We start from the raw sequence: 57,671 nt of genomic DNA on the forward strand, positions 1-57,671 counted from the left end.
CAAACTATTATTCATGCAATTCATAAAGCGTACCCAGATCATGGAATCCTCGCCGAAGAAAGTGGTCTTCAAGAAGGTGATAATGAGTCGATTTGGATTATTGATCCCTTGGACGGGACCTCAAACTATTTACATGGCTTTCCTTTCTTTTCCGTTTCAATCGCAGTGAAAGTTAAAGGAAGAATAGAACATGGTGTTATCTATGATCCATTACGCCATGAGTGTTTTGCTGCAAGCCGAGGACGCGGAGCGCGTTTGAATGATCGAAGAATACGTGTTTCCAAACAAACCCAACTCGTGTCATCGCTGCTAGGAACTGGTTTTCCATCTCGCGACATCAGTATCGCACAAAAATATTTACCTACCTTCGAAGCATTATTTGGTAAATGTGCAGGAGTCAGAAGAACTGGATCTGCTGCGCTGGATTTAGCTTATGTTGCCAGCGGACGCCTTGATGGATTTTGGGAGTTTGGTTTACGGCCCTGGGATATTGCGGCAGGATCACTATTAATTAGGGAAGCGGGTGGTTTGATTAGTGATTTACACGGTGGCGATGATTTCCTCAAACATGGAGACATCGTTGCTGGAACACCTAAAGTGTTTAAATCATTATTACAAACCATCTCCCCTGTCCTAAAGTAAATTGAAGCGTCTCTATTGAAAAGCCTGGTTGAAGCGCTTCACCCAGGCTACGAGACCGAGGTCTTACTTATTTAAATCCAGGCTTCACTCCAAAACTTAAGGGAAGTTCGTCAGCCAGAGCAGTCCCTAGATTTTTAGTCACGCGATCAAAAAGATTTTGCTTATGGGTATAATCAATCAAATCAGGAATCTTAACTATTTCACGAGCTAACTGCCCACTACTTGCAAATCCATCAATTAAACCCATTGCTAAAGCTTGCTCCCCAGTCCAAAAAAGACCGGAAAATGTATCATTATCAATATGTAAACGCTTTCCTCGACCTTCTTTTACGCGATTAATAAATTGTTCATGAACCTGATCCAGCATAATTTGTAGTTTTTGCTTTGCAAAATCTGTTTCAGGCGTAAAAGGATCCAACAATGACTTATTCACCCCGGAGGTTTGTAATCTTCGGGTGATTCCCACTTTGTTAATTAGATCTACAAAACCAAAACCATTATACAAAACACCTATTGAGCCAACCATACTTGCCGGACTGGCATAAATATTTTCTGCAGCAACAGCAACATAATAAGCGGCAGAAGCACATGCATCCACACAAACAGCATAAATTTTTATATCAGGGTATTTTTTTTGATAAAACTTGATCAGGTTATACATGTATTCAGCCTGCACAGGGCTACCCCCAGGACTATTAATACGTACAATTACAGCTTTTAATCCAGAGTTTTTGTAAGCTGAATCTAAGCCCTTGGCGAAATCATCAGAATTGGCTTTGGATTCTGCCATTTCACCTGTGATATCGACGATACCAACATGAGGTTTGATGTTAGTGCCTAGGTCTTCATTGGTATTTATAAACACTTGATATACTATATAGACAAGGATAAGTAAATAAATAATCCGCATGAACCACTTCCATCTGCGTTTCCTTTTTTCTTCCTTCATATAATCAATAATGATTTGATTCAGCAAAGCTTGAGAATCCGAAGTAGAATTAGGAGAATGGTTGTTTGTCATAATCATCACTTGAAATTATTAAAATAGGCCTCATTTTACGGTAGATACAATAAAATTAACACCCATTAACCCATTAGAAGGTTATATATCATGAGAATGGATAAGCTAACATCAAAGTTTCAAATAGCCTTGGCAGATGCTCAGTCTCTCGCTTTAGGGAGAGATAATGGTTTTATCGAACCAGAGCACTTAATGAAAGCGCTTTTGGATCAACAAGGAGGCAGTTGTAGACCTCTACTGAGTAAAGCGGGTGTCAATATCCCTTTATTAAGGACTCTTTTAGACCAAGCATTAGACAAACTTCCCAAAGTATCTGGAATGGGTGGTGATATTCATATTTCCAATGGATTAAATCGTCTCTTAAACCTTACTGATAAACTGGCTCAACAGAAAAAGGATAATTTCATTTCGAGCGAGCTTTTTGTTCTAGCAGCAATAAACGAGGAAGGTAGCCTTTCTCGAATGCTTAAACAAGCTGGCGGTGAAGCCAAAGCAATAGAAAACGCAATTAGTGAGTTGCGTGGCGGTGAAAGCATTAATGACGCTAATGCCGAAGAACAACGCCAAGCTTTAGAAAAGTATACTCTTGATTTAACCGCCCGAGCAGAACAAGGGAAACTGGATCCGGTAATTGGTCGCGATGATGAAATTCGAAGAACCATTCAGGTATTACAAAGACGTACAAAAAACAACCCTGTTTTGATTGGTGAGCCGGGAGTAGGTAAAACTGCAATTGTTGAGGGATTAGCCCAACGCATTATTAATGGCGAAGTTCCTGAAGGCCTAAAAAATAAACGCTTGCTCTCTTTGGATATGGGTGCATTGATTGCGGGAGCAAAATATCGCGGGGAATTTGAAGAGCGGCTCAAAGCAGTTCTTAATGATTTAGCAAAACAGGAAGGTCAAATCATTCTCTTTATTGACGAACTTCATACCATGGTGGGTGCTGGAAAAGCTGAGGGTGCTATGGATGCAGGAAACATGTTAAAACCTGCTTTAGCCCGGGGTGAACTCCATTGCATCGGTGCCACTACTCTAGATGAATACCGACAATATATCGAGAAAGATGCCGCTCTAGAACGACGTTTTCAAAAAGTTTTGGTTGATGAACCGACTGTGGAAGACACCATTGCTATTCTTCGTGGTTTAAAAGAGCGCTATGAAGTACATCATGGAGTTGAAATTACGGATCCTGCAATCGTTGCAGCAGCTACTTTATCACACCGGTATATTACGGACCGACAATTACCTGATAAAGCAATTGACTTAATTGATGAAGCAGGAAGTTTGATTCGTATGGAAATAGATTCAAAACCCGAAAGCATGGATAAATTAGAGCGACGTTTGATTCAATTGAAAATTGAACGTGAGGCACTAAAAAAAGAACATGATGAAGCCTCTAAAAAACGCCTTGAAGATCTGCAGCATTCAATTGATGAATTAGAAAAGAACTATTCTGACTTAGAAGAAGTATGGAAAGCTGAAAAAGCAACCATGCATGGGGCTACACAAATCAAAGAAGCCCTGGAACAAGCAAAACTTGAAATGGAAACTGCACGTCGAGCTGGAGATTTGAGTCGAATGTCGGAATTACAATACGGCCGCATTCCAGAGCTTGAAAAACGTTTATCCCAAGTAGCTGAAGTTGAATCGCATGAGAACAAATTAGTCCGTAATAAAGTGACCGAAGATGAGGTTGCAGAAGTCGTATCGAAATGGACAGGTATCCCTGTAGCCAAAATGATGGAAGGTGAAAAAGAAAAATTACTTCGTATGGAAGAAGTCCTTCATCATCGCCTCATAGGTCAAAATGAAGCAATCAATGCTGTATCTAATGCCATTCGTCGTTCCCGTGCCGGTTTATCCGACCCTAACCGCCCTATTGGTTCATTTTTGTTCCTTGGTCCTACAGGCGTGGGTAAGACGGAATTATGTAAAGCCTTGGCTTCATTCCTCTTTGATACAGAAGAAGCGATGGTACGTATCGACATGTCTGAATTTATGGAAAAACATTCTGTGGCTCGTCTGATTGGTGCTCCTCCTGGATACGTAGGCTATGAGGAAGGCGGATATCTAACAGAGGCAGTCCGGCGCAGACCCTATTCCGTAGTTTTACTTGATGAAGTAGAAAAAGCCCATACCGATGTGTTCAATATACTTCTGCAAGTTATGGATGATGGGCGCTTGACTGATGGCCAGGGGCGTACCGTTGATTTTCGTAATGCCATTATTGTCATGACTTCGAATCTTGGCTCCAATTTGATTCAAGAAATGGGCAATAAATTTAAATACGAGCAAATTAAAGATGCGGTTATGGAAATGGTACGCCAACACTTCCGTCCTGAATTTATTAACCGTATCGATGATACAGTGGTCTTCCACGCTCTTGCTCAAGATCAAATTGCAAAAATTGCAGGAATTCAAATTAGTTACTTGCAAAAACGCTTGAATCAACAAGATATCCATCTCAATGTAACGCAGGATGCCTTATCTCACTTAGCAGAAGCAGGTTTTGATCCAGTATATGGAGCAAGACCGTTAAAACGCACCATTCAGCAGCAACTGGAAAATCCTTTGGCACAAGATATATTGACTGGGAAATTCAAAGCAGGTGATACAATTAAAGTCACTTATAAAAACGGGGAAATCAAGTTCTCTTAGCATTAATTGTAAAAATACCTATTCATGTTTTGCGATATAAAACATCCAGCCTGGCGACTAAAAACCGCCAGGCACTTATCAATCATTCAACTAAAATCATTCAAACAAACTTGCTAACTCGTAAATCGGGACGTTAGAACCCTCCCCCAAACAAAGCCTCAGTACATTCGATTTTTAACTATACTTATTTGTACTATTTATCAATTAAGAGATCCCATGGGAAAGTATTTCTTTGTGTTGGGCCAAAAATCTTTAGAAGATGAAGAGGAAGAAGAATATCCTTTAGAACGAGGGGATGAATACTACATAAGTTCAAATAATCAACACGAATCTTTGGACCCTCTCCTCGCAGCTGAATATGCAGTCTTTTCAGGTAATTTACTACGCCATATTTTAGGCCCTGAACATCCGGAGTACCATCTTTTAAGAAATAAAACCAATACGAATTATTATCGAGCTGCAAAACTATTAAAAAACTACCGTGATTGGGATGAGGTAATTAAAATATCACCAGATGGCTCTATATATTTCCAATATGCAGAAGAACCGCCTACAAATATTCTAGAACTTAATATAGTCGGATTAATCGACTTATTTGTAGTATGTCATTTTTTAGGAGAAATCGATTGGGAAGGTGGAAATTTTGGGTTTATCAAGAATAATGATACTTTTTTGGGAATCCGATTAGACCCTGGATGTAGTTTTAATTCATTTATTATTGAAAATAATAATATTAATTTAGAAAAATATATTAATAATTTTGTACTTAATTATCTTACCAATGAAATCACAAGTAACTCGGAGGATGATAAGTATTTAACTGAAATTTTAGATCACGAGCATAAGAAATTTAAAAGTCCTGTTGCTGAAATCTTATTCTCAGATAGAGAAAGAATAATATCAACAATGATAAAAATAGCAAAACTTTCAGAAAAAGATTTACATTCAGTAAAAAGGAAATCTTTTACTGCATTTCATTTCTCTATAGCGGAAAAATTGATAGAAAAATTACTTGCTCGTAGAGAACTATATAAAACATTTATTAATCATCTCGAAACAAATGTTTTTGATGAAACTGAAGCAGACGAGCATGATGAATCAAATCCTATAGGCCCCCCAAAAAAACGTAAACAATCAATAAAATTTTTTAATCCAAGTAGTGCTGATAATCCACATCAAAGCGAACTAGATTGTGATAGCAATATTCCAGATGACGATACAAAAAGTGCTAAAAACAAGCGTATACGTATAACCCCAAGTACTAAGGGCCCATAACAACACTATAAAACCTAAAGCAGCTCCTTCATTAACATTCTACACGTTTTAATCGTTCTACTAACTTCTTTTTCACTTCAGGCCACTCTTCAGCAAGGATACTATATAAAACCGTATCTGTGACCTGTCCATTGTGATGAATCATATGTTGACGCAGAATACCCTCTTTTGTAGCGCCTAATTTGTTTAATGTATTGTAGTTTTTCACATTACGAGGATCTGTTGCGATTTGAACCCGATTAAGGCTCCACGCTTCAAATGCATTTTGAAATAACAAAAATAACGACTCATGATTGTACTGCTTACCCCATACTGATGGCGTCAGCCAGCCATAGCCCACTTCCAATTTTTTATGTTGCAAGTCGATCTCATAATAAGCTCGGCTTCCAATTAACTCGTTATCTTTAAATCTTCTTATCACATACGTGAATTGTAAACCCTGCACTTGCTTTAACAAACAATCTTGAAACCAGGAATCATAAAACTCACCATTCGCTTTATTTGGCATGTAAGTCCAAATACGGGCATCATTAGCCGGATAACGCAAATTGGCATAATGATTTATAGTAAGTGGCTCCATTTGAATGGATTGTCCAATAAGCGTCTCAAGCGTAATCGTACTGACTTTAGCTTTATTTTTAGGCATAATAAGGGCGTCAGTCATTATCGTTTCTCAATATATAAAACCATGATCAATAAATTATTTCAGCGAATAAAACAACTGTTTCAGACCTCTACAGGTAAAATTATTTCAAATGCATATCGGATTATTTCAGTTGACGAGAACTATCTTAATACAGCTAAAGTTTACGTTAAAGTCCAAGTTACTGGTGGGGCAGTCACTTTTGATAAGCCTATAAGTGAACTGTACCATAAAAAATGGTTGGATAATTTTTCGCATGAAGATGTAGCACATATCGCAGCTTTATATTCGGCCGAACAAACAAATAACCTGGATCTAATTAAAAGGTTCCCTAAACATACATCCGCCAACAAATCCAGTGTCATTAGTGTAGGAATTTTGTTTACAACTTTTTTAATTTTATCGAATTTAGCAGCCTTTAAAATTGCTGCTTTTGGTTCAATTAGTTTTGCTGCGGGTTTGATTTTTTTTCCTTTAACCTATGTTTTTGATGACATTTTGACTGAAGTATATGGATTTAAAGTGAGTCGACGGATTATTTGGATGGCATTACTGGCGAATACTATCGTTTTTTTGGGCACCTGGCTTACCATTTATCTGACTCCTTCACCCTTTTGGTCTCATCAAGAAGCTTATGCAACTGTATATCAAGGAACATTAAGGGTGTTCACAGCCTCTGTCATTAGTTATTTTTTTGGTGAATTTGCCAATTCAATTATTCTGGCCAAACTGAAAGTGTTAACATCTGGTGAGCGGCTTTGGTTGCGAGCAATTACAAGCACAATGATCGGTGTAGGTATCGATACCTTACTTTTTACTCATATTGCTTTTTTATTCATGATTCCCTATGCGGCGATTTGGCAAATTATTGGAACGATGTATTTATTCAAAGTATTGTATGAAATATGTGCATTACCCATTACTTATCATGTTTCCAATTATTTAAAGCGAAAGGATAATGTAGATCATTATGATGTGAAAACCGATTTTAATCCGTTTTCATTAGCGCTTTGATTATTCATAAAACAACAAATATCTCTGGGAATAGAAAATTGTTTCCGTTCCTTGTTTATTTCTTGGATGTATTTAAGTGCACCTCATCCTTTATTTTCTTCTTTAATCCGATCATTATTAACTCCAGCTTACAAATGGAGCCAAATTTGGACTAATACGAACCACATATGTTAGGAATGGTATTCATTTCAAAGTACTGGAAGAAAGTAGAAAGAGTGCACTTACCTCTGTAGATAATATAGAGGAGCACAGCAAATTCTTAATAAGAATTTATCTAAGAAAAGGTCTGTGAACCTATATTGAAGGTGCTTTACGTAAGAAATTCTGATAATTCAGATCTCTCTTGGAGAAATTCTGACCCAACTCAATCTTCTTGGGCTAGATCAAGTTCTCCAAGTTAATCGACAGGACTCTTCTGCCCAAGACTTCACCCAATTTACCACCAATAACTGCTATAAGATAATTTATACTGTCGACTTGTATATAAATAATCCAAATAAGATACTTTTTCAATAAAATTTAAACAGTAAGTATCACCACTTCGTCTTTTTTCTGCTCTTCCTGATAGGTGAGCTCTTTCTCAGCTCTTGCGATGGCCGTAAGCATTTTAACTTTTCCATTGAAAAATGTGCAATCCAAGACAGCGCCAGGCTCTGTTTCAAGGAATTGTTTGAGAAACTTCACCCCATTGAGCATATCGTCTTGAGTTAATTCATCCAGATTTTTTTCCAAACCTAAAGCTTGCTGAAGCGTAAAGAGTAGATCCGTATCTAGCGTTTTTGACTGTTGTAATAGCAATACATAGCCACCAAAAAGCATATAGCTGCATGTTGAATCATAACAACCTTTCATTTTGGTTAAAAAGGAGCTGTGCTCTGTGGACTCAAGGTTGTCTTGTATTAATGGAGTATAAAATAAACTAAAAATTATATTTCTGGATGTTTCTGATTCCACATATTTACTTAGGCTTGCATTTATTGCCTCATCATCTAAATTTTTAAAGACCTTAAAATCTTTATAATCTTTGGCTACCCCTTTACACCATTTTTCTATATCTTTCTCCAGCTGTTGCCGTTCATTTTCAATTTGTTCTGCTAAAGTTTTAATGAATTCAATTGCTGCAAACTGATTTAGAATAGCTGCTCCTCTTCGCGCATGTTCATCGATAATGTCCTGTAAGTAAGGTTTGAAATTTTTATCTTCAGCAAAGTGCGGGTATTTCATAAATCGAGCAACATGTTCTTTATCTTCAAGCAGCATGTTATTACGAAAAACCTCTAGTGCTTTGACAATAGTTACAACATCAAGAATTTTTAAATCATCTACTCTAAAAGTCTTTTTTACTTCGTCTAATTCTTTAAATTGCAATGCTCTTCTTATCGCTTGAAATAACCTGCAATCAGTTACATTACATTTACCCCATATCGTCCAAGAGGCATAATAATTATGATTGTCATACTCCTTAATCAATCGAAAATAACGATGAATTAAGGCCCCTAATAAAAACATTGTTCCTTGCTCTGTATCCTTTTTGTTTTCTTTCGGAATTTGGCGTAATTCATTAACCAATTGATTAAACACTTCAATTTGAGGAGTTCGATCTGATTTACATTTAATTACTTCATTTGTTCTAGCTATTAATACATCCAGTGCAGAGGATCCCTCACTGACCTGACTATCCACTACTGTATACCTTCCCAATATAGTGGAATATTTAGTTTCTAAGTTCAGCGTATTGACTCTAAGTTTTGCAAACGTTGGCGGAATAAAAGTCATACATCCTCCTTAATACATACTCATTCCCAAAGAATTCATAATTCCTCTATAAAGCCCAAATAAAGCTGAAGAATTCTTGCTAGACGAAAAATATTTTGCTTCATGAATGTCCTTTTGAATTGTTGCTCCTAATCGCTTATTTAGTTCCCGGTATGTTTCTTCTTCGCGCCGTTCATATACAAAAGTGCAATAATAACTGAACTCGCTCAAACATGAATTAAAAAAATCCTTATCCATTTCATCAAGAGATTGGATTTCTAAATGACTACGAAATAATTCAATCAAAGATTGGTAAAGATAATTACTGACTGAAGAATTATATTGGGTCCACTTGACCAAATATATTCCAATAATAACCTTACTTTTAAATTCATTGAAATCATCTAGAGTTAGCGTAAGATCTCTCTTAACAACTTTAACATATTGGATTAGTTCATAGGTCTCATCTAAACTGTGAGCCAGCATGCTTATTGTAGCCGCATCATCGATAGCAACATGATTAGGAACGAATAAAGAAAAAAAATTCAAACATCCCACATGGTGTCCATAAGATCGCGCCAAACACGTTGCTAGTTTTTTCGCTTTTTGCTGAAATTCGGCAAACTCTGTCATTGCGTCCCTCCTGCAAATCTGACCCGCAATAACTGCAACGCGTCATTGTCCAAAAATGTAAACGCCTTCATTTTTTATAGCAACCTATAAAAAATATTGCAACTATTAATTTAACTAATTGAACATAAAAAGAATTAAACGTCTTTTTTCTAGTTTTTTTATGCCCAATAAGTTCGAGGATAACTCAGCAAGTCAGATATGAAGAAATGTTTAAACTTAGATTTAGCATGGGTGCAGAGGAACCCGGGGATCTCTTGCAATCATCCTGAGTGCAACAAGGGATCTCTCATCGTAATCCTCTGTCCTGAGTCCCAAATCTATCTTGAAAACCGCTCGTCTATAGAATTGATTAACTTTTGATGAATTCCATTAAAACCTCGGTTACTCATAACCAAAACAGCATCTCCTGCTTGTACTGTATGGGTTATTTCTTTAATTATTTCGTCATGATTTTTACAAATCTTATAGGGACACGTCCAGTTGCTTATTGTTTCATGCAAATTGAAATCCTGTGGTTCTAAAACATACGCTCCATGAACGGGTTGCAAGGCATGCGCCATTTCATCCGCATGAACCCCTGTTCGCATGGTGTAGGATGCAAACTCTAACACTGCAAAAATACGTTGATGTCTATTGCTTCGTTTTAAAGCATCAACCGTTCGCATAATGGCTGTAGGATGATGTGCAAAATCATCATAAACCGTTATGTCATGTTTATTTGAGCGAACCTCTAATCGACGTTTTACAGGCGTAAACCGTTCTAAAGCCTCAGCTGCAACTTTAGGCTCGATCCCAGCGTTTACACTCGCAGCAAGAGCTGCTAGGCCATTTTCAACATTAAAACGCCCTATTAATGGCCATTTCACCTCAGCGACTTCTTTTCCATGATGTAATACTTTAAAGGCAGAGCCATTTTCCTCAATTAATTGGGCTGACCATTGAGCGTTCCCTTCCAAAGCCAACTCTTCAATGCGTGAATATTGTCCACGCTCAATAACTTCATTAAGTGCTTTATCATCTCGAGGTTTTATGGCAACACCGCTGGCAGGGATAGTTCGCAACAGATAATGAAATTGCAATTGAATCGCTGCTAAATCAGGATAAATATCAGCATGATCAAATTCCAGATTGTTCAAAATAGCAATTCTTGGGCGATAATGCATGAATTTAGGACGTTTATCAAAAAAAGCACTATCATATTCATCTGCTTCGATCACAAACCATTTACCTGTTCCGAGACAAGCACTCGTCTTAAAATCAGAAGATACGCCACCAATTAAAAAGCCAGGATTCAATCCTGCTTGATGTAAAATCCATGCAATCATTGATGTAGTAGTCGTTTTACCATGTGTCCCAGCAACAGCGATTACTCGATATTTGGATAAAATATTTTCCGCAAGCCACTGTGGTCCAGAAGTGTACTGCTTACCTGATTCAATGACCGCTTCGAGTACAGGCATCCCTCTTTTCATCGCATTCCCCACAATAACGAGATCTGCTTGCAAGGCTAAAGTAGGATCATCATACCCTTCAGTCCAGATTATCCCTTTTGCAGTAAGCAAATCGCTCACGGGTGGATAACAATTCGCATCACTACCAGTAACTTTATGACCGGCATCCCGTGCTAATAAAGCTAGAGCGCTCATAAAAGTTCCGCTTATACCTAAAATATGTAAATGCATGATAATCCTATCTCATTGTAAAAAAGAAACAGTTAATATATTAACCGCTATTAAACCAAATGCGGCTAAGACCGATTGAATTGCTGTTGTGTTTAACGCGAACTTAAATATATGGGCTATGATAACAAACTGCCAAACTGATAATCCTAAACTGAAAAACAAATAAAGAATGCCTACAAATATTAATAAGGGATTTTTTAGATTAGGAAGAGACAAGTAAGGTGCTAAAATCAATAACGGTACCACTAATATATGGATGATAATGTTGATACAGTATAACGATGTAACTGTTTGCACCAAGCGTGAAGTTAATCCTTTTAAATACAAAGCCAGATAGGTATAAATGATATAAGAAATCACCAAGTATATTGAAGTAGCGACATTATTAACGAGATCTTCGGAAGAATTAAAATAAGAATAATCCCATTCAATCGTGATCAGTAAAATCAGTAAAATACTACTTAATACCATTAGAGAAATGGAATATGGTGTATTTTCTGGACTTTCTTTTAATAAACAAATATCCCAATAACGATCAAATATAAGATGTAACATTAAGCTAAATCCATAAGATTAGGACTCTTCCTTTCTCATTATTTTCTTTACAATATCGAGCTGTTGTACAACAGGTTCATCCCAAGGTCCTGAAATTTTATAACTATACGCAGAAATTTTCTGCATACTTTGATTAATAATTTTATTGGCCACCCAGGCTGCAACACCAGCTACAGGCCCACCAGCAATAGTTGCAACAACAGGCAAACTGGCTGTTATATGAGGGGATATTTTCAAGTTTAGATCATAAGTATGTTTAACCAAATCAAGATCGCCTTTCATGCTTGCATAAGCGACAGGACCATCAAGATAGCTGTCTTGTGTGCCCATAATTCCCTTATTTACAATAAAATTTCCCTGAAAAATATCGAAGCTATACCCTTGATGTGCCAAATCACTAAAATCTAATTGTAAACGGCGCGGAATGGTTTGCAAGCTTAGGATACTTAATAATTTACCGAGACCTAACTTTTCTTCTGTCTCCTTACTTAAATGCGTAATCCTTCCGTTTTTAAGTTGCAAATACATAGTCCCTTTTAACGATGCAAGAGAGAATTGATATAAACTCTTATTCCAACCGCCATGAAACTCCATATATCCTTTTTTTGCATGGACCGTGGGAGTGACATTCCAACGTTCCAGAGTTTTAGCTAGATTGGCGATACTCAGTTTGAGGTCAAAATTTGTCTGATCTCTATTCTCCTTTTGAATCCATTCGCCCTGAATATTAAATTGATATACGGGTGAAGTAATTTGGCAATAATCCATTTTCCACTTTTCAGCTGTGGATTGACTTTTTAAAGTTACATCCCCCACTTGCACTTTGCCTACGGATAAATTATCAATCCGCAAGTTAAGATTGGGTATTTGTTTTGGATGTACTTGGGTGCTCTCGGCAAGATCGCCACCTACTGTATCAATCTTCTCTAAATTTAAATGATAGACATGACCACTTAATTCATTTCCAGGTGCTCGATAGATTAAATCCGCTGCAATATTTTTCTGTTGCAAATTAAAAGACCAATCCTTATTCGGCAAAATTTTTGCTTTCACTTTCATTTTATTAAATTGCTGTTTCAAAAAACCCAATTTATCTATAGTTACATTGATAATTCGCAAATTGTTAAATAAGGATGCGCCTGTTTTTGGTGATGAAAATTGATTGTATACATCCTTCCATGCGTGTAAATCAAATCCTTTTAATACACCTACAATTGAAAGCCCAGGCAATTTTTGATTTACAGCATTAGCACTACCTAAACGTACTTGTCCTGAATCAAAAACATAAGCTTCTTTCGCATTTTTAAAAAGAAGATCCGCACTTAAACGATTGTCGTAATTTCCATTCAAACGCATCATTTTCTTTGCATTAAGGTCAAGATTTAACTGAAGAGGCGCCTTTGTATCTGATTTTTTACCTAAAGGCTCAGGTAAATTAACTTCCAATCCTTCCAAAGTACTATTAAAACTGATGCTATCAGCCTCAGAAGGTTTATCACTCAACTTCAAAACTGCATTCATATCAAATGAGCCATCAACTACAGAAAGAAGTGGCAATTTAAATTGGTTTTTCAAAGAATCAACGGTACATTTTCCAGTAATTGCAATTGTTGTAGCGGGTTTGGGGTCTTTAACGGATTGAATTTTGATGTTCATTGGATGACCCAAGATATTGGCGAACAGGTAACTGTCGATTATTCCAGTTTCATTAAACATCAAACCCCCTGAAACATTTCGTACAGCAAATTGGCCTAATTCATGATTGACAGTTATCGTATTATTTTTAAAGGCCACATTTCCTTTAGCAAGGACCTCATCATTCTCTGGATATAAAGGAACCTGTACACTTAAATCAAGTAAAGCGGAGCCTTTGACGGACAACATTTTTAAAAGCGACAGTTTTTTCTTTAAAGGTGACGCCATCACATAATTCATCATTTTTTGTACTGATGCATCAATTTTCCCAGTCACCAGTAAATTCTCTTTATTTTTTCCAATGTCATAAATTCGCAAAAACATTTGCTTAGCCGGTACACCCTGAAAATTAGCATGGACTATATCAATATTGAGATTACGATTTTTTAGATGAATGTATCCATCAATCTCTTTGACAACCGGCCATTTTGAGTTAATGGCAAGCTCTCCTCCGCTTGCATAACTTTCTAAAGTGAATTCACCAGTATTGTTATCGAAAGGAAATTCTTTTGCCAAACCATTAACAATTATCCTTCCACTCGCGACTGCAATACGTTTTACATCATTTTTCAGCCAGAGATATAATTTGGGTTTCATGTACTTTTTAGGTAAAAACGCCACCCATTTTTGCCAATTCTTTCCAGAAAACTCAATGCCGAGACGAATAGTACCTACAGACTCTCGAGTCACCTGATCGATTGCGCCTCGCATACTTAATGTGAGTTCGGGCTGATTTATTACCAGTCGTTCCATACTTACTCGCAAACCATCACTTAACTCTTTCCATTCAAAAGCTCCATTGAGTAATGTTAAGATTTGTTCTGGATATCCTTTAACTTTTACCGAGGTATTTTCAGAATCTAGTTCTAAACGTCCTTGTTCCGGCTGCCAATTTATAACACCTGAGAGATTTCTTACTTGAGGAATTGTTCCTTTGCCATTCCATTCTAACTCCTCAAAACGTGTTAAAACATAATTTATTGAATAGTCACTAATGGAAAAATCATTTTTTCTTATTAGTAATGGATCAGTAATATTCTGAGAGGTACTAAGAGAGGACGATGATTTTGACGTTGACTGTTCATTTACAGTAAAGGTGTTAAAAACGGGAACGGGTGGAATAACTGACACATTAGTATTTAAAGCGACAAGAAGTTGAGTATCTTTTAGGACTCCTTTAGGCTTCATGCTCAATATATCTTGGATACTTTTAGGCCAGTTAATCGCATTAGAAAACAATGATTCAATAATGATTGACTTTACAAATAATTGGTAACTTTGTTGCTCTTTATTGTATTTAAGCAATAATTTATTCTCGGGCCATGTCACACCACCTATTCGCAATCTAATTGGATCGGCTTGAAACTGCCAACCCAAACTATTGGGTTTCCAAGAAAGATTGGCAAAAAATGATTGGATGAGTTGGCTCTGTTGATTGTTCAATAATCTCCAAGCGAGTCGCTTAAAAGTTATCTGCGCTTGTATGGAAGAGATGGCACCATGATGCACATCAAGCCATAAATTTATATAACCTTTACCGCCTTCCAAATGTTCTGTGGCTTTAGGAAATAAACTTTGCCATTGAGCAGGCACAACATTTTTGGCTGAGAAATAAAATTTTCCTTCAATGTCCTCGAAATGTTCCGGATCAAAATATCCATCACCTAACAGCTGAAAATTAGTGCTACTGGTTTGTGCAAGTCGTGCTTCGCCCTTAAATTTATAATGTCCCCCTCGATTTACTACCGATACATTTAAACCATTAACAGGAATCAATCCCCCGTCGCTAAAATGAAAATACGCTGAAACCTGTTTGATAATTAAATGTTCTTGTTGCGATAGCCAGATTAATATTTGCTTAGTTTTCTCGGGAGTCATATCGCTGCTATTGAGCGAGTCAGTTGCAACACCATCAATAGTCCAGTGATGATCTTTTTCTCTCAAATTGAGATGCATGTCATCAATATAGAGGACTCCGGGTTGAATCTGCCAACTCCATAATGATTTAAATAAGTTAATACCAACTAACAATTTGTTGATACGAAAGGTATGGTCTGAATCATTGCCCAATGTAACCTGATGTAATTTAAGTACTGGTTGAAACCAATACCATCCTGTCTCCATCGTTTGTATCGTTACCGGTTGCCCTATGAGAACTGAAAGATGCTGTTCGACTTCCCCCTTATATTCTTTTGCCCAAGGAGTCAACGATCGAAATATACTGGATAAAACAGCCATAAAGATAATAAAGATAGCTAAAAGCATCCATATTCTTTTTACTACTTTCCTAACGCTTAGTGTTCGATTACTCATTGATTTTTTTACTATACCATTGCTTTTGCGCATACTCATCATTTTCTTTTTGTTCTATGCGCTGGATTTTGAGTTGTTCGCTCTTGTTAACCCGGTCAATCAAATGATTGACTCCTTCTTCAGAAATTTTAGCTTGCTTGTAATTAAGTTCGGCTTTAGACCTTACCTTTCCTAAATATGCTAAATGCGTATTCAATTGTATTAAAGCTGTATCCAAATGGCTAATAAAATCGATACGATTACGTAGTCGAGCCACTACAGTTCCTTGTTCACCAATTTTTTCAACTTGCTTTAAATAATCCTGTCGATAAGATACTAATTGCTCATGCTTTAACTTATTATGTTTGAATTGCTCCTGGGCTTTTAAAAGATCCTGGTATGCGGCATAGGTCGCTTCTTTTTTCATCTGCAACAGTTGTTTTAAACGCTCTAATCGCTGACTCATCAATTAGCTCCAAAAGATGATACTAATTGGGATAACATCCCTACACTTTGTTTATAAACAACTCGTTCGTTGATTCCTTGTTCCATATATTCCCTAATTTTATCTCGAGCTTGAATCGCTTTATCAAGATTAGGATCGCTTCCTTTAACATAAGCGCCAAGAAGTATGAAATCTTTGTTTTTCTCATACAGGGATAAATATTTTTTGAATAATAGCATATCATTCATTTGTTGTTCAGGTACTATAGTTTGCATTACTCGACTTATCGAAGCTTCCAAATCAATAGCAGGATATTGTCCTTCTTCCGCAATCGATCGACTTAGAACAATATGCCCATCCAAAATAGCCCGTGCTGCATCAGCAATCGGATCTTGCAAATCATCCCCCTCAGTTAAAACGGTATAAAATGCAGTAATCGAACCGCTACCTGGTTCTCCATTACCAGCCCGCTCAACAAGCTTTGGTAATTTGGCAAAAACTGAAGGAGGATAACCTTTCGTTGCTGGGGCTTCTCCAATAGATAGAGCAATCTCTCGTTGAGCCTGAGCAAAACGAGTTAATGAATCCATTAAGAGAAGCACATGTTTACCCTGATCACGAAAATACTCAGCGATACTAGTCGCTACTTTAGCACCGTGCAAACGCATTAGTGGACTTTCATCTGCGGGTGCAGCTACAACAATCGCGCGTTTTAAACCTTCTTCACCTAAATTCGATTCAATAAATTCTTTAACCTCTCTACCGCGCTCACCAATCAATCCAACTACCACCACATCCGCTTGGGTAAAACGAGTCATCATTCCTAATAACACAGATTTTCCTACACCGGATCCCGCAAATAAACCGATCCTCTGTCCGCGCCCCACAGTGAGTAAACCATTAATTGCACGAATGCCTACATCCAAGGGTGTATCGATGATTGCTCTTTTTAAAGGATTAACTGCTGGGCTAATTAAAGGATAGGAATCCTTCATCTCAAGAGGTGGGCCATCATCAATAAGAACCCCCGCTCCATTAACAATTCGTCCAAGTAATTGAGCTCCCACTCCCACCTGAGCGACCCGTCCAGTTGGGGTAATGATCATACCAGGGGCGAGTCCTTGGATCGCTCCTATAGACATCAAATAAACGCAATTTTGGCTAAAACCAACTACTTCGGCTTCAATCGTACGTGATCCATCAATATTAATAAAACAACGTGCACCAATAGGTTGGTGAAATCCTTTGGCTTCTAAAGTAAGACCTACTGCACGACTTACTCGGCCGCAATGCAATAGTCCTGAATGTTCTTTTTCGCGAATTTCAGACAATACCTCAACCAGATGAGACTCATAAATTTTCATTGGTTACCCTGATCTTTTAAGGGTGGAATCAAGTTATCCTGGTTAATATATTTTGTAAACAAAGTTGCGAAACGAGTAAATATTCGGCCATCTAACTCGCTGTATTCACCTTTTAAATAGAAATCTCCACGGCTCAATAAAGGATCTGCTACCAAAATCTCTTGTAAACCAGGTATTTCTTTTTCACCAAATTCATTTTTAACCCAATTTACATCTTCTGGATGCATAGCAAGTATTTTATTAGTTTGTAAAGAAGGTAACTCTAATTTGATGATATTGAATAAGTTTTTTAATTGCTCTGGATTAACGGATAACTCGACCCCAATACAATGCTTGCTGAGCCAAATTATGGTTTGAATGATTTCTTGGGTAACGTGTTCATCTAGAAGTTTTACTGGATTTTGTAATAAATCAAACCAACGTATGAACTGCTCTCTTTTGTCATTAATTTCGGCCATGGCTTGCTGCATTCCCTCCGTATAGCCCTTCTTTATAGCTTCTTGCTTCAAGCGTTCACATTCCGCAAGAAATAGTTCCTCCTCATTAATTTCTGCTTTTGCTTCATTATTTATAATTGATTCATAATCCCAAGCACTAAACCCACTATTACTTTCTTTTTTGTTAAGGTAAGGCTTAAATTCATTCGACATATGCTTATCCTGCAAATCATATCCAATCAGAAATCGAGTTGGTTGCCTCCCAACCCACTAAATCATATCATCGCCACCCTTAGAGCCCAGAGCAATCTTACCGTCTTCAGCAAGGTTTTTTGCTATACCTAAAATATCACGTTGAGCACGCTCTACATCAACAACTTTTACAGGTCCTTGTAGTTCAATATCCTCACGCAATAAATCCGCAGCTCGTTTAGACATATTGGAGAATATTTTTTCTTTAGTAGGCTCGGTAGTCCCCTTTAAAGCCAGTTTTAATTGTTCAGGCGTCACATCACGCAATAACGTTTGCATACTTCGATCATCCATATCTACCAAGTTCTCAAAGACAAACATTTTGTCTCTGATTTTTTCGCTTAACTCTTCATCCCAATCTTTTATTTTATTCAATACCTCTTCTTCCATAGCACCATCGAAATAGTTGATTACATCAGCAACACTCTTAATTCCTCCTACAGAGGCGGTTTTACTCACTTTCTGACCACTTAGTTGTTTCTCTATAACCTGTCCTAGCTCGGAGATGGCTTCTGGTTTTACGGTATCAATATTGCACATACGCAATAAGACTTCCGATCGTTTATCAACACTAAAATAGCGTACTACTTCAGCTGCTTGCTCACTATCCAAATGAATTAATATGGTGGCAATAATTTGTGGGTGCTCGTTGCGAATTACATCAGCAATTAATCGACCATCCAACCATTTTAAACGGTTAAGTCCACTGTCTTTATCAGAGACCAAAATTCGGTCAATAAATGGAGTTGCCTTCTCCAAGCCTAAAGCTTCAATGAGCACTGTGCGTAAATAATGCTCAGTGTCGACGGTTAGGCTCGTTTGATCTCCTATAGCATGGGTAAATTCCACCAGGACATTTTCCATTTTTGCCTTAGTAACATTACTCAATGTCGACATCGCAACACCAACCTTTTGAACTTGTCTCGGTTCCAAATGTCTTAATACTTCAGCAGCATTTTTCTCACCCATGCTTAATAGCAAGATGGCCGCACGCTCTATTCCATCCATAGTTACCCCCGATCAACCCAATTTTTAACTACCTGTGCCACACGTTTGGGTTCCTTATCCACAACCTGCCGTAATAAATTTAACTGTGACTCATAATCATTAGCGTCTTTAATGGAGATGGTTCCATCGTAAGTTAAATCTCCTATAGGGGGCTCATCACTTACAATACTACTAACAGTTCGATTAGTGGCAAGGGTTTTGAGCATAGGCCTTAGTACGCCAAAGATTAGTGCCAGAACAAATATCGCAGCTCCTGCCTGCTTCACTATCGACCAGAAGATATCTTTCTGCCAAAAACGTTCCTCAGGAATAGCTGCAACAGGGTCAGGTTTAACAAATCCCGTATTAATTACATTCAGACTATCACCACGCTGTACATTTAACCCAATTGCATCTGCAACCAGTAATTTGATTTGATCAATTTCCTTTGGAGTCAAAGGAGCTTTAGTCATTTTTTTAGTTTTCTCATCCATTACGGCTCGATTATCTACTAATACAGCAACTGAAAGTCGTTTAATCGTCCCAGGCTGATTTTTGGTATGACTAACCGTTTTATCCAACTCAAAATTTTTGGTACTTTGCGTACGTATATCGGTGGACTGATTTGTATCCGATGCTGTTTGCTGCTGTGGGGGGGGCGGCCCATTTTTAGGCGGTACATTCTTGGCAGCAAGAGCAGGATTCGTTTGCGGTGTATTGGATAAAGTGCCTGGAACTCCAACAGCATCACTTGACGCACTGCGTTTTTCTTCCATGGTTTGCTCGCTACGCAAAGAAGGGAGTTCAGGATTAAACAGTTCTTGTGTTTGTTCATAACTTGTAAAATCAATATCCGCAGAAACTTTCGCCCTTACTCGCCCATAACCCAATATTGGCGTCAAAATATCTTGAATTTTTTGAGCATATTGATGCTCTAAATTTTGTCTATAATCTAAAAATCGTTCCGTCTCAGTAAAAAAGGTTTGTCCCCCACCTTCATTTAGCAATTGCCCATCCTGATCGACAACGGTCACCCGAGATGCAGATAAATTTGGGATACTTGATGCAACTAAGTTCACAATGGCTGCAATTGTATGTTTTTTAAGTTCTAAACCAGAATAGACATCCAGGAACACTGAAGCACTGGGTTCGTGAGCATCACGAACAAAAGCTGATTCGCGTGGAATTGCTAAATGGACTCGAGCTGATTTAATATCATTGAACTTACTTATAGTACGGGCCAATTCAGCTTCCAAAGCTTGCTTATAACGTGCATTTTCCATAAATTGGCTACTATTAAATGCATTAGCATTGGAAAAAAGTTCTTCTGAACCCACTGGATCACGAGGCAATCCTTCCATAGCCAATTTAAGCCGCGCACTTTGCAGATTATCCGCCGCAACCAAAATCATACTGTTGTTATTATCAATCTTAAAATCAACACCGTTACGTTCTAGAGCAGATACTATCTCAGCAGCATCACGCGCATTCATTTGCGTATATAATGGAACATAATTCGGATCACGAGACCATAAAACAACAGCCAAGCCAATCGCAATACTTGCAGCCACACCTATTAATAAACCAATTTGTCGAGCAATAGAGAGATTTGCAAATTTTGCAGCAACTGTTGATGCACTATCAGCCAATGCCATACTAAGCTCCTAATTATACTGGCATATTCATAATGTCTTGGTACACTTGTACCACTTTGTTACGAACTCGAACAGTAGCTTCAAGCCCCAAATTGGATTTTTGGGCTGCTATCATCACTTCCCCAAGACTTACATTAGGATCCCCCATTTCAAAACGGGTTTTTAATGCATCCGCAGATTGATGTAAGTCATTGACTTGATTCATAGCGTGTTGAAATACAGAGCCAAAAGGAGATTGATTTGCTTCTGCCTCAAGAATTTTTCCTTCAGCTTTAGCAGACATTGTTTTGATCTGATTTAGTATATTAGCTGTATTAATTTCACTCATATCCCTATTAACCTCATTGTATTTGATGTTACATCCTTTTTTATCTGCTTCAAGTAAACCGGTTAATCCACAGTGATGGCTTTATCTTCATTCAGGTCCTCAAAGCACCGGCCACTAAAATTTTTATACTGTATAACCTTCTTCGCGCATTTTTGCTAATTTATAGCGTAACGTACGCTCACTTACACCCAATAAAGCAGCTACTTTTTGTCTATTTCCCTCATTCTCCAATAATGTTTTTTCAATCAATTCAAATTCATGGATTTGTAAGTTTTTACTATTAGCACCTGGAGCAGTATCGGGAACTAAGGTAGCAGTTAATGACAATTGTAAATGCTCTGCTTCTATAATGCCTTGAGTTTGTAGAACTAAAGCGCGTTGAATCACATTATCCAACTCACGCGCATTTCCTGGCCAAGGATATGCCAACATCAATTTTTGAGCCGCTGGACATATCACAGGAACCACTGGTTGTTTATGTTGACAATGTTTACGAATCAGATAATTAGCCAAGGGAATGATATCATTCTTCCTTTCACGTAAAGGATGCCACTGCAAAGGGAACACGTTTAACCGATAAAACAAATCTTCCCTAAATCGGCCCGCCTTGACTTCATCTTTGAGTTGTCGGTTCGTAGTAGCTAAAATCCGAACGTCTAAACTAATTGTTTTATTAGCACCAATTCGCTCTACTTCTTTCTCCTGTAAAACGCGGAGTAATTTAGCTTGTAGGCTTAAAGGCATTTCGCTCACTTCATCAAGAAGTAAAGTTCCTCCCTGCGCTTGTTCGAATTTTCCAGGGGTTGATTTATACGCCCCAGTAAATGAACCCTTTTCATAACCGAATAATGTCGCTTCAAGCATTTGCTCAGGAATTGCCGCACAATTAATTGCAATAAAGGGTTGCTTTTTTCGAGAGGAATGATCATGAATAAAATGGGCTAAGACTTCTTTTCCTGTTCCACTTTCACCACTAATCATAACGCCAACATCTGATTGAGCGACTTTTAAAGCCATCGTTAATAAAGCCTGGCTTTTTGGATCTTTAGCGATGGGCTCTCCAGTATCTTCATCAAACTCAACTTTAATGTATTGATTGATTTTTTCAGTCAGTACTTGAGCGCTGAATGGTTTTTGTAAATAATCTACCGCACCATGATGAAGCGCATTCACGGCATCTTGCACTGACCCATAAGCGGTCATCAAAATCACCGGTAATCCAAGTCTTCTCTTTTGGATTTCCGCGAGTAATTGATTTCCATCTAGTTCATCCATACGAATGTCCGTTAATACCACTGATGGATTATGGATTTCTAAAAGAGCCAAAGCCTCCTTGCCATCTTTAGCGGTAATATATGTATGGCCAGCAATAGTCATTGTTTCAGCCAGCGCTTCCCTTAATACTGGATCATCTTCAACGATTAAAACATGACTCATAGAAAGTCCTTTTTCTAAGTGTTATAAAAAGGATATCATCCTAAGCTTGGTTAAGCACTTCAAGAATTTAACCTAAGTTAAATCAGAGCACTTTGCCATGTTCAGGATGACCACTCAACATATTTACGGCAAAAACAAATTAACCTGTGTACCAACTCCTTCCGTAGATTCTAGACTCAATCGACCACCATGTGCTTTAACTACTGCGTAAACGACTGCTAATCCCAAACCATTGCCTTGGGCTTTTGTAGTATAAAAAGGGGAAAAAGCCTGGTTCTTCACCTCTTCTGTCATTCCTTTACCATTGTCCTCTACTGATATTTGTATACCTGAATTATCTATAGATGCAAGTGTTAAATTAATTTCTGTCGCATCTGATTGCAAGGAATTGATCACCAAGTTTAAAACAGCACCAATTAATGACTCTGCATGAATTAATGATTCACGAGTATACAGCTTATTATTTACATTGAAGCTGACATTATTAGCTAAGACATATGGCTGTGCACGTTGCACGAGTAAGGAACACCAATAATTCATATCCATGCGGGTGGGTTCGATTGTAGTACCTCGTGCAAACAGTAACAAGTCCTGGATTTGTTGTTCAATACTGGTATGGCATTCTTGTAATCGATGAATCCAATTTTGAGTACGAAATTCTAAATCAGGAAGGTTGTTTAAATGTTCTGTATACAACATTGCCGAAGCTAATGGTGTCCTGATTTGATGCGCGAGTTGTGCAGTCATTGTACCGATTGAGACCAAACGTTTTTCATTTTCTTTGGCTTTTTCATAATCCCGTGTAGCAGTTATATCCGTTAAACTAACTAATATACCTGGCAAGCTATCCAAGGTGGCGATTGCTACGTGAACCCGACGCCCATCTGCCAGAGAAACTTCATGCCCATCGTCAGCACGAGGTACAAAAGCACGTAGAATCACATCCAACCATAGGGAATCAAGTAATCCATAGCCTAGCATAGCTTCGGCCGGTGGATTTAACCACACAATTCGTCCTTGAGAATTGATAATTACCAAAGCAGTTGGCAAACTAGATAAGATATCCCACTCAGAAAGAGGTATTTGTGGTCTTACAGCACATGTTTGGTAATTAGAATAATGCATACTTGATGAAATTATTATAATTAATTAGATGACTGTAGCAAATTTATAATAAAATGAAAATACATTTAAAATCATGTAATTAATTGCTTACCCACGACATGACTTTTTTATTGACATTCAAGAGTAAACATGATAAATATATTGTTATTAAATTATTCAAACATAGTAATTTTATGACAATAATGCGTCCAAATATGAATATGTGCATGAGTAACCTGAACATTGTTTTTCAGGTTGAGTATGTACAGTTGGATTTGGCGCTATAACTTCTCCACAAACTCAATACCAATGTTCAGGATACAATCTCTAAAAAGCGCCCCTACTAAAATTAGAGGGCTTACCCATGAGCATATGCATTCTAAAAGGAATCAATAGCGAATCAATTGAAGAGATTAATTACCCGATCATTAAACAATGTTATCAGCAATTAATTGATGCTTTAGTTAAAAAAGGTTTTCCACGGGAACATATTAAAATTTATTTTGATGATGAACAACGACAAATTTACTTTGACTATTATCCCGATGAATTAGAGGTTCTAATCACCTATACTGATTTTGATGAAAAACTACAACTTCATCTAACTGAAAAACCTTTTGCTTCCACTTGGGAGAGTAACCGCTATCGTCTTTGGCATAATAAACCCGTGGATGAATATATATCTGAAATTAAATCATTATGCCAACTATCCATAAATTTGGCCCAAAAAACAAATTACTCTCATTCTGGCTGGAGTTTTTCACAAGCATCACATTCTTACTTCTCAGTACCACAAAGAAAAGAGGCATTAAAAAAATCATTTGAGGAACTAAAAAATAATAAAACACTTCCTAATGGAATCTTCTTAGGCGAAATTCATCATCACAAATTTCCCAAAAAATTTCTTATTGGAAATTTAGAATACTTTAAGCAATTAGGCATAAAAACTTTATTTTTTGAATTTCTTTTTTATGATCGCCATCAACAATTGCTCGATGCCTATTTTCATAGCACGAGTGACGAGCTTCCACCCGAACTAGCTGCCTATTTATACTTCAAAGATCTGGCAAGTGGATGCGGATTTTCGGGGTATACGGATATAGTAAAAGCAGCCAAAAAAGCCGGGATTCGTATCGTGGCGCTCGATTCTTATCCTGCAATCTTATCCTGTATTAAAAGTTTCCAAATGAAATACTTAGATGGAGATGAACAGTTCAGAATTCATAGTTTCAATGGTAACGCAGCAAAAATTATTGAAAAGGAAAATAATAAGGAACCTTACCTGGCTTTCTTGGGTTTTGATCACAGTTACATTGGTGAAAATTCTCGATATAAAAACATTAAAAGTGTAGCGGAACTCTTACCCAATACATGTTCTGTATTTCTTACCGATGGACAAGTATCTTATAAAAATTTTTATGCACCCTTTTTTAGTTACGATAAGCCCTTGATATTTAATTATAGCAAACAGCACGAAGCTGGCGCCAATATCATTGAGTCCAGTTGGAATCTTCCAGATTGTAAATTATGAGAGTAGTTGGAACCTAAAGTACTTTTATAGGTATTGTAGCTTAGATCCCAGCGCAGCATTTAGACATGCAGCCAAACCTGGGATCTATTGGGCCTGTCAATCGGGGGGTGACGAGGGGCTCTCCCATCGCAACACGATGTTACAGCGTGAAGATCCCTTGTTGCACTCAGGATAAGGAGTGGTTTGCTGTGTTCAAAACTAAGATTTTGGTTCGTTTTCATCCAGTGATTTTAGAAACGCAAGTTTCTCTGCAATTTTTATTTCCAGACCACGAGGAACAGGGTTATACCAACCAGGCTCCTGCATGCCTTCAGGTAAATAATGTTCTCCAGCAGCGTAAGCATGTGGTTCATCATGAGCGTAACGATACTCTTTTCCATGTCCTAGTTTTTTCATTAAATGCGTTGGTGCATTGCGCAAATGAATAGGGACTTCTCGCGATTTATCTTTTTTTACAAAATCCCTCGCTTGGTTAAAAGCCACATAGGCCGCATTACTTTTTGCTGCAATTGATAAATATATGACCGCTTCTCCCAGAGCGAGTTCGCCTTCAGGAGAACCTAGTCTTTCGTAAGTTAGTGCGGCATCATTCGCAATTTGAATGGCACGCGGGTCAGCTAAACCGATATCCTCCCAAGCCATCCTCACTATACGCCGTGCCAAATAACGTGGATCGGCTCCTCCATCGAGCATACGGCATAACCAATATAAAGCCGCATCAGGATTAGAGCCACGAACGGATTTATGTAAGGCAGAAATTTGATCGTAAAAGTTATCTCCACTTTTATCAAAACGCCTGACCTGCTCTGCCAATGAATTCACCACAAATTCTTTTGTTACATGTGTATTATTCATTGCAGCACAGGCCGTTTGTAATTGTTCAAGACTATTTAATAACCGTCTTGCATCCCCATCGGCAAATGCAATAAGCATATCTATCGCATCGTCATCAAATTGAATAGAGGATAAAACAGCCTGGTACGCTTTTTGAAATAACTGTTTCAACTCCTCATCAGTCAAGGACTTTAAAACATAAACTTGAGCTCGTGATAACAAAGCAGAGTTCACTTCAAAAGAAGGATTTTCTGTAGTAGCACCTATGAAAGTGACCAAACCTGATTCTGTGAAGGGCAATAATGCATCTTGTTGGGCTTTGTTAAAACGATGAATTTCATCAATAAACAAGATGGTATGTGTACCCAAAGTTAGATTTTCTTGTGCTTTTTCAACTGCGGCCCGAATATCTTTAACTCCAGAAAATACTGCTGAAAGTGCTATCCATTCGCAATCAAAAGCTTCAGCAGTAATTCGAGCAATTGTGGTCTTCCCGACCCCGGGTGGCCCCCATAGGATCATTGAATGAAGTTTTTTAGCAGCAAAACTGAGCCGTAAGGATTTCCCCTCACCTAATAAATGACTCTGACCAATCACTTCATCGAGGCTTCGAGGTCTTAAAAGCTCAGCGAGTGGCGGCGTAGGCGTGGTTTCAAATAAACTCATTGCTGAACCACATCAACCCCTTTTGGCGTTTTGAATTGAAACAAATTAGTAGCCAATTTAGGATTTAATTTAATTTGGGATAATTGGACCGTAGTTACTTGGCCTAATTGATCGTATAACTCTAATCCTGTTAAATTGTTTTGCCGAAAGACGAGTTTTATGCGTTGGAAATTGGCTTTAGGTGATTTTGATTTCAAATCAAAAACGATTTCATTTCCCATGTTGCTCTGAGTCACATTAAAGTCTCGTGTCACAGTATTGTCATAACCACTTAAGAACAAAGCCGCAGTTCCTCCTAAGCCTTTTCTTTGTGTTTTAACAGTGACTTGTTCTAAGTCTTTATCATAAACCCAAATTTTCTGGCCATCAGCTACCATTAATTGCGCCATAGGCTGCAAAGTTTGCCATCGGAATCGACCAGGTCTTTGTAATGCCATAGTTCCTGATGAACGAGATACTACACGATGTTTTGCTTTTACAGATTGCTTAAAAACTGCGGTCATTGAGCGAATACTATTTAATTTATTCTGTAACAATACATCTGGGGTTTCACTAAAAACTGCAGTAGAAACGCTTAAAAGTAATGCTATTAATATTTTTTTCATAACTAATCCTCCGTTACAGATGATACTAAGACATCTCGATAACCACCATCTAATGGCCCCACAATCCCAGTTCGCTCCATTTCCTCAACCATTCGCGCTGCCCGGTTGTACCCTATCTTTAACCGTCGTTGAACTGCAGAAATACTTGCCTTACGTGTTTGAATAACAAACTCTACTGCTTGATCATAAAGAGGATCATCATCTTCTGCAGATTGACCATCTTCATCCGAACCACCTTCATTGCCATCGTTCGTTAATTTTAAAATATCCTCAATATAATTAGGCTCTCCACGTGCGCGCCAGTCATCAGCAATACGATGTACCTCTTTATCATCAACAAAAGCGCCATGAACTCGTAAGGGTGCGCCACTTCCGGGAGCCAAAAACAGCATATCCCCGTGCCCTAATAACTGTTCCGCACCTTGTTGATCTAATATAGTACGAGAATCAATTTTTGACGAAACTTGAAACGATATTCGTGTAGGAATATTTGATTTAATTAATCCAGTTAATACATCTACTGAAGGCCTTTGAGTAGCAAGAATCATGTGAATTCCTGCTGCCCGTGCTTTTTGGGCAATACGTGCAATTAATTGTTCTACTTTTTTACCCACGACCATCATCATATCCGCAAGCTCATCAATCATGACAACAATATAAGGCAAGGGTTCTAACTCTGGAGCGGATTCATCCATTGAGTCAACAGGTTTCCATAAAGGGTTAACTAACGGTTGGCCATTAGCGATTCCTTCAGCGATCTTACTATTGAATCCAGCTAAATTTCGTACTCCCATTGCCGCCATTAATCGATAACGTCGCTCCATCTCCTCAACACACCAACGCAGAGCACTAGCAGCTTCTTTCATATCTGTAACAACAGGAGTTAACAGATGAGGGATACCATCATAAACAGACAACTCCAACATCTTAGGATCCACCATAATCAAACGTACCTGCTCCGGAGTTGCCTTAAATAAGATACTTAGAATCATGGCATTGATGCCCACTGATTTTCCAGAGCCCGTCGTTCCAGCGACCAAGAGATGAGGCATTTTTGCTAAATCAACAACGACAGGATGCCCTGCTATATCCACACCTAAAGATAAAGAAATGGGTGAGTGAGCCTGTTGGTATACATCCGCTAATAAAACATCTGATAAACGAACCATTTCTCGTGAATGATTGGGTAATTCCAATCCAACCACAGTTTTACCTGGAATTACTTCGACTACACGGACTGAAGTTACCGATAAAGAGCGAGCTAAATCTTTAGCCAAGGCCGTAAGCTTACTTACTTTAACACCTGCAGCCAATTGCAACTCAAAACGAGTCACGACAGGTCCTGGGTGAACCGCAACCACACCCGCCTGAATACCAAAATCTAACAAATGTTGCTCTACTTCTCGCGATAAATTCTCTAACTCGTGATGAGTATACCCACCCATAGGCTTACCTGGCTCACCTTTATCCAATAAACTTAAAGAAGGCAATTCGCCTGAAGTACTAACCTTGGGAAGACGAATTTCTTTTACTTCTTTAATAGGCTTAACAATTTCGGGTCTATTAATTTCAGGTTTATTACTTTCGTTTCTAACCATTTCAGGTTTTATTTCATTACTCAGTAGAACAGGAGGAATAACCACCTCTTTTTCTTTCTCTACCTTAGGCTTAAATAATTTTGGAGCAGGTTTTTCACGAGGTATTTTGGTGGATTCTTTTGACGGGGTTCGTGCAAACTGATTCTTAAAAAAAAGTACTGCTTTTTGTACCGTTTTAGAAATATAATTTGCAGTGAATAAAGTATATAAACCAATAAGCTCGATGGCTTTTATCCAGGATAAACCGGTTAACCAAGTAGTTCCTACTAAAAGCATGGCCAATAAAACCAAGCTCGCTCCGTGTAAGTTCAGCATTTGATACCAACCACCACCCACAGTTTGCCCTATTAATCCTCCGGGGCCATGGATGAAGCTTAATCGACTCATTTCCGCTTCAAGACTTAATAAGCCACACCCTCCAGCAAACATAAGCATCAGACCAATAGAGCGAAGCAATAAAACTCGTTTATCAAGAATTTTTAAGGTATGAACATCATGCAATAAAGCCCATGAAATATAAGCAAAAGCGATAGGTACCAAATAAGCAAAATACCCAAATGTAAAATAAAGAGCATCAGCAATGTATGCACCTACTTGTCCGCCTGAGTTTGCAACAGCAGCTCCAGCACGCGAAGCATGGAAAAACCCTGGATCACTGTTTTTATAAGAGAGCAAAGACAAGAGCACAAAAAAAGCACTCGTTAAAATTAATATAAAACTACCTTCGCTAAGTCGTTTCACAACATAGCTAGGCATGTGTTTTTTAGAAAGACCAGATTTTTTTCCCGAATGTTGTTTTTCCATAGGTATTTTCATATCTTTGTTTTTGTCATAATATTCGCCATCTTAACACAAAATATCAAAATATTAAGGAAGGCAGAGAGAATGAGCTCAAGCAATCATCACCGCTTAATTATATTAGGTTCAGGACCAGCAGGTTACACCGCTGCAGTCTACGCTGCAAGAGCCAATCTTCATCCCGTTTTAATCACTGGCATGCAGCCAGGAGGTCAATTAACGACCACAACAGATGTAGATAACTGGCCCGGCGATGTTGAGGGATTACAAGGCCCTGCCCTGATGGACCGCATGCAAAAACATGCTGAACGCTTTGAAACTCAAATTATTTTTGATCATATTGTTAAAGCAAATTTAGCACAAGCACCTTTTATACTTCATGGTGATAGTGATACGTACACGTGTGATGCTCTTATCATCGCTACAGGAGCTTCCGCTCGTTATTTAGGACTCGAATCAGAATCAGCCTATCAAGGTCGAGGGGTTTCTGCCTGCGCGACTTGCGATGGGTTTTTTTATCGCAATAAAACCGTGTGTGTTATTGGTGGAGGAAATACGGCAGTTGAAGAAGCACTGTATTTATCTAACCTAGCTTCTTCAGTAACTTTGATCCATCGACGTGACAGTCTACGTGCTGAAAAAATACTTCAGGATAAACTTTTCGAAAAAACGCGTACAGGCAATATTAAAATAATATGGAACTCCACCCTTGATGAAGTCATCGGAGATGGTAAAAAAGTCACTGGCGCCTTAATTCGCAATTTACAAACCGATTCACAGGAATTATTAAACGTGGACGGGGTATTTATTGCTATAGGGCATACACCTAATACGGACTTATTTAAAGATCAACTTCTTATGAATAATGGTTATATTGTTATTAAATCGGGATTGGAAGGTATGGCTACCAGCACATCCATTCCTGGAGTATTTGCTTGTGGTGATGTGGCTGACCATGTGTACCGACAAGCCATTACCTCTGCGGGAGTGGGATGTATGGCAGCTCTGGATGCAGAACAATATTTGGATTTAAATTTAAAAAATTAGTGTTGGAAATGGGTGCAGTGAAGTTGTTCTTAATATTACCTGCTTCGCTGCAACTAAAGAATATCACCCTAATTTCTTTGTTGTTCTGTTTGATTGAGCATTTTCAATATAATATCTTTCCCCATTGCCTCTACCATTCTCATAAATAATGAAGGTTTGTTTTCTTGTAAACGATGTAAGTCAGAATAATTCCAGTATAAATAATCTACAGGATCCTTTGCATATATGGTAGTGCTAGCTTTTCCATCTCTAAAATAACTCATCTCTCCAATAAAATGATACGGTCCTACTTCTATAATCTCTTCCTCTAACTCAATGTATACCGATCCTTTAGTAATCAACATTAAATATTCTACTGGCTCACCTTTAGTTAATATTTTTTCATTTCTTGAATTACCTTGATTACTTAGTTTAATTAGACGAATAAAGTCACTTGTTTGCATGCTTAAAAAAAATAGATCCTTTATCTGTTGTAAATCATAAGGCAAATCTCTCGGCATCAGATCTCTTAACAAAAAAACAATCTGTACAAAATTAATAATTAACGATGCGATTGCCCAATAAGCAACCGGTGGCACATTAGCTAATACACCATAAAGTAAAAATGATAAATCAGATAATATGAAGATGGTGCGAAGAAAGAGCACTTTTCTGAAACAAAGGCTGAGGAGCATTAAAATATTGCCCAAACTATAGAGATGGTCCAATTACTTCCTCCCATTTTCGCTTATAATAAGTGTAGAATAAAAAAAGATTTATAAGGATAAATTTCCTGTTAATTGAGGAGTTTGCGTTGAATTATGATGAAATCCACTTGTTTCCAAATCCGGAAACAAGTGATGATCAAGGCTTATTATTCATTGGGGGTGATTTATCACCACAACGTATCCTTCAAGCTTATAGACAAGGAATTTTTCCCTGGTATGAACCCGGAACACCTATTCTCTGGTGGTCTCCAAATCCAAGACTCATATTGATTCCTACTGAATTTAAATTATCTCGTAGTTTGCAAAAATCATTAAAAAAACCGTTCAAATTCACCATAGATACTGCATTTAAACAAGTGATCTCAGAATGTGCTTCATGTGTTGATCGAATCAATAATACTTGGATAACTACGGAAATGATGGAAGCCTATACTCAATTACACATCATGGGTTATGCCCATTCCTTTGAAATATGGTATGAAAACAAACTGGTCGGGGGCTTATATGGACTCAGTTTAGGTCATGCTTTTTTTGGGGAATCCATGTTCCATAAAATGACAGATACCTCAAAAATTGCCTTTTACTATCTATGCAAAACGATGAGCGATTGGAACTATGATTTTATTGATTGCCAGATTCCAACGAAGCATTTGCAAAGTTTAGGTGCCAAAATTATTGATCGAAGAGAATTTCTTCATATGCTTTATAAATCTTTAGAACATCTTACAAAAAAAGGTCCCTGGGAAAGCACTGAATATTTCAAATAGCAAGAACATTGTACTATTATTATACCATATAGACAGACTATTACCATTTCATCTCGTTATGGCTTCAATAATTGATCATTTGTTTTATTAAAGAACTTCGGAGTATTGACCTATGAAGTCAAAACAAAGTAATGAACCAGAATCTAAAATTCCTGTTATTTTTCGACCGCTTAGCAGTAATAAATTACATGATATTTTGGAACATCATGGTGCTACCAAAAAAGAAACTAAGGCTGTTTTTTTAATAAGGGATAATTCAGGGGGATTAATAACAGTTTCATACTACTCTCAAGAACATGAAATGGTAAAAGATCTTCGATTTGGCTTAACCCATGATGGCTGGAAAACAGTACCTAAACCTCCCAAAGAACCTGCATTCACAGAGACACTTGAGGTAAAGACAAGATATGCACACGATAAGGCAAAATTCGATGCGGAAATACAGAGCTTTGTAAATACAGCAAAACAATTATTTGAACAAAATTGTCCGCCTGAATTGATTAAAGCACTATGTTCTGAATTACAAAAAAACGAGTTTAGCCTGCATGGGCTTATTAGACCCAGTCGGGAGGAAGCCAGCAAAGAAAGACACTATGTTAATTACGTAGGTGATGTATTTATAGTTAATAACACCCTTAACGCAGCAATAAAGTAAGCAAGCTTAATTTATCTTGATATGAGTTCCCCTCAGAGTGAGGTCTTAAGCCGTCTATGAAGTGATAAATAGTTAAATTTTGCTGGGCTTTGATTGCCATTTTCCTCATTTTAGTGCAGTATACACGCTGTAAGTATATAATCACACATAATAAACTTTGGTACATCACTGAGAGTCCTATGGCAAAAGAAGATCATATAGAAATGGCTGGTACGGTTATTGATACCTTACCCAACACTATGTTTCGTGTTGAATTAGAAAATGGACATGTTATCACTGCCCACATTTCGGGTCGTATGCGTAAAAATTACATAAGAATTTTAACTGGCGATAAAGTTAAGGTCGAATTAACTCCCTACGACTTAACTAAAGGCCGCATTATATTCCGCGATAAAAATTAAATAGTACCTTATTAAACTCTTTTCCATCACAGTGGCCTGAGTCACGATAAACCGTTACTCGGGTTTTTGCATTGCACTCATTTAAGATGGTATGCAAATTTTAGCCTAGGTGAAGCAGCAAGCCCGTCTTCACGAGTTGAACGAGGGCTCTCTCATCATCTTACAGCGTGGAGCTCCCGGGTTGTATTCGGGATGACTAAATGAACCTTCGGCTTGCTCCTTTACCCAGACTACAATACTCAGAGGCTATAAAGCTTCAAATATTGCCGCAGCCCCCATGCCTGTTCCGATACACATGGTTACCATTCCATATCGTCCTTTAGTTCTTCTTAATCCATGCAATAAAGTAGCCGTTCTTATTGCACCTGTGGCACCTAAAGGATGACCTAATGCAATAGCTCCTCCTAAAGGATTCACCTTGGTTCGAGGTAGATCAAGTTCTTTAATTACTGCCAAAGCTTGAGCGGCAAACGCCTCATTGAGCTCTATCCAATCCAGTTGATCTAAAGTAATACCAGCTCGTTTTAAAGCAATAGGAATCGCTTCGATAGGACCTATTCCCATAATTTCAGGAGGAACACCCGCTACAGCATAACTCAGTAATCGTCCCATGGGCTTTAAATCATATTGATGCAAAGCCTGTTCGCTAGCTAAAAGAGCAATGCCGGCCCCATCACTAGTTTGGGAGCTGTTTCCTGCAGTAACTGTTCCTTTTGCGGCAAAAACCGGTTTCAATTTAGAAATGACTTCATAAGAAGTATCAGCTCGTGGTCCTTCATCGTCATTGACCCATCTCTTCTTTACTATTGCTGTACCATTTCCTAAATCCGCCTGTCGTATGGTAATTTCTACGGGACTGATCTCTGCTTTAAAGTCGCCACGTTGCTGTGCAGCAACCGCTTTCTTATGACTTTCAGCAGCAAATTCATCCTGTTGCTCACGAGTAATTTGCCAGCGTTTTGCAACATTTTCCGCTGTAATGCCCATCCCATATGCTATTGCAACATCTTCATTATTGAAGATAACCGGATTTGCTGTATATTTATTGCCGCCTAAAGGCACCATAGACATGCTTTCAACGCCACCACCAAGGGCCAGGTGCATATCCCCACTCCGTATAGACTCTGCAACTGTGGCAATACTTTGTACCCCTGAAGAGCAAAAGCGATTAATTGTCATCGCAGGAACAGATTGCGGTAAATCAGCCAGTAATGACGCGATACGAGCCACGTTCATACCTTGTTCAGCCTCAGGCATAGCACACCCTATTACAACATCCCCAATCTTTTGATGATCCACAGAGGGATTGCGTTTCATTAAATCTCTCATTACGTGAGCCAATAAATCATCTGGTAATGTATTTTTAAATACACCACGGGGTGCTTTACCTACTGGAGTACGTAATGCATCAACGATATATACATTAGTCATTTCAATTCTCCCTTAGTTGCGTAACGGCTTGCCAGTTTCTAGTAAATGACTAATCCGTGCTTGGGTTAATGGTGTTGCAGCAAGCGTTATAAATGCTTCTCGCTCTAACTTAAGCATCCAATTCTCGTCCACCAACGTATTTTGATTGAGGTTGCCACCGCAGAGTACAGTTGCTAACTCCGTAGCAATGAAATAATCATGCTGAGAAATAAATCCGCCTTCTAACCAATTAACCAAACCTGCTTGCAATCGTGCCTTACCTTCAATACCAGCAATTGGAAACTGTTTCTTTAAAGGAGATTGGTAATTTTCTGCATGCATACAATTAATCTTAGCTAGAGCAACATAGAGTACTTCGTCAGCATTCATCACGTAGCTATCAGTACTTCGCAAATATCCCATTTGCATTGCATCAGCCGCGGAACCTGCAACTTGCGCCGTAGCAATTTGTTGATAGTAATTTTGAATTACTGTCATTAATTCCCCTTTTGGAGCGAGGTGGGCAGCACGTATTGCCATCTCTTTACATCCACCCCCTGCAGGTATTACCCCAACACCAAATTCAACCAGACCAGGATAGGATTCAAATGCTGCAGCTACGGCATCACAATGCATCATCAACTCACACCCACCCCCAAGAGCACGCCCTCTTACTGCGGCAACAGTGGGAATCGCACTGTATTTTAAGCGTAAAGCAACACGTTGAAATTGAGCGATCATCTCGTCTAAAGCCTGCATTTTGTTTTCCTTAATTAAATTAAGGACACCCCGCAAATCAGCACCAGAACAGAAATTAGTCGCATCGTGTTGATAAATAATTAGTCCACGACATTGTTTCTCTGCAGTTTCTACAGCAGCCTCCAACCCATCAAGAACGGATTGTCCAACCGTATTCGCTTTGCTTTTAAAATTCACTACCGCTACATCATCTTGTAAATGCCACAAACGAACACCCTCATTTTCATAAATCACAGGTGTAGGGTGAACGGATTCCTTGATGACCCGGTCAGTAAAAAATTGACGTTTATAAACGGGCAATTGACGTCGAGGTTGGTATTCATTCATGTGAGGAGAATAAGCACCTTTTTCAGTATAAAAGGCATCGATTTCAAAAAGCCATCCAGGTAGAGGAGCCGTACTAAGAGATGATTTTTCTTTTATTGCTTCATTAATGTACTGTGTCATTGTTGCAAAATTAGCGAGTTGCCATGTTTCAAATGGCCCTTGTATCCAACCAAAGCCCCAACGAATTGCCAAATCAACGTCTCTGACATTTTCTGCAATTTCCTCGAGATGATAGGCACAGTAGTGAAATAAATCCCTAAAACAAGCAGTTAAAAATTGTGCTTGCTTGTTTTTTGAAGTCATCAGATTTTGCATGCGCACAGCAGGATCAGGATTACCCATAATCGTTTTTAACTCATCACTCACGACCGGTTGAGCTGGACGATAATGTGCTGACTTAACATCATATACCTCAATAAGCTTACCATTTTTTCTATAAATGCCTTGGCCTGTTTTTTGTCCTAAATGCCCCTCCTTTATTAGGTTAAGGAGCCATTCAGGTAATTTAAAACTGTGATGCCAAGGATCATCTTGTAACTGTTGCTGCATTGTATGGATTACATGCTGCATGGTATCGAGACCCACCACATCCATAGTACGAAAAGTGGCAGATTTTGGTCTTCCTAGCAAAGGGCCTGTTAATGCATCGACTTCATCCAATCCCATATCCATGGCAAAAGCATGATGCAATGTTGTTAAGAGAGAAAATACCCCAATGCGGTTTCCAATAAAATTTGGTGTGTCTTTGGCACGCACAACTCCTTTACCTAAATAACGAGTTAGCCAAGTCTCCAGATTATCCACTAATTCTTTATTGGTCGTTTTTGCAGGAATAAGTTCAGCAAGATGCATATAACGAGGAGGATTAAAAAAATGGACGCCACAAAAATTGGCTCTATGTACTTCGGGTAAAACAGAACAAAGAGCATTAATACTCAAACCGGAGGTATTACTCACTAAAATTGCATCTTTAGTTAAGAATGGAGAAATACGCTTGTATAAGTCTTCCTTCCAGTCCAAGCGTTCAGCAATTGCCTCAATAACTAAATCACAAGAGGATAAATCAGCAAGATGTTGCTCATAATTTCGCGCTTGCAACAATGTTGCGGTTTGGGGTGTAGCAAGTGGAGCGGGTTTTAGTTTCCCTAAATTAGCGATTGCTTTATCAATCAACGCATTCGCATCTCCTTCTTTAGATGCCAAATCATAGAGTAGCGTTTCTATACCAGCGTTAACACAGTGCGCTGCAATTTGTGCACCCATTACACCAGATCCCAGAACTGCGACTTTTTTTATAAAAAAAGATCCCTGCATTCTTTTTTCCTCGTTAAAGTAGCCTGGGTGAAGCGAAGCATAACCCGGGTTCATGGAACATAGAATTACCTGGGTCATGCTTCGCTTCACCCAGGCTACATTTGCTACTTAAATCAAGACAAATCAAATCGAATACCTTGAGCTAACGGTAATTCATTTCCCCAATTTATAGTATTGGTCTGTCGACGCATATACGCCTTCCAAGAATCAGAACCAGACTCACGCCCGCCACCTGTTTCTTTTTCCCCACCAAATGCTCCACCAATTTCAGCACCTGAAGTACCAATATTAATATTAGCGATACCGCAATCACTTCCCCAAGCACTTAAAAAGTGTTCTGCGTTTTTTAAATCTTGAGTAAAGAGCGCAGAAGACAATCCTTGAGGAACATGATTTTGTAAAGCAATTGCTTCATCAATTGTCTGAAAAGACATAACGTATAAAATCGGAGCAAATGTTTCCTCTTGAACAATTTCCCAATGATTTTTTACATCACAGACTAAAGTCGGTTCAACAAAGAAGCCCGGGCCATGGGCTGGCTCACCACCAAAAATAATACGGCCACCAGCCTCTTTAATACGAGCTATTGCCCGATTAAATTGCTCAACAGCTTGCTTATCAATCAGTGGCCCCATTAAATTTTTCTTATCTAAAGGATCACCAATTGTTATTTGCTCGTAAGCAAAACGTAAACGCTCAATAACATAATCGTATTTAGAATGATGGACAAATAAACGTCGAGTAGAGGTACATCGTTGACCCGCAGTACCAACAGCACCAAATACAATAGCTGGGATTGCTAAATGTAAATCAGCTGACTCATCGAGAATAATTGCGTTATTACCGCCTAATTCTAGAATTGTCTTACCCAATCGGGCAGCAACCTTGGCAGCGACCTCTTTTCCAACTGCTGTGGAACCAGTAAAAGAAATTAGTGGTATTCGTTTGTCATTCACCATTTCTTCAACCACATCGTGGCTCTCAGGAATAACCAAACTGAATATTTCCGGACAACCATTAGCCTTTAATACATCATTGCAAATATGCTGAACAGCTACAGCACATAACGGAGTCTTTGCTGAGGGTTTCCACAATGTCACATTCCCACAGATGGCCGCAAGAAAAGCATTCCAAGACCAAACTGCAACAGGGAAGTTAAAAGCGGAAATAACACCCACAATACCATAGGGGTGCCACTGCTCATACATTCTATGTTGTGGACGCTCGGAATGCATGGTATTACCATATAACATTCGGGATTGACCTACTGCGAAATCAGCTATATCAATCATTTCCTGAACTTCACCGTCTCCTTCTTGCTTGGATTTACCCATTTCCAAGGAAACTAAACTACCTAGCGCATCTTTATGTTCGCGCAATGCTTGCCCAATCTGCCTGATGATTTCCCCTCTTTTAGGAGCAGGGACTTTTCTCCATTCATGAGCAGCATATTGAGCACGAGTCATTATCTCTTCGTAATCACTCATAGTGCAGGTTGCTATTTCTGCAAGCTTCTCACCATTTGCTGGATTATTAGAGATTAACTTGTGCTCATGAATTCCACTTTGCCAACCTTGACCACTATAGGCTCCAGGATTAACAGCATGAATTTTCAAGCGTTTTAATATATCCATTAATTATCTCCGTAGTAACCCGGGTACAATGAAACAGACCCGGGGACACATCACTATAATATTCTTAGTTATGCGTAATAGCGACCAAAACGATTTTCCAGCACAGCAGACAAATGGAATTTTTCTTGCAACACTAACCCTTTATATTCATTTTCTTGTCCGAGCACTAAATCAACTACTGAACAAACACCAGAAGCGGTACTTATTTGAATTGCAGACCACTCCAAGCCACAAATTTCTTCAGGGTAAATCTTCTTCACATAATTTTTTTCTGTAAGTTCACCTTGTTTCATGCCCTCCACAGAAACATATACAATGACTAGATCTTGGTATGTCTTAGGAATTGCATTTTCTAGAATACGCTTTAGCGTAGGTCTATCTTGGTTTAAGCGCAAATCATTCATCAATAAACGCATCTTTGAGCAATGGCCAGGATAACGCATTGTTTTATAATTCATGGTTTGTACTTTACCCGCGTGCATCTCTGCCAAACTGCCGAGTCCACCAGAGGTATTAAAGGCTTCATACTCGCATCCATCGATTTGAATGGTTTCTAATCCTTCTAAAGGTGCCAAGGTTACCGCTTTTCCATATTTAATTGCATAACAGGGATTGCCATATTCATTGATGACTCCATCAGTGGACCAAGTTAATGAATATTGAAGTGCATTGTTTGCATTTTGTGGAAGAGCTCCTACACGTAATTTTACATGATGACACTCTTCAAACTCCTGCATGAGACTATTTGCAGCGATGCTGATAAACCCTGGAGCTAATCCACATTGAGGAACGAAAGCAGTTTCTGCGTCAAGCGCGATTGCTTTTACAGCTTCAGTGACTGCGGTATCTTCTGTAAGATCAAAATAATGCGCTTTTGCTGCTTTTGCTGCTTCCGCAACATAAGTATTTAAAAAATATGGAAGACTTGAAATAACAGCCACGATACTATTTTTTTCCATATATGCTTGCGTGGACTGTTGGTCTTGAACATCTAAGGCTACTGTTTTAATTTTGGGTACTGCTTCCAAAAGCCTTTTTACATCGGATCCATTAAAATCAATATCAACCAAATGGACCTGGTAAGAACCGCTTTCTGATAATAAACAAGCGATTAAGCTACCAATTTTCCCTGCACCAGTAATCATTACATTATACATTTAATCCCTCTCCATTATAAAACGCAATCATCCTACACAAAATCTTTGGAATTGAATAGTATTCTCTAAACTATGTGCATACAAAATAACAATTTTTAAAAATCGAGTTATTCCATTTTTTGATGCATAATGTTGAAAAGGACGATATTAAAGATTCTTGAAATTCGCAAAGGGATGGGTATGAATAAATCAAAAAAGAAACCACCAAAATCAACCGAAAAATCGATAGACTCCTTATTAACCGGATCAGAAAAAGACGACTATGAAGGAATAAGTTTCGATAAATTATTCCACGCTACAATCAGTCAATTATGCAATTGGATATCACCAGGCACACTCATTATGTCTTTTGCAGACTGGTTAATTTATTTGCTTTTTTCACCCGCGCAACGAGCTGATTTAAACAAAGATGCACTCAAAAAATTGGGAGAATTGTTATTATACATTCAGCAACAAAACCAAGGTAAATGCGAGCCTTGTGTCGAAGTCCGCCAAAGCGATCATCGTTTCCAAAATGAATTATGGTCTCAATTTCCATTTAATCTATACAGCCAATCGTTTTTATTAACTGAAGAATGGTGGGATAACGCAACCACTCACCTACGAGGGGTTTCCAAGCACCATGAAGCGATTGTTAATTTTGTAACACGCCAAATTTTGGACATTTTTGCTCCATCAAATGTTCCGGGAATGAATCCTGAAGTCATAGCTACCACAATGAACGAAGGAGGTATGAATTTCATAAAAGGTTGGTATAATTTTAATGATGACCTCATCAGGTACCTTAATAATAAACCGCCGGTAGGTAGTGAGCAATATAAAGTAGGATCGAATGTAGCAATAACTCCTGGTAAAGTGATTTATAGAAATCGTTTAATTGAGCTGATCCAATATGCACCAACAACATCCACCGTATATCCTGAACCAATCTTAATCATTCCAGCTTGGATCATGAAGTATTACATTTTGGATCTTTCCCCTAATAACTCTATGGTGAAATTTTTAGTAGATAAAGGTCATACTGTATTTATGATTTCCTGGAATAATCCAACTTCTAAAGATAGAGACTTGGATTTTTCTGATTATGCACTCCGCGGAGTAATGGATGCATTAAATACAATCAATCAAATTATTCCTAAAGAGAAAATTCATACGGTTGGTTATTGTATCGGGGGAACTTTATTGACCATGGTTGCCGCAAAGATGGCAGCGAATAATGATAAGCGCTTAAAAACAATGAGTTTGTTTGCTGCCCAAACCGATTTTCAGGATGCAGGCGAGCTGCAATTATTTATTGACGAAAACCAACTCACTTATATTGAAGATATTATGTGGGAGAAAGGTTATTTGGAAGGCTCCCAGATGGCTGGAGCATTTAGTATGTTACGATCTATAGATCTCATTTGGTCTCGTGTAGTTTATGACTATTTACTAGGTAAAAGACAGAAAATAAGTGACTTAATGGCCTGGGATTACGATACTACGAGAATGCCCTATAAAATGCATAGCGAGTATTTGCGCAAACTCTTTTTAGATAATGACCTAGTAGAAGGCCGTTTTAAAATTCTTGATGAGAGTATTAATCTAGCCGACATTACAGTACCCATTTTTTCAGTAAGCACAATAAAAGATCATATAGCCCCTTGGAAATCTGTTTACAAAATTCATTACTTTACTGATAGTGATATTACCTTTGTATTGACTAATGCAGGACATAACACAGGGATTGTTAATGAGCCAGGAGGGACAGGCCGAAGTTATCAAATGCTTACCCATAAATTAACAGATAAACATTTAGCACCTGAAGTTTGGTTAGAACGAGCTCCTCAGTTCGAAGATTCTTGGTGGCCAGCTTGGGAAAAATGGCTTACAGATTATTCCGGTGCAAAAAAGAAACCACCTACTCTAGGCAATCCGGAAAAAGATTTAAGACCAATTTGTGATGCACCAGGAACTTATGTTTTGAAAAAATAAATGGTACCTTAGTGAAGCGCAAGGGAGCAAGGCTATGAAAGCGACAGGATTATAAAATATTTCACTAATTCTTGACCTGAATAGAGGACTCAATTATCTTATCATTTTATAATTTTTTAACAGCCATGAAGCAAACCGCTTTAGCCAATTCAATTCCACTAAATTCTTCAATTCGTCTTGGCTATGTTAAATACTTCTTTGTATTTATAGCAGGCCTGCTTGCGCCTTTTGGTTTTGCTCCTTTTCATATCCCAGGATTAACCTTATTAAGTTTGGCATTTCTCTATTCGAGTCTCCAGAATTGCTCCATAAAACAATGCTTTTACCTAGGTTTTTTTTATGGATTAGGTTATTTTGGTTTCGGAGTTTCCTGGGTCATAGTCAGTATTCATGATTATGGACAAATGAATTATTTCTTCTCAGGTTTAGTTACTCTAATATTCATTGCCTATCTTTCGCTATTCCCTGCCCTCGTTGCTTATTTATATAAATCACTTGAACTCAACAATCGTAAACTACTGTCCTTAACTTTATTCTGTGTCTTATGGTGTTTGAGTGAATACTGCCGTGCTACTTTATTTACTGGATTTCCCTGGTTATTAGTAGGCACTATCCTCATTGATACTCCGATTAAATATATCGCACCTGTTTTAGGCATATATGGGCTAAGTTTAGTGTGCATCTTTCTCTCAACCTTTCTTACTTTAGCTGTTTCACAAAATTCTCCAAAACGCTATTCCTACCTCATCGTAATTGTCTTAGTTATTATCAGTCCCATGCTATGCAAAAACATTACATGGTCGCATGTCAGTAAAGAACCAGTCAGTATTGGTGCTGTACAGGCTAATTTATCGATGCGTGATAAATGGGATGAAGCATTATTTTGGAATTTATTAAAGTATTATGAAGATGCAATTAATAAGCTCTTAGGGAAACAATTGATTATTTTACCGGAGTCAGCTATACCACTCCCAGCAAGTTATTTAGATAAATATTTACAAAAATTAAACAACAAAGCGCTGAAAGCGAAAAGCGCACTTATGGTTGGCATTTTACAACCAACAAATGATAGTGAAACAAATTATTACAATTCAGTTATTACCCTTGGGCTGGCCAAAGGAAAAAAACTGAAGCGTCAACTCGTTCCCTTCGGAGAGTACATTCCCAAACCGCTTGTTGCAATTAATCATTGGCTAAATTTACCCGAGCCTAATTTGTTGCCTGGAAGGAGAAAGCAGTCGCTGATTCGCATTGAAAATCATCCAATAGCAAGTCTTATTTGTTATGAAATTGCGTATCCCCATATTTTGCGGGAACAAATGCCTAAAGCTCAATGGATCGTTTCAATAAGCGATAATGGATGGTTCGGTCATTCATTGGCGAGTTATCAACAATTGCAAATGGCTCAAATACTTTCTTTACTTACCGGCCGATATCAAGTAGTCGTCAATAACGATGGTTTATCGTCAGTAATTGATTCAAATGGAGATATAGTTGAAAGTCTCCCTCCATTTAGTTCTGGTATCTTAGAAAGTAATATATTCCCAGCAGAAGGTTTCACTCCTTGGATTATTTGGCATGAGTATCCAACTCTAATTTTTTGCTCAATTTTTCTTATTTTTATACTATTTATTCAACTTCGTCGCGTATTCCAACAATAATCTATTGCTGGCAGACACAAGAGGAGTTATCCTTAGCGATTTAGAGTCACTTAAAAAATCGGACTATGGATAATACCTATATACCACAAGAAGTTGAGGAACAAGCTCAACAGTATTGGCATAAAAAACAATCATTTAATGTTTCAGAAGATTTAAACAGAGAGAAATTTTATTGTTTATCCATGTTCCCTTACCCGAGTGGAACATTGCACATGGGGCATGTTCGTAACTATACTATTGGTGACGTTATTGCTCGTTATCAGCGTGCTTTGGGTAAAAATGTCTTGCAACCGATAGGTTGGGATGCATTTGGTCTACCTGCTGAAAACGCAGCCATCAAAAACGGAATCCCCCCGGCTGAATGGACTAGAAAAAATATAGAGTCTATGAAAAAGCAGTTTTTACGTCTTGGCAATGCCTATGATTGGCGACGTGAAATTTGTACTTGCACACCCGAATATTATCGTTGGGAGCAATGGTTTTTTATTCGCCTATTTGAAAAGGGTTTAGTTTACAAGAAGAACGCCGTTGTAAATTGGGATCCAGTAGATCAAACCGTTTTAGCAAATGAACAAGTTATTGATGGACGCGGTTGGCGCTCTGGTGCCCTTGTTGAACGAAAAGAAATTTCTCAATGGTTTATTAAAATTACCGCTTATGCTGATGAACTCCTGAGTTCACTCGATACATTAGATGAATGGCCTGCACAAGTGAAACAAATGCAACGCAATTGGATAGGTCGCTCTACCGGTACCGAAATTTATTTTAATGTCAATAATTATCCAAAGCGCTTAAAAATTTATACCACTCGTCCTGATACTTTAATGGGAGCGACATATCTTGCAGTGGCAACAGATCACCCTATCGCTAAAGAAGCAGCAAGTACTCGTAAGGAAGTAAAGGAATTCATTGACAGCTGTCAAGGCACTAAAATGGCTGAAGCTGAACTTGCTACTATGGAGAAACGAGGGGTAGCCACAGGAATGTCTGCTATCCATCCCATAACAGGCGAAGAATTACCTATATGGGTGGCAAATTTTGTACTTATGCAGTATGGCTCTGGGGCTGTAATGTCCGTTCCTGCCCATGATCAAAGAGATTGGGAGTTTGCACAAAAATATCAATTACCTATAAAAGAAGTGATAAAGCCTACCAACGGAACAAAACATGATCTGAACCAATCTGCCTACACTGGGGAAGGTACATTGATTCATTCAGGTCAGTTTGATGGATTAAGTTCCTCTCAAGCAGTGGAAACCATAACTACGTTCCTTGAAGAACATGATACAGGAAAAGCCACAATCAATTATAGATTGCGTGATTGGGGCGTATCAAGACAAAGATACTGGGGTACCCCTATACCCATGATTTTATGTGAGCAATGCGGTACTGTTCCAGTTCCAGATGAAGATCTCCCCGTGGTCTTACCAGAAAATGTCACATTTACTGGCACAGGTTCTCCCCTTGCGCAATGTCCTGAATTTGTAAATGTAAGTTGCCCTAAATGTGGTCAAGATGCTTCTCGTGAAACAGATACTTTTGATACGTTTGTCGAGTCTTCTTGGTATTATGCTCGTTTTGCGTGTAAAGGCCAGGAAAATGCCATGCTTGATGACCGGGCGAAATATTGGACTCCTGTAGATCAATATGTAGGTGGTATTGAGCATGCAGTAATGCATCTGCTTTATGCACGTTTTTTCCACAAATTAATGCGAGATGAAGGTTTAGTCAATTCCGATGAGCCATTTAAAGCCCTGTTAACTCAAGGTATGGTTTTAAAAGATGGACATAAAATGTCTAAATCCGTGGGCAATGTCGTCGATCCTAACCATCTAATTAATACCTTTGGGGCTGATACAGCACGATTGTTTGTTATGTTTGCCGCGCCTCCAGAACAATCTCTGGAATGGTCTGATGCTGCTGTAGAAGGTGCACACCGTTTTCTAAAACGAATTTGGACTTTTGCCTATCAGCATCAAAATATGTTTATTGAAGTCAATGATATCATCCTAAGTGGCAATGGACATGTCAACTGGCAACAAGCTGAAAGTCGTTTAAAAAAATCACGCCATGTTGTGCATCAAATACTCGCCCAAGCAACTCATGATTATGATCGTAATCAATTCAATACCGTCGTTTCAGGTTGTATGAAGTTATTTAATGAACTATCCAGTTACTCCATAGAAACTGAAGAAGATAAGTTTTTTATTCATTCCAGTATGAGTATTCTGTTGCGATTGTTGGCTCCTATTACACCTCATATTACACATCATATATGGCAGCAATTAGGTTTTGAAAAAGCAATTATTGATGCCAATTGGCCAAGAGTGGATAAAGGTGCCCTCAAAACCGACGAGGTGGATTACGTCGTTCAGGTTAATGGAAAGCTCCGAGCTCAATTTACTGCGAGTGTAGATGCGGCAGAAGAAGTATTAATAGACACAGCAAAAGAACATGTAAAAGACTTTCTGGCTGACAAAACAGTAAAAAAAGCCATTGTAGTGGCACACCGGCAATTAATTAATTTGGTTGTTAGCTAATGAAATCAAGTTGCACTAAGATGTCTAATGTCTCGCATCTGCCCCACAACCAATCAGCGGGACATTCACCACATCAATTTGCAACGTTACGTGGTATAGTGCCTTTGCTGCTGGTGTTGTTACTCTCAGCATGTGGTTTCCATCTACGTGGCATGAGTAATGTACCTAGCTGGCTTAGTAATGTGGCCATTATTTCTGAAAATAATGACAAACAGTTTGTTTCTATATTGCAATCTCGGCTTGAGAGCTCGAAAATTGATGTCAATCCGGAGCCTTCTCAAGCTAAATATTGGCTCATAATTGACGAGGTGGACTTACATCAACAAATTATTAGTATTGGTGCAAGTACCAACCCCAGACAATATACTCTTACTTTGAATGTAGCATTTGTACTGAAAGCTCGCTCAGGTCAAATAATAGATACTCCTGGTAAAATAAGCGTTTCTAGAGAACTTACATTAAATAATGACAGAATTTTAGGCTCTAAAGATGAAGAAAGTATTTTAATCGGTGAAATGAAGCAAGATGCAGTTACCCAAATAATTTATCGACTTAGCCACGTACACAATCCCCAACTTTAGCTAAGAATATGAGTAGTTTGAGTAAAGAAAACAACATACCCAACTCACGCTAAAATTATCATGCAAATCAAACAACAAATGCTCGCTCAGCAAGTACAAAAAAAAATTGCCCCGCTCTATATGATAATCGGGCAAGATAATTACTTGTTGGAAGATTCTTTAGTGACCATAAAATCAGCCATTAAAACCCTATATAATTTTGATGAAAAAGTTATCTCCATTCAGTCTGCAGAAGATTGGAATGAAGTCAAAGAAGAAGCAAATAGTTATTCTTTGTTTTCGGATATTGTGTTCTTAAATATTTTTTATGATAAGAAGTCCGTAGATGCTACCGGAAAAAAAATTTTAACCGAATACCTCAACTCGATTAATTCACGTTGCTTTATTGTTATCCGAGCACCTAATGTACCCGCGAAACAGTTGCAATGGTTATCCTCTAATGAATCTGTCATGCTTGTTCTTGCTTATCCACTTAATTCAGAAGCAGTAAAAAGTTGGATAGCCATGCAGTTAAAGAAAAACTCCCTGAGTTATGCCCCCCAAGTTCTCGATTTAATTCATCAATACACCCAGGGAAATATGTTGGCTTGTTCCCAGGTCATTGAAAAAATAGCATTATCAAATATACCGGATAGCAAAATTGAGATACAACAGGTATTAGAACACTTATCATATCAATGTGACCACGATCTGTTTGAATTAGTAGATGCATGCTTACTTGGTAACGGTGATAAAGCAATTCAGATTTTACGGCATGCCGCAAATAATAAGACCGAAGCAACTTTAGTCTTATGGTTACTCAGTCAAGAAATAAGATTAATCATGCAGCTATCTAATTTAATAGAACAAAAAATTGACATTCAAAGTGCTTGTAGCCAATTAAAAATTTGGCCTCAACGTATTAATCTTTATAAGTCTTGCTGTAATCGAATCAATAAAACCATGTTGCAACAACTCCATCGATACTGCTATTCAATCGATGAGCGAATTAAATCGAGCAACCACTATACTCAGGTATGGAACTTCCTAGAAAACGCTACACTTTCACTTTGTTTGGGTAAATTAATAGGTGACGCATGCATAGCATAGCTATTTTTGGTGGTACCTTTGATCCTATACATAATGGCCACTTGCAAGCCAGTATATCCATCCAAGCCTATTTTAAATTTGATTCCTATTTTTTTCTTCCTTGTAGAGTACCGCCTCTAAAACCTCCATCTCAAGCAAGTAATTCCCAAAGAATAGAGATGATAAAACTGGCAATCCAAGAGATACCAGACTTTAAACTGGATTTACGCGAGATTGAACGGGATGGCCCATCCTATATGGTTGAAACTTTAAAGAGTTTCAGGTTGGAATATCCTAATTCATCCATAACATTAATTATCGGGTATGATGCCTTTCTTTCATTGCCTAAGTGGTATCAATGGCAAAAAATCATTACTCTGGCTAATTTGGTAATCATCAATAGAATGGAGTTTGCGGATCTGGTTCCGCCAGAAGTTATGCAAAAATTTTTGAAAGAATATCAAACCATAAACAAAGATGAACTTCTAAATGCTCCATCGGGAAACATATTTCTATTTGATGCGGGTAATTATGAAATTTCTTCTACTTCACTTCGGGAAGCAATAAAAAAAGGAGCTGATGTCCAAAACAAGCTCCCTTATAGAATCTATGAGTACATTAAGTCTCAGGAATTATATCAATAAGTTTAAAAGACTCATTTGCTGATACCGTTTGTTTTGCTTTATTAATAAGCCCAGGTAAGTATCCAGAAACCCAACTTATAACCGGTAAAAGTTGATTATAAACTCTAGAACCTTGGACATATTGCTGATAAGGCATCGAAGTCATACTGAGCACCGCGAAAACAAGCGAAAGGATGAAGACTCCACGGGCAAAGCCGAATCCCCCACCTAAAACTTTGTCCATAGCACCTAGACCACTTCCCCTTAAGAACAAACCAAGGATCGCATTAGCGATGCCTCCGGTAATTAAAACTCCCAGAACAACAATAATAAAACCAATTATTGATCGAATTGATTGATCTTGTATATAAGGTTGCAACCAAGGATTGAGACTACTTGAATAGTTGTAACCGGCCCAAACAGCTAATATCCATACTCCTAAAGCAATAAATTCTTTAATGAATCCTCTTAATAAGCCAGTAATGGTAGATAAACCAATAACTATTATTAAAATTATATCAACCCATTGAAATTGCATCATTAGCTAACTCCGGTATTGACTATAAAACCATTCAGCTGCATAGCACTTGCTAATTGAAGTTTCAATTTCATTACATCATTTCTAACAGGTGAGTGTCCGGCATAAACTTTGTAGATGGGCCCTTGTCTTCCAGTAGTTTTAATGTAATTTGCCTTATAACCCTTGGCATGCAATTTATTAACCAAAGCTTGAGCATTAGCGAGCTGGGAAAATGAAGCCAATTGAACAGCATAAATACTCTGTTTACTCGGAGCAGGTCTGTTATTTACTTTAGCAACCGCTGGTTTTTTAATTGGTGCGACATTTGCTTTCGCAATCGGTTTAACAGGTTTGGTTGCAGTTGCTGGGTTTATTTGTTTTTTAACAACATTTTTTGCAGCATTACTTAAAGCGATTTCAATTGGTTTAGCTACTGCATCGACCTTAGGTACAGACTCCGATTTAGCAACAGAAACAGCCGCATCATCAGCTCCTTGAATGGATTGGATGAAGTCTTCTTTACCCAGATCGGATCCTTTATGTTCGGTGGCGGCAGGAATTTCCACCTTAGCCACTTTAATAGTTTCGAACATTTCCTTTTCGTCGGTCATCACTACATTAGGGCTAGTGGGTTTAGGAGGTAGCTGTACATTTACACTAAAATTATTTTCAAGGCGCTGACTTGATTTTTTCATCATTGCGGGCAAAAAAATTGCTCCTAATGATAAAACAACAGCCACACCAACCAACCGATGTTTTAGCTTCTCATCAATTACTAATTTCATTGAATCTCCTATTAGCCATTACATGACTCACAGTAAAAAAAGACCCATAAACAACAATTAAGTCACCAGGTTTTGCTTGTTTCAATGCAGTTTCAAACGCTACAAGCGGATTATTATAACAAATTTCTACAGGAATTTCTGCATTCTTAAAAAAAGTGAGCAATAAGTCCTCACTGGCCGCGCGTTTGTTCTGCAATTGTGCCGGATACCAATGATCAATACAATCCTTTAATGGCATAATAAGACCTAAAATATCTTTATCTTTCAAGGCTGAAAATACGGCATGAACTTTTGCTTTTTTCATCGTGCGTAACTTATTCGCGAGTAGCCTTGCCGATTGAGGATTATGAGAAACATCAAATAAAGTGCTCACTATATCCTCATGAACTTGCAATCGACCAGGAATAAAAACACGTTGCATAGCAATTTGAAAATGGTGATGCATGACTGGCAAATCATTTGCCAATAAAAGACATGCTGTAATTGCTGCAGCAGCCGATTTTAACTGAATTGAAGGTTTTGGTAACCCATACAATGAAGGAAACTCAAGTTCGTTGTAATGGAGATCCCAGGTAGAATCTTGCTCGTGAATAGAAAACTCTTGCCCCCAAAAATAAGCAGGAACACCAAGTTGTGTTGCTACATCGGTGACTGTGGTGGGTGGATCGGTATCAGCGTAAATGAATGGTTTCCCTGGACGAAGTATACCCGCTTTTTCATAACCTATTGCATCAAGGGTATCCCCCAGATAATCCTGGTGGTCGAAATCTATTGTAGTAATGATAGATAGAGCTGCATCAACGATGTTCGTAGCATCTAAACGACCACCTAATCCTACTTCAAGGATAATAATATCTAACTTCATTTTTTTGAAAAACCACAATGCTGCTAAGGTAGTCATTTCAAAATAAGTTAATATGGAATCTCCACAAGCTTCATCAATTATGCTGAAAGCCTCGCACAGCTCCTCATCGGCAATAGGAGTTAAATTGACACGGATACGTTCGTTAAACTGGATAAGATGGGGTGAGGTAAATGCACCTACTTTATAACCGGCAACGTGATAAATTGTTTCAAGTGCAGTTACTGTTGAGCCTTTTCCATTAGTTCCTCCCACAGTAATAACGGGACAATTAGGAAGTTGCAAAGATGTTTTTTTTGCAACCTCCATGATACGGGTTAAACCAAGTTGTATTTCTTGAGTAGTTCTTGTTTCTAGATAGTGGAGCCACTCATCAACAGATCTCTTGGGAAACGCTACTGTAGGTGAATGTTCCATCGATCCTCAGATCCTATTATGCCTGCACACGCTTCGATTTTGTGCAATGAGTTTAGTTGCACTTCTCTTTTTGGCATGTTTCGCAAGTAGTCTAATACGATACTGCTTTGGTAACTAAATCCCCTGTACTTTTACGGGTTAGTTTAGCTATCAATTCAGCAACAACTGGACGAATATCTTTTCGTTCCAGAATCATGTCAATATGTCCATGTTCTAACAAAAACTCGCTCCGTTGAAATCCTTCGGGTAAGGTTTGTCTTACAGTTTGCTCAATAACTCTTGGACCAGCAAAGCCAATTAATGCATTGGGTTCAGCAATAATTAGATCACCAAGACTTCCAAAACTAGCAGAAACCCCGCCCATGGTCGGATCAGTTAGAACTACAATAAAAGGCAAACCCATTTCAGCGAATTGGGCAAGAGCAGCTGAAGTTTTAGCCATTTGCATTAAGGAAAAAAGTCCTTCTTGCATACGTGCCCCACCACTGGCAGTGAAACAAATATAAGGTCTTTGTTCTTTCATTGCTACTTGAATTGCACGGACAAATTTCTCTCCGACTGTAGCCCCCATGGATCCACCCATGAAGTTGAACTCAAAGGAGCCAACCACTACTGGTTGCTGTAATAGCGTCCCTTTAACAATGATTAGAGCCTCTTTCTCACCAGTTGCTTTTTGAGCTTGTGCGATTCGATCTTTGTATTTTTTTGAATCTCTGAACTTTAATCGATCTTGGGGCTCCAAAGAGGCAGCAATTTCTTCCTGGCCACCTTCATCGAGAAATTGCTTAATTCGAACACGTGCTGATATCCTGTGATGAAAGTTACAAGATGGGCAAACCATTAAATTTCTTTCTAATTCTGTACTATAAAGTACTTCACTACAGCCTGAACATTTCAGCCATAGACCTTCAGGAACTCCTTTTTTTTGGGAGGAGTCTGTATTAACTCTTGAGGGCAACAGTTTTTTAAACCAACTCATAATTGGAACCTAAGATTATAAATCGTAACATTATACACGGAAAAAAATATTCTGAAATGCACATTGAGTCGTAGTGGGATTTTTCGTGAACTTAAATTATGGGATCTGTAACCTAGATGAAGCAAAGTCCTAGCGAACAAACTGCACAAAAAATATAACACGTTCATTTTAATAAATAAATCTCCCATTTTTTTGAAAAAAAACAGGCATTAACCTAAAGTTTTTTGCGGTGCGTCCGATAACTTTTGTGCGTACGGTAAATTCGCCATTAAAAAGGAATTTACCAATTTTCAATGTCCCAAACCAGGGATTTAGGTCTGAGGAGACTATAATATGGCTCAAATTATTAATACTAACGTACCGTCGCTAGTTGCTCAACGTAACTTGTCTAAATCAAGTAACGCTATGGCGACTGCAATCCAAAGATTATCATCTGGTCTAAAAATTAATAGCGCTAAAGATGATGCTGCAGGGTTAGCAATTGCTACAAATATGACATCTCAAATTCGTGGTATGGACCAAGCTGTAAAAAATGCGAATGACGGGATTTCATTGGCCCAGGTTGCTGAAGGTGCAATGCAAGAATCAACGAACCTTTTACAACGTATGAGAGAGTTGGCACTGCAATCTGCAAACGGAACCTATAGCCAATCTAACCGTCAATCATTACAAAATGAAGTAAATAACCTTCTAAGTGAAATGGACCATATCGCTTTAAGTACGCAATTTAATGGTCAAAGCATTTTGAATGGTTCTTATACCAACGCTTCTCTGCAAATTGGTTCAAATGCGGGTGAAACTCTTTCGTTTTCAATCAATAGTATAGGCTCTTCAACAATAGGTAGCATTGCTTATCAACAAGGAAGTACAGTTACGGCCAACGCCGCTGCAGATATTACCGTTGCTCTAGGCACTAACTCTGCAATCAGCATTAGCTCTTCCGCAAACTTTGTGGGTACGGCAAGCGGTCAAGACAGCTCCTCTGCATATGCCAAAGCAGCAGCAATTAATGCAGCAGGTGTTCCCGGTTTAACTGTAACTGCATCCACTGCCGGTACTGCAACTGTTGGAACTATAGGGGGAACTGCGGGGGATACTTATAACTTGAATATTAATGGTGTGGACATTTTTACCAACCAAGACGTCGCCACTGCCCTCACCAATACCAACCTTATGGATGCAATCAACGCTGTAAGTAGCCAGACTGGAGTGGTAGCTTCTCTCAACGGTGGTAGCATGACTTTAACTGCAGCTGATGGAAGAAATATAGCAGTAACTGAAAGCGGTACTGGTTTTACTGCAGGCACTGACGGACTGACCGTTACAGGCGGTTCATTTGCCGCTACCTTACGTGGAAATCTCACTATGAGTGCTGCACAAGCCATTACTTTAGGTGGGACTGTGGCTGATATTGGTTTATCAAGCACGATAAGTCTGGATACTAATGGAGTTAATAGTATTGACATTACAACTCAATCTGGAGCAGAACAGGCTATACTGAGAATTAGTTCTGCTTTAGATAGCGTTACTAACAACCGAGCTGCATTGGGTGCTTTGCAAAACCGACTTGATGCTACAGTAGCTAACCTGCAAAACGTATCTGATAACATGTCTGCTGCACGCAGCCGTATTCAAGATACAGATTATGCAGCTGAAATGGCATCTTTAACTAAGAACCAAATCCTGCAACAAGCAGGAACAGCAATGTTGGCCCAAGCAAATGCAATGCCACAATCTGTTCTTTCCTTGTTAGGATAGATGCTATAGAAGTAACGGTAACAAACCGAAATGCGGCACTTGCCGCTTTTCGGCTTATTTATCCCAATGATTAAGCATTCAAATCAAGGGAAAGGAGTTAGAAAATGACTATGGAATCGATACCTCCAGCAAATAATAAATTGCTACAAACAGATTCAGTCAAACTAAAAGATAAAAACATTAAACCTGTGACAAAATGTGCCACATCCGATCTAAATCTAGATACAGACTCAAAACAGGCCATAGATCACGCCACAGGTCTATTGCAAACTATAGTTACCGATAAAATCTCAGACAAAGTAATTCGCAAAATACCCTCCGATGAGTATTTGCATTTACTGAACTTGCTTGATGGGATAATTAGTGGTTCTATAGACAAACATGTTTAACGCAATTTATGGATACATGTAATTTCTATTGAAATTACTAAAATAGATAAGGGAATATTATGGGCCTATCAACTCCAGGCATTGGATCAGGTTTGGATATTAAAGCAATGGTCGAAAGCATGGTAAAAGCCGATCTCATGCCTTTACAGTTGCGACATGACAAAAAGCTTAATTCCGTCACAACCGAACTGTCTGCTTTTGGACAACTAAAAAGTGCCATGTCCAGCTTTCAAACAACACTCGATACCCTATCTCACGCTAGTGAATTTAATAAAATGAATTGCTTACTTAGCGAAACTGGATATATATCTGCCTCTCTTACAGGACAAGCAATTGAAGGCATATATCAAATTAAAGTAAATCAATTAGCCCAGTCACAAAGTCTTGTAAGTGGCTATTTCACTAATAATAATTCTTCAATAGGTAGTGGTAGCATAACGATAAATTTTGGTACCTACAGCAATAATAATTCCACGTTTACATTAAATACTGAGGTATCACCAATAACAATTAACATCAATTCTGGAAATGATAGCCTTACTGAAGTATGTGATGCAATTAATGCTGCAAATGCAGGAGTTACAGCATCAATTGTACAAGATGCTACCGGCTCAAGATTGACCCTCACCTCATCTCAAACAGGTGAAAAATATGCAATGCAAATTACAGGTAGTTTGAGTGCTTTGAATTATGATCCAACAACGAGCAATGCCTCATTAAGTCAAACCATGGCTGCCCAAAATAGCCAAGTCCAAATTAATGGTTTGCTTCTTAGTGAAAGCAGTAATCAATTTAAGAATGCAATTACGGGGATCACTCTCGACTTACAAAAGGCTGATCCAGGTACCACAGTGTCCTTGACGGTAAAAAAAGATGTCGAACATCTTAAAGGTTTAATTAATGATTTCGTAAAAAAATATAATGATTTCATTAACTTCCTCACAACCTTAACCGGTTTCGATATGGAAACTAGAAAAAGAGGCGTTCTACAAGGCGATGATAAATTAAGAGAATTAAAAACAAACTTATATAACTTAGCTACTAACCCATTAACTACAGTTGGCTCAATTAAAAGTCTTGGAGACTTGGGAATCACAAGTGATAAAAATGGTTTATTAGAAATTGATTCTGAAAGATTGGATGAGGTAATCAATAAAAATTATCAAGACATTAGTCAATTATTTGCAAAAAAAATAACCGCCACCGATCCAGGTATTAAAATTAATTCTGTGGATACTAAAGTTGTTGCCGGAACCTATGATGTTATTTTAAACGAATATACTCCTGGAGTTAGTATGGCTGGAACTATAGGAGGTATTTTAGCAACTTCAACAGATGGAATTACTCTTAATGGCACAGGTGACTTCAATTCCTTATCAGTTGATGTACTTTCTGGACTCACAGGGAACAGGGGGCAAATAATTGTCAGTGATGGTTTAGCCTCATTGATTGATGGCTATTTAGAATCCCTGGTAGATGAAAATGGTGAAATTGCAGAAAGAATAGATCGCTTAAACACCCAAGCAAAACAATTAGACGAAATGCAAGAGCGCATTAATGATCGCAGCATAACTCTTGAAAAAAGATACTACAAACAATGGAATGCGGTAGATCTCTTAATCTCCCAGATGCAAAACACCAGCAATACGCTCACCCAAATCTTGTCGAATCTACCCAAATTCAAAAGCAAATAATGGAGCAAATTGATGAAAAATTCTAATCAACAAGTTATAAATCAATATAAGACTATTGAATTACAAACTCGTATTGATGCAGCCTCCCCTCATGAATTAATTAATTTATTATTACAAGGAGCACGAACACATATTGCGACTGCTCAAGGTAATATTGATCGTAGTGAAGTTCAACAAAAGGGGGAACATATTAGTAAAGCACTCAGTATTATTGAAGGTTTAAAAACTAGTCTAAATCATGAACACGGCGGTGAAATAGCAGAGAACTTACTCCAAATATACATGCATATTGAATACTTGCTCTTAAAAGCCAATCTTAATAATGACAAGGAACTATTATCTCAATCCAATTCATTGCTGGCTCAAGTGCACGAAGCTTGGCAAAAAGTTTCTCCTGGCCATCCAGAGTCCGAGGAGTAAACCTCTTAATTTTATATTCTTGTACTTTATTATATTTCTAATAGAGTAACCCAGGAATTTATTCTCATGTGGTACCTTTATTAGTAACTCATATAATTTTAAAGTTATTTTTTAAAGTGTCGCTATAGAGAGTACAACAGCTTAAATTGAGATCATTTATGAAACTTATGATATCAATGACAGTATCTATTTGTTTATGGTCAATGAGTCAACTTGCTCTCGCCTATACGCGATACGGTGAAACTTTATGTAACTCACCTGATTATTTTTGTATGAAAGTTAAAAATGGAGAGGACTGGGAGAAGTTGTTTCCTAATGCTGAAGAACGAGATATGGTACGGCGAATCAATCGTATGAATGTCTCATTACGTCCAGGTATGACTATTGCTGTGCCCAAAAATATCGATCGATTAACTATCTATGATGTTTCCCCCTTCCCTAGGTATATTGACTCCGAAGGAGAAAAAACAATTTATGTAAGTCAAAAAAAATTAGCCTGGGCTGCCTATGATCAAGATGGGGAACTACTCTGGTGGGGGCCTATTTCCGCAGGAATAGGAAAGTGCACCGGGGTTATAGGGGGATGTAGTACTCCCACAGGTTCTTTTCGTGTTATTCGCAAACAAGACATAGACTGTGTTTCCACTGTTTTTCCTAGAAGATCTGACGGGAATGATGGTGGAGCATTAATGCCTTATTGTATGCATTTCTTCAGAGGCTATGCACTCCATGGTAGTTATGAAGTCCCTGGATACAGAGCCAGCCATGGTTGTGTCAGAATGTTTATTGAGGACGCACGTTGGCTTAACGAAGAATTTGTGGATCTTCCCGGTGATGGTATGAAAGGAACTCGAGTAGTTGTAGACTCCGCTGATTAATCAAACGACAAATAGACAAATACTGAACAAAATGTTAATATTTTACATGGTGAAATTTGCATATTTCTGTGATAACGTTGCCGGTTGACTTTTTGATTTAAAAAACTGTTTTATATGCGAAGTGAGATTTAACAATCTGATCTACGAAGTATTTTCCAGTTTTTATTCAAAATAAACACATACTTCATATGTTCGTGCAGTGAAGTTTAGGTGGATATTAGTCTAAAAAGAAGTTCCGTTGTAAAAAGGACTACAACGAGAATTAATTGAAGAATGCCAGGATGGCTGGTCAACATGATACTGATATCTTATGGCCCCAAGAGAACATAAAGTCAACTTCGTATAGATAAATCTGGAGAATGATAAAAGAATGGCACACTACAATACACGGTCCGCATCAGTAGCAAATTTTGGGATACAATCAATAATGCCTTG

General features: G+C 38.2%; 48 protein-coding genes (2 of these 48 running past the window's edge). 21 read left to right on the forward strand and 27 right to left on the reverse strand.

Annotation, left to right across the window (positions count from 1 at the left end):
* Positions 1-642, forward strand: the 3' portion of a protein-coding gene (locus ACWTE2_RS30990; protein WP_182393417.1) for an inositol monophosphatase family protein. Its footprint begins 144 nt before the window's first position; only the last 642 of its 786 coding nucleotides appear in the window; its start codon lies beyond the left edge, outside the window; the stop codon is at positions 640-642.
* A 67-nt stretch (positions 643-709) separates the two neighbouring features.
* Here ACWTE2_RS30990 and ACWTE2_RS30995 read toward each other — a convergent pair whose 3' ends face one another.
* Positions 710-1,663, reverse strand: coding sequence for a S49 family peptidase (locus tag ACWTE2_RS30995; RefSeq protein WP_454785788.1), 954 nt, complete (start codon positions 1,661-1,663; stop codon positions 710-712).
* Positions 1,664-1,753: 90 nt separating this feature from the next.
* Here ACWTE2_RS30995 and clpB point away from each other — a divergent pair, with 90 nt between their 5' ends.
* Together clpB and ACWTE2_RS31005 are read left to right on the forward strand one after the other, a co-directional pair.
* Positions 1,754-4,324, forward strand: coding sequence for an ATP-dependent chaperone ClpB (gene clpB, locus ACWTE2_RS31000; RefSeq protein WP_454785789.1), 2,571 nt, complete (start codon positions 1,754-1,756; stop codon positions 4,322-4,324).
* Between the two features lie 216 nt (positions 4,325-4,540).
* Positions 4,541-5,599, forward strand: coding sequence for a hypothetical protein (locus ACWTE2_RS31005; RefSeq protein ID WP_454785790.1), 1,059 nt, complete (start codon positions 4,541-4,543; stop codon positions 5,597-5,599).
* Positions 5,600-5,630: 31 nt separating this feature from the next.
* On the opposite strand, the gene ACWTE2_RS31010 is transcribed toward ACWTE2_RS31005, so the two are convergent.
* Positions 5,631-6,263, reverse strand: coding sequence for a GNAT family N-acetyltransferase (locus ACWTE2_RS31010; protein ID WP_454785791.1), 633 nt, complete (start codon positions 6,261-6,263; stop codon positions 5,631-5,633).
* 24 nt (positions 6,264-6,287) lie between these two features.
* Here ACWTE2_RS31010 and ACWTE2_RS31015 point away from each other — a divergent pair, with 24 nt between their 5' ends.
* Positions 6,288-7,256 carry a queuosine precursor transporter gene (locus tag ACWTE2_RS31015; RefSeq protein WP_454785792.1) on the forward strand — a complete coding sequence of 323 codons (969 nt, stop codon included), beginning with the start codon at positions 6,288-6,290 and terminating at the stop codon, positions 7,254-7,256.
* 519 nt (positions 7,257-7,775) lie between these two features.
* On the opposite strand, the gene ACWTE2_RS31020 is transcribed toward ACWTE2_RS31015, so the two are convergent.
* The 13 genes from ACWTE2_RS31020 to ACWTE2_RS31080 all read right to left on the reverse strand — a co-directional run bounded on the left by ACWTE2_RS31020 (position 7,776) and on the right by ACWTE2_RS31080 (position 23,898).
* Positions 7,776-9,032, reverse strand: a complete 1,257-nt coding sequence (locus tag ACWTE2_RS31020; protein WP_454785793.1) for a hypothetical protein — start codon at positions 9,030-9,032, stop codon at positions 7,776-7,778.
* Between the two features lie 9 nt (positions 9,033-9,041).
* Positions 9,042-9,644 carry a hypothetical protein gene (locus tag ACWTE2_RS31025; RefSeq protein ID WP_454785794.1) on the reverse strand — a complete coding sequence of 201 codons (603 nt, stop codon included), beginning with the start codon at positions 9,642-9,644 and terminating at the stop codon, positions 9,042-9,044.
* Between the two features lie 317 nt (positions 9,645-9,961).
* Positions 9,962-11,326, reverse strand: a complete 1,365-nt coding sequence (gene mpl, locus ACWTE2_RS31030) for a UDP-N-acetylmuramate:L-alanyl-gamma-D-glutamyl-meso-diaminopimelate ligase (protein WP_454785795.1) — start codon at positions 11,324-11,326, stop codon at positions 9,962-9,964.
* A gap of 12 nt (positions 11,327-11,338) precedes the next feature.
* The gene (locus ACWTE2_RS31035) at positions 11,339-11,881 is read right to left on the reverse strand and encodes a hypothetical protein (RefSeq protein ID WP_454785796.1); all 543 of its coding nucleotides are present in this window, start codon (positions 11,879-11,881) and stop codon (positions 11,339-11,341) included.
* Positions 11,882-11,899: 18 nt separating this feature from the next.
* Positions 11,900-15,922: a YhdP family protein gene (locus tag ACWTE2_RS31040; RefSeq protein ID WP_454785797.1), complete on the reverse strand. Its 4,023-nt coding sequence runs from the start codon at positions 15,920-15,922 to the stop codon at positions 11,900-11,902.
* A complete protein-coding gene (gene fliJ, locus ACWTE2_RS31045; RefSeq protein ID WP_182393402.1) occupies positions 15,882-16,334 on the reverse strand; it encodes a flagellar export protein FliJ in 453 nt (150 codons plus the stop codon). The genes ACWTE2_RS31040 and fliJ overlap by 41 nt, the downstream gene beginning before the upstream one ends.
* Positions 16,334-17,677: a flagellar protein export ATPase FliI gene (fliI, locus tag ACWTE2_RS31050; protein WP_454785798.1), complete on the reverse strand. Its 1,344-nt coding sequence runs from the start codon at positions 17,675-17,677 to the stop codon at positions 16,334-16,336. The genes fliJ and fliI overlap by 1 nt, the downstream gene beginning before the upstream one ends.
* Positions 17,674-18,327, reverse strand: a complete 654-nt coding sequence (locus tag ACWTE2_RS31055) for a flagellar assembly protein FliH (protein WP_454785799.1) — start codon at positions 18,325-18,327, stop codon at positions 17,674-17,676. The genes fliI and ACWTE2_RS31055 overlap by 4 nt, the downstream gene beginning before the upstream one ends.
* 57 nt (positions 18,328-18,384) lie before the next feature.
* Positions 18,385-19,374, reverse strand: a complete 990-nt coding sequence (gene fliG / locus ACWTE2_RS31060; protein WP_182393397.1) for a flagellar motor switch protein FliG — start codon at positions 19,372-19,374, stop codon at positions 18,385-18,387.
* A 2-nt stretch (positions 19,375-19,376) separates the two neighbouring features.
* Entirely contained in the window at positions 19,377-21,008 is a 1,632-nt protein-coding gene (fliF, locus tag ACWTE2_RS31065; RefSeq protein ID WP_454785800.1) for a flagellar basal-body MS-ring/collar protein FliF, read from the reverse strand.
* Between the two features lie 13 nt (positions 21,009-21,021).
* Complete coding sequence (fliE, locus tag ACWTE2_RS31070) at positions 21,022-21,336, reverse strand: flagellar hook-basal body complex protein FliE (protein WP_182393392.1); 315 nt, start codon at positions 21,334-21,336, stop codon at positions 21,022-21,024.
* A gap of 123 nt (positions 21,337-21,459) precedes the next feature.
* Complete coding sequence (locus ACWTE2_RS31075) at positions 21,460-22,773, reverse strand: sigma-54-dependent transcriptional regulator (RefSeq protein ID WP_182393391.1); 1,314 nt, start codon at positions 22,771-22,773, stop codon at positions 21,460-21,462.
* A gap of 123 nt (positions 22,774-22,896) precedes the next feature.
* Entirely contained in the window at positions 22,897-23,898 is a 1,002-nt protein-coding gene (locus ACWTE2_RS31080; RefSeq protein WP_454785801.1) for a sensor histidine kinase, read from the reverse strand.
* Between the two features lie 343 nt (positions 23,899-24,241).
* Between ACWTE2_RS31080 and ACWTE2_RS31085 the strand changes: the two genes are divergently transcribed.
* The gene (locus ACWTE2_RS31085) at positions 24,242-25,408 is read left to right on the forward strand and encodes a TraB/GumN family protein (RefSeq protein ID WP_454785802.1); all 1,167 of its coding nucleotides are present in this window, start codon (positions 24,242-24,244) and stop codon (positions 25,406-25,408) included.
* Positions 25,409-25,606: 198 nt separating this feature from the next.
* Here the strand turns inward: ACWTE2_RS31085 and ACWTE2_RS31090 are convergent, their stop codons facing one another.
* From ACWTE2_RS31090 to ACWTE2_RS31100, 3 genes are read right to left on the reverse strand one after another with little or no spacing between them, the layout of a single operon-like run.
* Positions 25,607-26,908: a replication-associated recombination protein A gene (locus ACWTE2_RS31090; RefSeq protein ID WP_454785803.1), complete on the reverse strand. Its 1,302-nt coding sequence runs from the start codon at positions 26,906-26,908 to the stop codon at positions 25,607-25,609.
* Complete coding sequence (lolA, locus tag ACWTE2_RS31095) at positions 26,905-27,513, reverse strand: outer membrane lipoprotein periplasmic chaperone LolA (RefSeq protein ID WP_182393383.1); 609 nt, start codon at positions 27,511-27,513, stop codon at positions 26,905-26,907. Before lolA ends, ACWTE2_RS31090 begins: the two co-directional genes overlap by 4 nt.
* A gap of 2 nt (positions 27,514-27,515) precedes the next feature.
* A complete protein-coding gene (locus ACWTE2_RS31100; protein ID WP_454785804.1) occupies positions 27,516-29,915 on the reverse strand; it encodes a DNA translocase FtsK in 2,400 nt (799 codons plus the stop codon).
* Positions 29,916-29,996: 81 nt separating this feature from the next.
* On the opposite strand from ACWTE2_RS31100, the gene trxB reads away from it, so the two are divergent.
* Positions 29,997-30,956 carry a thioredoxin-disulfide reductase gene (gene trxB / locus ACWTE2_RS31105; protein WP_454785805.1) on the forward strand — a complete coding sequence of 320 codons (960 nt, stop codon included), beginning with the start codon at positions 29,997-29,999 and terminating at the stop codon, positions 30,954-30,956.
* Positions 30,957-31,024: 68 nt separating this feature from the next.
* Here trxB and ACWTE2_RS31110 read toward each other — a convergent pair whose 3' ends face one another.
* Positions 31,025-31,663, reverse strand: coding sequence for a cyclic nucleotide-binding domain-containing protein (locus ACWTE2_RS31110; protein ID WP_454785806.1), 639 nt, complete (start codon positions 31,661-31,663; stop codon positions 31,025-31,027).
* An 86-nt stretch (positions 31,664-31,749) separates the two neighbouring features.
* Here ACWTE2_RS31110 and aat point away from each other — a divergent pair, with 86 nt between their 5' ends.
* The 3 genes from aat to infA all read left to right on the forward strand — a co-directional run bounded on the left by aat (position 31,750) and on the right by infA (position 33,486).
* Positions 31,750-32,430 (forward strand): leucyl/phenylalanyl-tRNA--protein transferase, encoded by a 681-nt coding sequence (gene aat / locus ACWTE2_RS31115; protein ID WP_182393375.1) that lies wholly within the window; start codon positions 31,750-31,752, stop codon positions 32,428-32,430.
* A gap of 112 nt (positions 32,431-32,542) precedes the next feature.
* The gene (locus ACWTE2_RS31120) at positions 32,543-33,085 is read left to right on the forward strand and encodes a hypothetical protein (protein ID WP_454785807.1); all 543 of its coding nucleotides are present in this window, start codon (positions 32,543-32,545) and stop codon (positions 33,083-33,085) included.
* A gap of 179 nt (positions 33,086-33,264) precedes the next feature.
* Positions 33,265-33,486, forward strand: coding sequence for a translation initiation factor IF-1 (infA, locus tag ACWTE2_RS31125; protein ID WP_019233117.1), 222 nt, complete (start codon positions 33,265-33,267; stop codon positions 33,484-33,486).
* Between the two features lie 246 nt (positions 33,487-33,732).
* Here the strand turns inward: infA and ACWTE2_RS31130 are convergent, their stop codons facing one another.
* From ACWTE2_RS31130 to ACWTE2_RS31145, 4 genes are all read right to left on the reverse strand, one after another.
* Positions 33,733-34,917, reverse strand: a complete 1,185-nt coding sequence (locus ACWTE2_RS31130) for an acetyl-CoA C-acyltransferase (RefSeq protein WP_454785808.1) — start codon at positions 34,915-34,917, stop codon at positions 33,733-33,735.
* 12 nt (positions 34,918-34,929) lie between these two features.
* The gene (locus tag ACWTE2_RS31135; protein WP_454785988.1) at positions 34,930-37,296 is read right to left on the reverse strand and encodes a 3-hydroxyacyl-CoA dehydrogenase/enoyl-CoA hydratase family protein; all 2,367 of its coding nucleotides are present in this window, start codon (positions 37,294-37,296) and stop codon (positions 34,930-34,932) included.
* 113 nt (positions 37,297-37,409) lie between these two features.
* Positions 37,410-38,930, reverse strand: coding sequence for an L-piperidine-6-carboxylate dehydrogenase (gene amaB / locus ACWTE2_RS31140; RefSeq protein ID WP_182393368.1), 1,521 nt, complete (start codon positions 38,928-38,930; stop codon positions 37,410-37,412).
* Between the two features lie 68 nt (positions 38,931-38,998).
* A complete protein-coding gene (locus ACWTE2_RS31145; protein ID WP_182393366.1) occupies positions 38,999-40,087 on the reverse strand; it encodes a saccharopine dehydrogenase family protein in 1,089 nt (362 codons plus the stop codon).
* Between the two features lie 180 nt (positions 40,088-40,267).
* Between ACWTE2_RS31145 and ACWTE2_RS31150 the strand changes: the two genes are divergently transcribed.
* The 6 genes from ACWTE2_RS31150 (at position 40,268) to nadD (ending at position 48,555) form a co-directional block, all read left to right on the forward strand.
* Positions 40,268-42,061, forward strand: a complete 1,794-nt coding sequence (locus ACWTE2_RS31150) for a PHA/PHB synthase family protein (protein ID WP_454785809.1) — start codon at positions 40,268-40,270, stop codon at positions 42,059-42,061.
* Between the two features lie 125 nt (positions 42,062-42,186).
* Entirely contained in the window at positions 42,187-43,722 is a 1,536-nt protein-coding gene (gene lnt, locus ACWTE2_RS31155; protein ID WP_454785810.1) for an apolipoprotein N-acyltransferase, read from the forward strand.
* Between the two features lie 65 nt (positions 43,723-43,787).
* Positions 43,788-46,262, forward strand: coding sequence for a leucine--tRNA ligase (gene leuS, locus ACWTE2_RS31160; protein ID WP_454785811.1), 2,475 nt, complete (start codon positions 43,788-43,790; stop codon positions 46,260-46,262).
* A gap of 20 nt (positions 46,263-46,282) precedes the next feature.
* Positions 46,283-46,843 carry an LPS-assembly lipoprotein LptE gene (locus ACWTE2_RS31165; protein WP_483099550.1) on the forward strand — a complete coding sequence of 187 codons (561 nt, stop codon included), beginning with the start codon at positions 46,283-46,285 and terminating at the stop codon, positions 46,841-46,843.
* A gap of 60 nt (positions 46,844-46,903) precedes the next feature.
* Positions 46,904-47,932 (forward strand): DNA polymerase III subunit delta, encoded by a 1,029-nt coding sequence (holA, locus tag ACWTE2_RS31170; protein WP_454785813.1) that lies wholly within the window; start codon positions 46,904-46,906, stop codon positions 47,930-47,932.
* Positions 47,920-48,555 (forward strand): nicotinate-nucleotide adenylyltransferase, encoded by a 636-nt coding sequence (gene nadD, locus ACWTE2_RS31175; RefSeq protein WP_454785814.1) that lies wholly within the window; start codon positions 47,920-47,922, stop codon positions 48,553-48,555. The genes holA and nadD overlap by 13 nt, the downstream gene beginning before the upstream one ends.
* On the opposite strand, the gene ACWTE2_RS31180 is transcribed toward nadD, so the two are convergent.
* The 4 genes from ACWTE2_RS31180 to accD all read right to left on the reverse strand — a co-directional run bounded on the left by ACWTE2_RS31180 (position 48,530) and on the right by accD (position 52,097).
* Complete coding sequence (locus ACWTE2_RS31180; RefSeq protein WP_182393637.1) at positions 48,530-49,072, reverse strand: CvpA family protein; 543 nt, start codon at positions 49,070-49,072, stop codon at positions 48,530-48,532. The genes nadD and ACWTE2_RS31180 overlap by 26 nt on opposite strands.
* 2 nt (positions 49,073-49,074) lie before the next feature.
* Positions 49,075-49,839 carry an SPOR domain-containing protein gene (locus ACWTE2_RS31185; RefSeq protein WP_454785815.1) on the reverse strand — a complete coding sequence of 255 codons (765 nt, stop codon included), beginning with the start codon at positions 49,837-49,839 and terminating at the stop codon, positions 49,075-49,077.
* Entirely contained in the window at positions 49,823-51,118 is a 1,296-nt protein-coding gene (folC, locus tag ACWTE2_RS31190) for a bifunctional tetrahydrofolate synthase/dihydrofolate synthase (protein WP_454785816.1), read from the reverse strand. Before folC ends, ACWTE2_RS31185 begins: the two co-directional genes overlap by 17 nt.
* Before the next feature lie 91 nt (positions 51,119-51,209).
* The gene (accD, locus tag ACWTE2_RS31195; RefSeq protein ID WP_454785817.1) at positions 51,210-52,097 is read right to left on the reverse strand and encodes an acetyl-CoA carboxylase, carboxyltransferase subunit beta; all 888 of its coding nucleotides are present in this window, start codon (positions 52,095-52,097) and stop codon (positions 51,210-51,212) included.
* A gap of 333 nt (positions 52,098-52,430) precedes the next feature.
* Here accD and ACWTE2_RS31200 point away from each other — a divergent pair, with 333 nt between their 5' ends.
* From ACWTE2_RS31200 to ACWTE2_RS31225, 6 genes are all read left to right on the forward strand, one after another.
* On the forward strand, positions 52,431-53,855 hold the full coding sequence (locus ACWTE2_RS31200; RefSeq protein ID WP_454785818.1) for a flagellin N-terminal helical domain-containing protein: 1,425 nt from the start codon (positions 52,431-52,433) through the stop codon (positions 53,853-53,855).
* A 104-nt stretch (positions 53,856-53,959) separates the two neighbouring features.
* Complete coding sequence (locus tag ACWTE2_RS31205) at positions 53,960-54,244, forward strand: flagellar protein FlaG (RefSeq protein WP_182393348.1); 285 nt, start codon at positions 53,960-53,962, stop codon at positions 54,242-54,244.
* A gap of 59 nt (positions 54,245-54,303) precedes the next feature.
* Positions 54,304-55,938, forward strand: a complete 1,635-nt coding sequence (gene fliD, locus ACWTE2_RS31210) for a flagellar filament capping protein FliD (protein WP_182393346.1) — start codon at positions 54,304-54,306, stop codon at positions 55,936-55,938.
* Between the two features lie 12 nt (positions 55,939-55,950).
* On the forward strand, positions 55,951-56,358 hold the full coding sequence (gene fliS, locus ACWTE2_RS31215; protein ID WP_182393345.1) for a flagellar export chaperone FliS: 408 nt from the start codon (positions 55,951-55,953) through the stop codon (positions 56,356-56,358).
* 167 nt (positions 56,359-56,525) lie between these two features.
* A complete protein-coding gene (locus ACWTE2_RS31220) occupies positions 56,526-57,236 on the forward strand; it encodes a L,D-transpeptidase (RefSeq protein ID WP_370530122.1) in 711 nt (236 codons plus the stop codon).
* A 370-nt stretch (positions 57,237-57,606) separates the two neighbouring features.
* Positions 57,607-57,671, forward strand: partial view of an MFS transporter gene (locus ACWTE2_RS31225; RefSeq protein WP_454785819.1) — the 5' end (the start) only. Its footprint extends 1,234 nt past the window's final position; only the first 65 of its 1,299 coding nucleotides appear in the window; the start codon lies at positions 57,607-57,609; its stop codon lies off the right edge, out of view.

The sequence above is a fragment of the Legionella nigrisilvae genome (assembly GCF_977063395.2).

Coding starts and splice junctions, on each gene's coding strand:
- ACWTE2_RS30995 (WP_454785788.1), bottom strand. CDS start 1,663: ATGACAAACAACCATTCTCCTAATTCTACTTCGGATTCTCAAGCTTTG.
- clpB (WP_454785789.1), top strand. CDS start 1,754: ATGAGAATGGATAAGCTAACATCAAAGTTTCAAATAGCCTTGGCAGAT.
- ACWTE2_RS31005 (WP_454785790.1), top strand. CDS start 4,541: ATGGGAAAGTATTTCTTTGTGTTGGGCCAAAAATCTTTAGAAGATGAA.
- ACWTE2_RS31010 (WP_454785791.1), bottom strand. CDS start 6,263: ATGACTGACGCCCTTATTATGCCTAAAAATAAAGCTAAAGTCAGTACG.
- ACWTE2_RS31015 (WP_454785792.1), top strand. CDS start 6,288: ATGATCAATAAATTATTTCAGCGAATAAAACAACTGTTTCAGACCTCT.
- ACWTE2_RS31020 (WP_454785793.1), bottom strand. CDS start 9,032: ATGACTTTTATTCCGCCAACGTTTGCAAAACTTAGAGTCAATACGCTG.
- ACWTE2_RS31025 (WP_454785794.1), bottom strand. CDS start 9,644: ATGACAGAGTTTGCCGAATTTCAGCAAAAAGCGAAAAAACTAGCAACG.
- mpl (WP_454785795.1), bottom strand. CDS start 11,326: ATGCATTTACATATTTTAGGTATAAGCGGAACTTTTATGAGCGCTCTA.
- ACWTE2_RS31035 (WP_454785796.1), bottom strand. CDS start 11,881: ATGTTACATCTTATATTTGATCGTTATTGGGATATTTGTTTATTAAAA.
- ACWTE2_RS31040 (WP_454785797.1), bottom strand. CDS start 15,922: ATGCGCAAAAGCAATGGTATAGTAAAAAAATCAATGAGTAATCGAACA.
- fliJ (WP_182393402.1), bottom strand. CDS start 16,334: ATGAGTCAGCGATTAGAGCGTTTAAAACAACTGTTGCAGATGAAAAAA.
- fliI (WP_454785798.1), bottom strand. CDS start 17,677: ATGAAAATTTATGAGTCTCATCTGGTTGAGGTATTGTCTGAAATTCGC.
- ACWTE2_RS31055 (WP_454785799.1), bottom strand. CDS start 18,327: ATGTCGAATGAATTTAAGCCTTACCTTAACAAAAAAGAAAGTAATAGT.
- fliG (WP_182393397.1), bottom strand. CDS start 19,374: ATGGATGGAATAGAGCGTGCGGCCATCTTGCTATTAAGCATGGGTGAG.
- fliF (WP_454785800.1), bottom strand. CDS start 21,008: ATGGCATTGGCTGATAGTGCATCAACAGTTGCTGCAAAATTTGCAAAT.
- fliE (WP_182393392.1), bottom strand. CDS start 21,336: ATGAGTGAAATTAATACAGCTAATATACTAAATCAGATCAAAACAATG.
- ACWTE2_RS31075 (WP_182393391.1), bottom strand. CDS start 22,773: ATGAGTCATGTTTTAATCGTTGAAGATGATCCAGTATTAAGGGAAGCG.
- ACWTE2_RS31080 (WP_454785801.1), bottom strand. CDS start 23,898: ATGCATTATTCTAATTACCAAACATGTGCTGTAAGACCACAAATACCT.
- ACWTE2_RS31085 (WP_454785802.1), top strand. CDS start 24,242: ATGAGCATATGCATTCTAAAAGGAATCAATAGCGAATCAATTGAAGAG.
- ACWTE2_RS31090 (WP_454785803.1), bottom strand. CDS start 26,908: ATGAGTTTATTTGAAACCACGCCTACGCCGCCACTCGCTGAGCTTTTA.
- lolA (WP_182393383.1), bottom strand. CDS start 27,513: ATGAAAAAAATATTAATAGCATTACTTTTAAGCGTTTCTACTGCAGTT.
- ACWTE2_RS31100 (WP_454785804.1), bottom strand. CDS start 29,915: ATGGAAAAACAACATTCGGGAAAAAAATCTGGTCTTTCTAAAAAACAC.
- trxB (WP_454785805.1), top strand. CDS start 29,997: ATGAGCTCAAGCAATCATCACCGCTTAATTATATTAGGTTCAGGACCA.
- ACWTE2_RS31120 (WP_454785807.1), top strand. CDS start 32,543: ATGAAGTCAAAACAAAGTAATGAACCAGAATCTAAAATTCCTGTTATT.
- infA (WP_019233117.1), top strand. CDS start 33,265: ATGGCAAAAGAAGATCATATAGAAATGGCTGGTACGGTTATTGATACC.
- ACWTE2_RS31130 (WP_454785808.1), bottom strand. CDS start 34,917: ATGACTAATGTATATATCGTTGATGCATTACGTACTCCAGTAGGTAAA.
- ACWTE2_RS31135 (WP_454785988.1), bottom strand. CDS start 37,296: ATGCAGGGATCTTTTTTTATAAAAAAAGTCGCAGTTCTGGGATCTGGT.
- amaB (WP_182393368.1), bottom strand. CDS start 38,930: ATGGATATATTAAAACGCTTGAAAATTCATGCTGTTAATCCTGGAGCC.
- ACWTE2_RS31145 (WP_182393366.1), bottom strand. CDS start 40,087: ATGTATAATGTAATGATTACTGGTGCAGGGAAAATTGGTAGCTTAATC.
- ACWTE2_RS31150 (WP_454785809.1), top strand. CDS start 40,268: ATGAATAAATCAAAAAAGAAACCACCAAAATCAACCGAAAAATCGATA.
- lnt (WP_454785810.1), top strand. CDS start 42,187: ATGAAGCAAACCGCTTTAGCCAATTCAATTCCACTAAATTCTTCAATT.
- leuS (WP_454785811.1), top strand. CDS start 43,788: ATGGATAATACCTATATACCACAAGAAGTTGAGGAACAAGCTCAACAG.
- ACWTE2_RS31165 (WP_483099550.1), top strand. CDS start 46,283: ATGTCTAATGTCTCGCATCTGCCCCACAACCAATCAGCGGGACATTCA.
- holA (WP_454785813.1), top strand. CDS start 46,904: ATGCAAATCAAACAACAAATGCTCGCTCAGCAAGTACAAAAAAAAATT.
- nadD (WP_454785814.1), top strand. CDS start 47,920: ATGCATAGCATAGCTATTTTTGGTGGTACCTTTGATCCTATACATAAT.
- ACWTE2_RS31180 (WP_182393637.1), bottom strand. CDS start 49,072: ATGCAATTTCAATGGGTTGATATAATTTTAATAATAGTTATTGGTTTA.
- ACWTE2_RS31185 (WP_454785815.1), bottom strand. CDS start 49,839: ATGAAATTAGTAATTGATGAGAAGCTAAAACATCGGTTGGTTGGTGTG.
- folC (WP_454785816.1), bottom strand. CDS start 51,118: ATGGAACATTCACCTACAGTAGCGTTTCCCAAGAGATCTGTTGATGAG.
- accD (WP_454785817.1), bottom strand. CDS start 52,097: ATGAGTTGGTTTAAAAAACTGTTGCCCTCAAGAGTTAATACAGACTCC.
- ACWTE2_RS31200 (WP_454785818.1), top strand. CDS start 52,431: ATGGCTCAAATTATTAATACTAACGTACCGTCGCTAGTTGCTCAACGT.
- ACWTE2_RS31205 (WP_182393348.1), top strand. CDS start 53,960: ATGACTATGGAATCGATACCTCCAGCAAATAATAAATTGCTACAAACA.
- fliD (WP_182393346.1), top strand. CDS start 54,304: ATGGGCCTATCAACTCCAGGCATTGGATCAGGTTTGGATATTAAAGCA.
- fliS (WP_182393345.1), top strand. CDS start 55,951: ATGAAAAATTCTAATCAACAAGTTATAAATCAATATAAGACTATTGAA.
- ACWTE2_RS31220 (WP_370530122.1), top strand. CDS start 56,526: ATGATATCAATGACAGTATCTATTTGTTTATGGTCAATGAGTCAACTT.